A 57671-nucleotide genomic window follows, 5' to 3' on the forward strand; every position below is an offset into this window, starting at 1 on the left:
CGATTATTCGTTTGCGTTTACCTCATGGGACAATGGCATTGAGTCCTGGCGCTTCAATGTGCCAACCGACAGTTCTGCGCAGCCTACTGTGCGTGCCCACACTATCCTGGACCGCAGCCTGTTCCGTGCTGGCGAAACGGCGTCCATGAAGCATCTGCTGCGCACGCTGACACGCGATGGGTTTGCGCTGCCTGACATCAATGCGCTGCCGGCACAGATGAGCATTGAACTGGTGGGCGGGCAAGACAAATACAAGTTCCCCGTCAACTGGCAACAAACAGCGGGCGGCGGCGTGTTCAGTGCATCGGACTGGAAAATTCCCGAGGATATCAAGCGCGGACAATACCGAATTGTGCTGGACCCCGATGGTCAGGCGTACGAAACCGGTCAGTTTCGTGTCGAGGACTTCAAGCTGCCTTTGCTGGCAGGGCAACTGTCGATCACTGATGCTACGGGTGACAAAGGGCCGCTGATCGCACCCAAGGCAGTCCGACTGGATATGCAAATGCGATACTTGTCTGGCGGTGCTGCCGGACGGCTACCTGTAGACATTTCTGCACTGTCACGCGATCGCACCGTGTCATTTCGCGACTATGACGATTATTCTTTCGATCCGCCGCAACAAACCGCGGCCGACGCCGATAGTAAGCAAGAGGAGGGTGCAGACGATAGCGACACCAGCCGCATTATCGTGAACAAGCAGAAGATGACGCTTGATGCCCAGGGGCACGGCACGCTGGCGCTGGATGCCTTGCCCGCATCGGACAGAGCGCGCAACATCACCTTTGAAGGCAGCTTCATGGATCCTAACGGCCAGGTGCAGACGCTGAGCCGTACTGTGGCCGTGTGGCCCGCCGCCTATGTGGCGGGCATTCGAAGTGGCTACCTGGTGCAGCAGGAAAAGGCTGCGGCGATATCGGTTATTGCACTGGACACGCAGGGTAGGCCGGCGGCAACGGCCCCGGTCAAGGTACGTGCCGTCAGCTATACCTATCAGACTGTCCGCAAGCGTCTGGTCGGCGGGTTTTACAGTTATGACACCCATCGCGTCGCCAAAGATCTGGGCACCGTATGCACCGGCACCAGCGGCGCTGACGGCAAATTCGCTTGCGATATCAGCCTGAAAGAGCAGGGGCGGGTCAGCCTGATTGCCGAGGTTACCGATAGCGCAGGTCGCCGTGCCCAGGCCGAGTCCAGCGTCTATGTGGTCGGTGCAGGCGAGATGTGGTTCTCGGGCGAGAACAATGACCGCATCGACATAATTGCCGACAAGAAGGAATATCAACCCGGCGAGACTGCACAGTTCCAGGTGCGCATGCCATTTCGCCAGGCCAACGCGCTGGTTGCCATTGAACGGGAAGGGGTCCTGGAAACCAGGCAAGTAGCCCTGTCGGGCACCAATCCCACTTTCACTGTTCAGATCAAGCCTGAGTGGGGGCCGAACGTCTATGTTTCGGTACTGGCGCTGCGAGGTCGAATTCGCGACTCGGCGCAGAATCCGGATCTCAGTTGGGGAGAATCGGCCTCTGCGTTGCCTAGCGCATTAATTGATCTGGCCAAGCCGGCGTATCGCTATGGGTTGACGGCGATTCGTGTGCGCAGTGATAAAAATGCATTGAATATTAGTGTCACCACAGACAAGTCGCGCTATCAGGTTCGCGACCAGGCGACCGCCACGATCCGGGGCACCTTGCCAGATGGCAGCCCGGCTGCCAATGCCAGTGTTGCATTGGCGGTGGTGGACGAAGCCTTGCTTGAACTGGCGCCCAATGATACCTGGAATATTGTCAAAGCCATGATGGGTGAGCGCGCCTATGGGGTCGAAACATCCACTGCCCAGATGGAAGTGGTGGGACGGCGTCACTATGGTCGCAAGGCCCTGCCGCCGGGCGGTGGCGGTGGCAACGGTGGTGCCCCTACGCGCGAATTGCTGGACAGCCTGGTATTCTGGAAGCCGGATATTGTGCTGGACGCGCAGGGTCAGGCCACCGTTGCGCTCGGCCTGAATGATGCGATTTCGGGTTTTCGGCTGGCAGCCATTGCCGAACTGGGTGCGGACCGGTTTGGTCAGGGAAGTGCCCATATCGTGACCACGCAGGATTTGCAGGTCATCTCCGGTTTGCCGCTGGTTGCCCGCAGTGATGATCATTACACTGCGGCGGTCACGCTGCGCAATGCGACCGATCGTGCCATGACTGTACAGGTGGACGCGCGCGTCAGTGGTCCGGCGCTCGCGCCGGTAACGCTCAAGCGGCAAACCGTGTCCATTGCGGCACAGTCGTCGCAGAAGGTCGCCTGGGATATGAACATGCGTACCCTGCCGCCGGGGCCTTCGTCGCAGACCCTCAAGTGGCGTTTCGATGCCCGGGAACAGGAGGAGCCGACTGGCAGCACACCGGCGCATACCGCTGCGGCGGACAGTGTCGAAGTATCGCAACTGCTGATTCCTACCGTACCGGTCACGGTGCGACAGGCGACATTGCAATCGGTGCGCGCAAAGGAACCCATCGAGGGGTTACCGGTGCAGCCGCCAACAGGCGCGATCAACGGGGCCGATGGTGTGCCGCTGGGCGGGGTACAGGTGCAATTGTCCACGTCCCTGGCAAAAGGGCTGGAGCCGGTGCGCCGCTGGTTTACCGACTATCAGTTTACCTGCCTGGAGCAACTGTCTTCGATTGCCATCGGTATTGACAATCCGCAGCGCTGGTCGGCACTGATGAACCGGTTGCCCGTATACATGGATGATCATGGGCTGGTGGCGTACTTCCCTGGCCTGGCAGGCGATGAAGTGCTTACCGCTCATTTGCTTGCCGTATCCCAGGAGGCCAGTCGCGGTGACCAGCCTTACGCGATTCCGAAAGCGTATCGTGAAAAAATGCTGGAAGGCCTGATGGCCTATGTAAACGGCAAAATCCGTTCGACTGCATGGCAGCCCAAACAGGATAACGGGGAACGCAGGCTGATGGTGCTGGAGGCCTTGTCACGTGCCGGTATGGTTACCCCCCGCCTGCTGTCCACCGTTGAGTTTGATCGGGAGCGCATGAGTACGGCTGCACTGGTAGACTGGCTTAGCATTGTGTCGCGCGTCAAGAACTTGCCAGATCAGGCCAAAACGCTGTCCACGCTGCGTTCGGCCCTGCTGTCGCGCATGAGCCGGCAAGGCACCAGCCTGGTGCTCGCAGACGATGATGATGCCTATCCTTGGTGGATGATGAGCAATCGCGCCACGGTGACAGCCAAACTGCTTGTTGCGGTCATGAACAACAAGGCCTGGGAGAAGGATATCCCTGTACTGTTGACTGGCCTGCTTGGTCAGCAGCAGCGCGGCGCCTGGTCTACGACGACGGCGAATGTCTGGGGTACCCTGGCGGTTCGCGCCTTTTCCGCGACCTTTGAAAAAACGCCGGTCAAGGGAACGCTGTCCATGTCGCTGCAATCTGCCGGTGCCTCCACTGCATCCGCAGACCAGCAGTGGGAAGGGCTGCTGCCGACCCAAAAAATCTTGGTGCCGTGGAAAAACAATGATCCCCAGCAACTGTCGCTATCGCTGCAGGGAACCGGGCGCGTCTGGGCATCCATGGCGGCCCAGGCGGCAGTGCCGGTAAGCAAACCAATCTACGCGGGCTATACGCTCAGTCGCAATATTGTTCCGGTCTCACAGGCGGTAAACGGCAAATGGTCAGTGGGCGACATCTACCGTGTCCATCTGGATATCACTGCCAAGACCGCGATGAACTGGGTGGTGCTCAGTGATCCGGTGCCGGCCGGTGCGACGGTTCTGGGTGGCGGCCTGGGCCGGGATTCGGCCGTGGCAACCCAGGGTGAGAAGCAGGACGACAATGGCATGTCGCCCAGCTTTGCCGAACGCAAAAGCGAACTGTATCGTGCCTATTATGCGTGGTTGCCGGCGGGCAAGACGTCGCTGGAGTACACGGTGAGGCTCAATACGCCTGGCAGCTATAGTTTGCCGGCCACGCGGGTCCAGGCCATGTATGCGCCGCAGGTTTACGGCGAATTGCCCAACACCGGTGGGTTCACGATTGTTGAATCCGCCGGCGAGCCGATGGCGGTTTCAACACAACAGCCTGCACCAGCACAAGGGGCCAACGCTTCGGCTGCGACAACCCCATGATGGCACGGGCAGTCGGAGAAGCGGCAGAGCGCCGGGGCCGCCCATTCAGACTGCTGGGCCTGTGCCTGGTTGCACTGCTGGTCGTGGTTATTGTCGGGCTGGCTGTCTATATCGCCCGCCTGCCGGTACCTGGGTACGACGAAGTGCGCAGCGGGTACCGTGCGTCCTATATCACCTTGCTTGATCGCGATGGTGCGGTGCTCGAGCGGGTCCGCAACGACTATCATGAACGGCGTGACAACTGGACGCCGCTGGGCGAGATCTCTGTTGCCCTGGTCAGCGCTGTGCTGCAGTCCGAAGACCGGCGTTTTTACAGCCATGCCGGTGTCGATATACTTGCGCTGGGCGCAGCGGTGCGTGACCGGGTCACCGGGCGCAGTGTGCGCGGCAGCTCGACGCTTACGATGCAACTGGCCGGCATGCTGGACGAGCGCGATGGGCGCAACGGCAGGCGTACGCTGGCACAGAAAGCCAGGCAGATGATTCAGGCACTGGCCATTGAATTGCATTGGAGCAAATCGCACATTCTTGAAGCCTACCTCAACCTGGTTCCCTGGCGCGGCGAGTTGTCCGGGGTGACTGCTGCGGCCCGCAGTCTTTTCGGCAAATATCCTGTCGGACTGGACAGTCGTGAAGCCGCGATTCTCGCTGCCATGCTGCGCTCACCCAATGCTGCGCCAGCCGTTATTGCGCGCCGGGCTTGCGGCATTCTGAAGGCGCAATCACAAGCGCAATATTGTGAACATCTTGCAGGCATGACCGACTATCAATTGAGCCATACCGCCACCGCCTTGCAGGATGATCCTTTTGCTGCTTCTCATTTTGCCCGACGCCGGCTGGCATTGGGAATGCCGCAGCAGGCGCATCTAGCCACCACGATCGATGGCCGGCTGCAGCGCACCGTGCAGACCATTGTCAATCGCGTGGTCCATGAGATTCGCCATAGTCATGCCAATGACGCGGCAGCGGTCGTGCTGGATAACCGTACCGGTCGTATTCTGGCTTACGTGGGCTCCTCCGGTGATCTGGCAACGGCCCGCTACGTTGATAACGCAGCTGCCCTGCGGCAGGCTGGCTCCACGCTTAAACCCTTTCTGTACGCTCAGGCGTTGGAGCAGCGCAGGATTACGGCGGCCTCGCTGCTGGACGACAGCGCGGTCAACCTGCCTACCGGCAATGGGTTGTATGTGCCGCAAAACTATGACAAGCAGTTCGGCGGCTGGGTCAGTGCCCGTACGGCCCTGGCTTCATCACTGAACATCCCGGCGGTACGCCTGCTGGTCATGGTAACGCCTGATGTCTTTCACCAGCGTCTGCGCCAGCTTGGCTTGCCGCTGGCGCAGACGGGCGATTATTACGGCTACAGTCTTGCATTGGGTAGCGCCGATGTGACGCTGCTGTCGCTGACCAATGCGTATCGGGCGCTTGCCAATCAGGGCATGTACAGCGACGTGAACTGGGGTGTTGGTGCGGCGCCGTCGGCCAATCGGGTCATGAGTCAAGAGACTGCCTGGCTGGTGGGCGATATCCTGTCGGACAGGCAGGCACGGGCGCGCACCTTTGGCCTGGACAGTGCCTTGTCCACTCCTTTCTGGACCGCCGTCAAAACCGGCACCAGCAAGGATATGCGCGATAACTGGACCGTAGGCTGGTCTGACAAATATACCGTGGGCGTTTGGGTGGGCAACAGTACCGGCGCCAGCATGCGCCAGGTCAGTGGTGTTACCGGCGCGGGGCCTGCGTGGCATGACATTATGCGGTATCTGCATCGGGATCATGCCAGTATGCAACCAACCCGGCCCGCCGGGTTGAGCGCACGCGACATTACTTTTGAAAATAATCTGGAAGCAGCCCGGGCCGAATATTTTCTGCCGGGCACCGAGATGTCGCGCATCGCGCTGGCGTCTTCGGCCGCGGCACCGGCTTCCGGGCGCATGGTCATTCGCACGCCGGCCGACGGTACGATCATCGCTCTTGATCCCGATATCCCGGCGGACAACCAACGCATGCAGCTGTTGACCACGACACCGGCCGGTGGCAGGCACGTAACCGTGCGCTGGTACGTGGACGGTCGTTTTCTGGGCGAGGCCAATCCCTTTGCCTGGTATCCCGTACCGGGCAGCCACCTGATTGAGGCGCGCGACAATGCTGACCAGACTCATGACCGGGTGCGCGTCAACATACGCGGCGCGCAGTTGCGGCCGCAACTGGGTCAGCAGCCTTGATCGGCATGGTGCATGGCTACTGGTTGCTGCCACAACAAGCCTGAGCAAAGGTTGATTAGTCGTTGTCTGGCGGGAACTCACGCAGATTCGGGTACCGCTGTTTCAGAGTTTGAATAAAACGATCCGTGCTTTCTTGTGAATACCCCAAGATCTTTCCGATTTCTCTTTCCACCGATTCTATGTAACCGTATTTAAAAGCACATTTTTGTAGTTCGATAAATCTTAATGCTTTGTCCCTTGAACCGGGCACGTAAACCACGAGATCTTCATAGGGACCATCCCCTATATGTTCTCTGACCCAGTCTAATGCCCCGGGAGTCTGGGCTAGCCGATTGAAATTGTCTTCGGCGCCAAATTTGATGGTTTCAAATAATCCCTCATCAATGCATCTTCGCATGTCTTGAAAATGTTCTTCAGGGTAATCGAAACAAAAATAGGCGACCTCTTTTTTGCCTGCGAGCATAAATTGCGCTTCGCGTCCCTCATGTGGAGCCCCTTCTTCATTTTCAACAAGATTTTCATCGCTCATAGTAAAGAATCACTCTTTAATTTAAGAAAGTAGGTAATTTTAGGATGAAAATCCAAACGATGACGATCCTTAACTGCTGCCAGGTCGTAGGGATAGACGTTATGAGACTCTACTGTTTCCCGGGGGAAAATCAGGTGTTGTAGAAATTGGTTATTTAGTGCCATTGTCTGTCATAAGCGTTTTTAATACACAGGAACCGGGGCACGGGCAAAAGACACAACACCGTAGCAGATAATAGTTTCATCAGCGATATTTTTTCGCAAGAGAGCGCTATTTCTCCAGGATCGGTGGCATGCTTGTCACAAGGGAAGGCCAATGGCTTTATGTACAAATGTTGTGGTAACGCAAAGCTCAAGGTGGGCACAGGAAAAGACAGGGCGTAACTCACAATAAATAAAATCATTGGCTTGGTGGTTTCTCCTTTGTGAATACCGAACACAGGCCATGCGATCTGTTGCATAATTGAGTAAACAGTCCAATCAGGTGGTGCCTCAATGCAAACCAATACAAGCAATTCACAACTGAAAGTTGGCGTCGGTCAGTTTGCTGCCGTCAACGAGATCGAACCCAATAAGGAACATATCCATACCCTGGTAACGCAGGCGGCAGAGCAGGGCGTGCAACTGCTGGTCCTGCCCGAAGCGTCCATGTGTTCGTTTGGCTCGCCGCTGCCGCAATTGCGCGAGACGGCCGGCAACAACTCGCCTGCCTTTGTCCGCTACATGCAGGATCTGGCGCGTGATCACGACATGCATATTGTGGTTGGTGTGCTGAGCCTGGCAGACCAGCCGGGCGATGAACGGGTGACCAATCAGCTACTGGTTCTTGACAATACCGGCGCGCAGGTGCTTCGTTATACCAAAATGCATGTCTATGATGCCTTCAAATTCAAGGAGTCAGACAAAGTGCGGCCCGGCAGTTTTTCCGAAGAAAACGCCGAGCTGGGTCTGTTCGATATCAAAGGGTTTCGGGTTGGCCTGATCAACTGCTATGATCTGCGTTTTCCGGAAATGGCTCGCGCGCTTATTGATCAGGGAGCAGATGTGCTGTCGGTCAGTGCGGCCTGGCTTGCCGGCCCGCTTAAGGAAAACCATTGGGAAATATTGCTGCGGGCACGCGCCATTGAAAACACCAGCTATGTGCTGGCATCAGGGCAGACCGCGCCACGCAATTGCGGCCTGAGCATGATTGTGGATCCACTGGGTATGGTGTTGGGCACTGCCACCGCCGACCCGGGTCTGGCGGTGCACACCTTGTCATCACAACGTATTGCGCAAGTGCGCGAGCTGCTGCCATGTCTGCAAAATCGTCGTTATCAGGTATCAGGATTGAAATGAATACAACTGCAATAAAAAGAGCACATCCGGACGAACTCATTGTCGGGCTGGTTTCCGTCTCGGACCGGGCAACATCCGGTGTCTACGAGGACAAAGGCATTCCCTCGCTGCAGGCCTGGCTGGAGCGCGCCCTGCAGTCGCCGTTTCGCACCTGCCCCAGGCTGATTGCAGATGATCAGCAGACTATTTCCGAGACGCTGATCGAGCTGGTGGATCAGCAGGGATGCGATCTGGTGCTCACCACCGGCGGCACGGGCCCGGCGCGACGCGACGTTACACCAGAAGCGACACTGGCGGTTGCCAGCAAGCCCATGCCCGGTTTCGGTGAACAGATGCGACAAATCAGCCTGGCCTTTGTGCCTACCGCCATTTTGTCCCGCCAGGTTGCTGTCATCCGCGAAGCGACTGAACATGCTGCGCTGATTATCAATCTGCCGGGGCAACCCAAAGCCATACAGGAAACCCTGGAAGGGTTGCGCGATGAACAGGGCGAAGTAAAAGTGCCAGGCATCTTTGCCGCCGTGCCTTACTGCATTGACCTGATCGGCGGTCCCTATATAGAGACCCGAGACGATGTGGTTGCGGCTTTCCGGCCAAAATCGGCCCGGCGCGAGCCCAAAGCTTGACAGTTGTGATGTCACAATTGGTAAATTTGGTAAAAAGCCGGGTTCCTGCGCCTTATATGCGGTTTCCCACTTAAAATAGTGGCTGTTCAGATATTTTTCAATTTCAGGAGATCGTTACATGGCACTCGTTTCTATGCGCCAATTACTGGATCATGCCGCGGAAAACGGCTATGGTATTCCCGCCTTCAACGTGAACAATCTGGAGCAGGTGCAGGCCATCATGGAAGCGGCCAAGGAAACCAACAGTCCGGTCATCATGCAGGCGTCTGCTGGTGCGCGTAAATACGCAGGCGAAGGTTTTCTCAAACACCTGATTCAGGCTGCGGTAGAGAGCTATCCGGAAATCCCGGTAGTCATGCACCAGGATCATGGTCAGTCACCTGAAATCTGTCAGGGTGCCATTAATCTTGGTTTTTCAAGTGTCATGATGGACGGCTCTCTCATGGCCGACGGTAAAACCATTGCCGACTATGAATACAACGTGGAAGTAACCAAGCAGGTAGTTGATCTGGCACACAAGGTCGGTGTCACCGTAGAAGGTGAACTGGGTTGCCTGGGCTCGCTTGAAACCATGAAAGGCGACAAGGAAGACGGCCACGGGGCAGAAGGCACCATGACCATGGAGCAACTGCTTACCGATCCGGAGCAGGCTGCAGATTTTGTCCGTCGCACCCAGCTGGATGCGCTGGCGATCGCGATTGGCACCAGCCACGGCGCCTACAAATTCACCCGCAAGCCTACAGGCGATATTCTGTCTATCAATCGCATCAAGGAAATCCACGCCCGCTTGCCCAATACACACCTGGTCATGCATGGCAGCTCCAGTGTTCCCCAGGAATTGCTGGCCGAAATCCGCGAGTTCGGTGGCGACATGAAAGAAACCTATGGCGTGCCGGTTGAAGAAATTCAGGAAGCCATCAAGTTTGGCGTGCGCAAAGTCAATATCGATACCGATATTCGTCTTGCCATGACAGGCGCCATCCGCCGTTTCCTGGCTGAAAATCCCGGCAAGTTCGACCCGCGTGAATACAACAAGCCAGCCCGCGAAGCCGCCAAGAAAATCTGCGTGGCGCGCTATCAGGAATTTGGTACAGCCGGCAACGCCAGCAAAATCAAACCGATTGGCCTGTCTGAAATGGCCGCAGCCTATGCTGCAGGCAAGCTGTCTCAACAGGTAAAATAAGACGATTGCGCCGTCTCCCGGGACGGCCTGTCAGGGAAACCCCGCCACGACGATGCGTTGTGGCGGGGTTTTTCTTGTGAGTTTCCGTAATAGGAAATGATACCCGTAACGGGTATATTGCTATGATTTAGCAATAAGCAATGGCAGTATGAGAGTGTTAAAGCGCAGAGCGTTTGCGAAATGGCAGTTGCGTGAAAAATTGCCTGACGCTGTCTTATGTTGGGCTGTTATGAAAATGGAGCACGGGCTGATCGACGCCGATTTGGGTGGAAGGCTTTATAAAAAACGGGTGCCTGGTGCTGGCTGCGGTAAAAGCAGGAGGTATCGAACATTGCTTTCGGCCCGAATAGGCACTCGGTACATTTTTCTGCACGGTTTTTCGAAAAGCGAGCAGTCCAATATTTTTCTGAAAGAAAAGCAGGCCCTGAGCTATGCCGGCAAGCTATTTCTGGCGCTATCAGATGACGACCTGGTTCTTGCCTTGCAAGCCGGCGTCCTACAGGAGTTGCATTGTGACAGGAAAAATCATTGAATCATTGCGCGGTGAACTGGCTGAGCTGCAGACTGGGGGTGCAATCAGCAAAACGACAATGCGCGAGTTTGACACGCTTTTCCCGTTGCCGGTCAGGAATTTTACAGCGACAGATATACGAAAATTGCGCGAGTCACTCAATATCAGCCAGCCTGTCTTTGCGCTTCATTTACATACCACGGCCTCGACCGTACGCAAATGGGAACAGGGTCATACACGCCCGTCGGGACCGGCTTTGAAATTGCTCAATGTGATCGCCGCCAAGGGGCTGCAAGCCATTCTGTAAGATGATCTTGCCGCATGAGGTAGCACACTGATGGTGTGCGCCGCTAGCGGAACCCGCCACGACGATGCGTTGTGGCGGGGTTTTTTACGTTCAAGCCTAGCATATGGCGGTAAAATAACGGATTATTCCCATTTCTATTCCATGCTCGTACGCCCGCGACAGTACTTCACGCGTCCGCGTGCCGCATGAAATTTTCCCTTGCAAAGGATTTCCGGTGACATCTGCGCTTCTTCAATCTGATATTCAGTCCCTGCCACTGCTGGCGCGCGGCAAAGTCCGTGATATGTACGCCGTGGGCGACGACAAACTGTTGATTGTTGCCTCTGATCGTATTTCTGCGTTTGATGTGATTCTGGATGATCCTATTCCCGGCAAGGGCCAGGTGCTTACCGAGCTCACGGAGTTCTGGCTGAACAAACTGGGGCATATTATTCCAACCCATGTGACCGGTATTGCTCCCGAAGAGGTGGTGCAACCCGCGGAAGCAGACCAGGTCCGGGGCCGGGCCATGGTTGTCAAGCGCCTCAAGCCTGTGCTGGTGGAAGCGGTCGCGCGTGGCTATCTGATCGGATCCGGCTGGAACGACTATCAAAAAACCGGCGCCATCTGCGGCGTCAGCCTGCCTGCTGGTCTGGTCCAGGCGCAGAAACTGGCATCGCCTATCTTTACCCCGGCGGCCAAGGCCGAAATGGGTTCTCATGACGAAAACGTCGACTTCGCCCATGTCGTGCGCGAAGTGGGGCAGGAGGTTGCCGAGCAGATTCGTGATATCACGCTGCACCTTTACACCGAGGCGGCCGATTATGCTGCAGAAAAAGGCATCATCATTGCCGATACCAAATTTGAATTCGGCTTGGACGACAACGGCGTCCTGCATCTGATGGATGAAGTGCTCACGCCTGACTCTTCCCGTTTCTGGCCCGCCGACTCCTATCAGACGGGCATCAGCCCCCCGTCCTTTGACAAACAGTTTGTGCGCGACTGGCTGGAAACCCAGCCCTGGGACAAGACAGCGCCTGCGCCCCGACTGCCACAGGACGTGTTGCAGAAAACGGCCGACAAATATCGTGAGGCGGCAACCCGTCTGATCGGATAAGCAGGGCGTTATGAACGAAACACTCAACTCAGGCAATCACAATACTGATTCCAGGCAGGCCGACCAGGCGCTGGTCGGCGTTATCATGGGCTCGTCCAGCGACTGGGACGTCATGAAAAACGCCACGGACATGCTCGAGCAATTCGGCGTGCCTTACAAGGCCCAGGTCATCTCGGCGCATCGTATGCCGCAAGATATGGCCGATTATGGCGCGACAGCCTATGATCGCGGCCTGCGGGCGATTATCGCCGGCGCCGGCGGTGCAGCGCATCTGCCAGGCATGATGGCGGCGCTGACCGAGGTGCCGGTGTTTGGCGTACCGGTCCCGTCGCGCTATCTGCGCGGCGAAGATTCCCTGCTGTCCATCGTGCAAATGCCCAAGGGGGTTCCTGTTGCCACCTTTGCCATCGGCGAAGCCGGCGCCGCCAATGCAGCGCTGCATGTGATTGCCATGCTGGCCATGAACAACCCGGCGTTGCGCGAACAATTGCGCGCTTTTCGCGAGAAACAGACCAATACGGCAAGGGCGATGACATTGCCGCCGGCTACCAAGAACTGAAAGAGAATTTTCGCAATGCACACACCAATAGCACTTTCTGACCGCATTCATCCTGGCGAATGGCTGGGCATGCTGGGCGGCGGCCAACTGGGTCGCATGTTCTGCCACGAGGCGCAGAAACTGGGATACAAGGTCGTTGTTCTGGACCCGTCCGGCAACAGTCCTGCAGGCATGGTGGCCGAGCGCCATATGGCCGCAGCCTACGATGATATCGTTGCGCTCAGGGAACTGGCCGCGATCACGCCCGCCGTTACGACGGAATTTGAAAACGTGCCGGCCAGCAGTCTGAAACAACTGTCTGCAAGCTGTCGCGTGACGCCTGGCGCGGCAGCGGTCGCCGTTGTGCAGGACCGGATTGCCGAAAAGGCATTTATCAATGCCCAGAAGATCCCGGTAGCGCCATATTGTGAGGTTCGCGACATGAGCGATCTGGAGCAGGCACAGGATGCACTATTTCCCGGTATTCTGAAAGTAGCTCGCCTGGGTTATGACGGCAAGGGTCAGCAACGGGTCTCGACCCGCGCCGAAGCCATTGAAGCCTTTCGTGACTTTGGACAAATACCCTGCGTGCTTGAAGCCATGTTGCCGCTGGATCATGAAATTTCAGTTGTCATGGCGCGGGCGATCAGCGGAGAGACCGCGATTTTCCCGATTGGCATTAACACCCATGAGAACGGCATTCTTGCCAGTACGGTTGTCGCGCCGGATCTGATCAACGAAGATTTGGCCAGTCAAGCCAGGGAAGCAGCCCTGCGCATTGCCGAAGGACTCAATTATCAGGGCGTGCTGTGTGTCGAGTTTTTTGTGCTGTCTGACGGTCGCTTGATTGCAAACGAAATAGCGCCACGTCCGCACAACAGTGGCCACTACACGATGGACGCCTGTGTCACCAGCCAGTTTGAACAGCAGGTGCGGGTCATGACGGGCATGCCGCTGGGCGCGACAGATCTGCTCACGCCGGTGGTCATGCTCAATATCTTGGGCGACTGCTGGTTCAATGGCAATGCCAGCCATGCGCGCGAACCGCAATGGCATGACATTCTTGCCATCCCGGGTGTATCGTTGCATCTGTATGGCAAGGATGAGCCGCGCCCGGGGCGCAAGGTCGGGCATATTAACGTTGTGGGCGCCAACATAGAGCAGGCCAAGGAACGGGCACGGGATGTGATTCGCAAAATGGGGATTCGCACCGTTTTGTCCTGACTGGCTTTAACCGTTTTATCTATACCATGTAATCCCAAGAGGCAGTCCCGGACCCCAGGACTGCACCCGATGATCACGCGACACAGACCATTTCCATGACCGATATGACAAGCCCGATTGACCATGCCGCACACGTTTTAAACGAAGGCGGTCTGGTGGCGTTGCCTACCGAGACGGTTTATGGTCTGGGCGCCGACGCCGAGAGCGCGCAGGCCGTGGCCAAAATCTATCAGGCCAAGCAGCGGCCAGCCAACCATCCGCTCATTGTTCATATCGCGCCGGAGGCGGATCTGTCCTATTGGACGCGGGACCTTCCGGCAGAAGCGCAAAAGCTGATACAGGCGTTCTGGCCGGGACCATTGACGCTGATCCTGCCGAAAAACCCGGCCATTACCGATGCGGTGACCGGCGGGCAGGACAGTATCGGCCTGCGGTGCCCGTCGCACCCGGTCGCACTGGCGCTAATCCGCGCTTTCGCCCGCCTGCGCCCCTCGGGACAGGCTGGTATTGCCGCGCCTTCTGCCAACCGGTTCGGTCATGTGTCGCCGACCAAAGCCCAGCACGTACGCGACGAATTTCCCCAGGAATGCACCGATGGCATGCCGGTGCTCGAAGGGGGCGATACTGACATCGGCATTGAATCGACGATTGTGGACGTCTCGCGCATTGCGCAGGGCATGCCGGTCGTATTGCTTCGCCCTGGTCATATTTCGGCAGGGCAACTGGCGGGGGTGCTGGGCTATACCCCGGCCAGCCCGGACGCTGCGGTTCCTCGTGCATCGGGCACGCTGAAAGCCCATTATGCGCCGCAAACCCGGCTCAGCCTGTTCGATGCCGCAAACCTGGAAGACCTGCTGGCCGCCCGTCCGGGGCACGAACGCTGGGCTATTTATGCGTTTGACGCGCCGCCACCGGCCTTGCCGGCACAGTTGCAGTGGCAGCAGGTGTCTTCTGACCCGGTCCGCTACGCACATGATCTGTATGCGCTGCTGCGCGAGGCCGACCAGCAGAATCTGGACCATTTACTGATCCAGCGCCTGCCCGCAGACGAACGGTGGGATGCGGTTGCCGACCGCCTGCAGCGTGCCGCCGCCGCTTTCGAATAAGACCGTACTGGCCACAGTGGTGGCCAGGAATGCTTTAGATTCCAACCTGTTATGTGAATCGCTGCAGTTTATTTTGGAAAATGCACAGCCGCTTTGCCAGTTGGCCTAAACCGGATTATGATGATTCTATTGGAATCTCCGGAACGCAATATGTTAGAAATCAAGAATCTTCAGGAAATGGTGGATGTGCGCAGGGATATCCACGCTCACCCCGAACTGGCTTACGAAGAAAACCGGACTGCACAGGTCATTTGCCGCAAGCTCAAGCAATGGGGCATCCCTTATGAAGCGGGTATCGGCAAAACCGGCGTGGTTGCAACCATCCGGGCGGGCAGCGCCGACAAGGCCATTGCTTTGCGTGCCGATATGGACGCGCTACCCATGCAGGAAGAAAATCGCTTCGCACACCGTTCGCAGCATGATGGCAAAATGCATGGCTGCGGTCACGATGGGCATACCACCATGCTGCTTACTGCGGCGCATTACCTGAACGAGACGCGCAATTTTGATGGCACTGTTCACCTGATATTTCAGCCTGCCGAAGAGGGCGCAGCCGGCGCCAAAGCCATGCTTGAAGATGGATTGCTGGAACGGTTTCCCTGCGAAGCCATTTTCGGCATGCACAATTGGCCCGGGCTACCCGAAGGGGCATTCGGCTATCGCAGCGGGCCGCTGATGGCCTCCAGCAATGTATTTAGAATCACCGTTTCGGGAAAAGGCGGTCACGCAGCGGCACCCGCCGATTGCGCCGATCCGGTTCCGGCGATTGCCCAGATTGCAGTGGCGCTGCAGACCATCGTATCGCGTTCGGTTCGCCCAATTGATCCGGCGGTCTTGTCCATTACGCAAATTCATACCGGGTCCGCCAATAACGTAATTCCCGATAGTGGCTGGCTGGCCGGTGCGGTGCGCTGTTTTTCCGATGACGTGATCGACGTGATGGAAAAACGCATGCGCGAACTGGCCACGCAGATTGCCAGCAGCTTTGGCTGTACTTGCGAAGTCGACTTTGACCGCAGATATCCGCCATTGGTGAACACGCCCGACGAAACCGAGTTCTGCCGCCAGGTCATGGAGTCCCTGTATGGCGAGCGCAGTGCCGACATGGTGCGCGAGAATGTGCAAGTCATGCCCTCTGAAGATTTCTCCTTCTTCCTGCGCGAGCGGCCTGGCAGTTATGTCTTTTTGGGAAATGGCGAGGGCAACCACCGCGAGCCAGACCATGGCCTGGGCCCTTGCATGCTGCATAACCCGAGCTATGATTTCAACGACAATCTAATCCCGATCGGCGCCAGCTACTGGATTCGCCTGACAGAAATGTATCTGGCGGCCAAAGCCGGATAACAACACCTTTGATCATTCCCGGTACCGATGCGATCGGGAATGACAGCCCGCGATCATAACGACGCACGCCATTGGCAAATGCAAAAAGACGCGGGCCGAGGTAATTGGCATCATCATGCACATACCGGGGGACTACGGATGGTTTACGGAGGAATCAGACGACATGAAACGCTAAAGATTTGCCGAGCTTCTTAAATGCCTGATCAATCGTATCAACCTTTGTCGCCTGCCGCAGATTTACCATACGGTTCACTTGCGTAGGCGACACTTTCATCAGGCGTGCCAAATCGGCCTGTTTTACGTGCTGTCGCACCATTTCGTTCAATAACTCAACCTTGATTGCCACACTGGCCGGAAGGTCGACGATGTGCTGTCCGGCTTTTGTCGCTGATGGCGTCGGCACGCGACGCATATCATCAAAGTAAAAATCAAGTGCGGTAATTAGGCAGTCATACGCTAAATCAATGGCCTGCGCTTTGGTTTCTCCGTAGCTGATGGCTTCCGGAATATCCGGAAAGGTCACCATAAACCCCGGGCCATCGGGCGTCAGCATAAATGGATATTTCATATTACTTTCCTTTCTGTTCGGTGGTCGCTTCGTGTGAAGCCACCGAAGGGACGCCTGTCACAAGCCAAGCTGTTTTAATATTGCTTTTCGAATTCCCTCTGGCAACTCTTTCGCGTGCCTGGGAAGGGTACTGTGCCTACCGTTTAATGTCAGTTTCGTGTGGTTCGATCCTTCCTTAAACGTTACTCCCTGCGACATAAGCCAGCGTCTGAATTCGCTGGTTTTCAATGCAACTTCTCCTGCGTTTTCTATTATCTAATTATATACGAAAACGTTTATAAAAATAAACAAAAACGTGTATCGTATGGCAATGGAAAGCATGCCATTAGGTCTAAACGCAGGCGTCTCACTACTTGTCCGTCAATTCCCCATATCTGGCCAGCGCAATTCTGCGTGCAGCGCTGTGATCCACGATAGGCCTGGGATACGTTTTGTCCAGCTCGATCTGTGCGCTCGCCAGTATCTGATCGCCTGCCGTCCATGGAGCATGGATGTGCTTACCGGACAAGGCCGCCAGCTCGGGCACATAGCGGCGTATGAATTTTCCATCCGGGTCGAATTTCTGTGATTGGGTGATTGGGTTGAAAATCCGGAAATAGGGCTGGGCGTCACAGCCGGTGGAGGCGGCCCACTGCCAGCCGCCGTTGTTTGCGGCCAGATCAAAATCATTTAACTTCAACGCGAAGTATTGTTCACCCCGCTTCCAGTCGATACCCAGGTCCTTGGTCAGAAAGCTGGCAACTATCATGCGCAGCCGGTTGTGCATATAGCCTGTTTGATTCAGCTGGCGCATGCCGGCATCGACAATCGGATAACCTGTTTCTCCCTGGCACCATGCCAGGAAATGGTGCTCGGCTTGCGGTCCGCTTTCCCATTCAATCGCCTCATATTTGGCGTTGAATGCGTGTTCGACCACCTGTGGATAATGATGCAGGATCATGAAATAAAAATCTCGCCAGATCAGCTCGCTCAACCAGGTCGCAGCGCCCTGGTTGCCCGTGGACATTGCCGAAAAGGCGGCCTTGACCAACGTGCGAATAGATAGGGTGCCGAATCGCAGGTGCACAGATAAATAGCTTGGGCCTCGCAGAGCCGGAAAATCACGTTTGGCATCATAGGCGTTCATGCGGGGCAGAAAATCATCAAGTGCTTCCTGAGCGCCGCTGCTGCCGGCCGGCAGCAGCACCGGCTGCGCTGGCGGTTTGAAGCCGATATCTTCCAGGCACGGGCGTTGCGCCAGCGCTTGCGGGACTGGCGCCAACGCGCCCCCCAATGATTCGACGGGCACAGCAGCGTAGTGTTCGCTGTGCAAGGTTTTTAGCCAGGCGTTTTTGTAAGCGGTAAATACCTTGTACGGGCGACCCTGTCCGTTGAGTATTTCGTCGGTATCAAAAATGACCTGATCCTTGAACAGGAAAAGCGCCCGGTTATCCGACTGCAGCATTGTGCCAACCTGTTGGTCGCGTTCTTTTGCCTGTGGCTCGTAATCACTGCCGGCAAACACTGCCTCTACGTTCAACTGCCGTGCGATGGCCGGGATGATTTGCTGTGGTGTACCGTGACGCACGATCAGCCCCGAACCGGCTTGCTGCAATTGGCGCTGCAGATCATCCAGGCATGCATCAATGAATGACACGCGGCGATCGTCAGGGGGGAGGGGACAAAGAATATGGGTATCGAAGACAAACAGGCAGAACACCGTTTCACATTGACGCAGCGCCTGAAACAGCGGGCGGTTGTCAGCAGCGCGCAGATCACGACGGAACCACATCAAGCCGCGGTTATATTGTTTCATGGGTCAGGTTTTTGGATAAACAATCGTGGAAACACGAGCTTAACTGAATTTCCTGAAAAATACATTGAACCGCTCTCGTGCAGGTGTTCTTATCCGGCAGTCCTTTGCGCGGCGCGCACCTGGCCGATTCCGCGGTCTTCATTGTTTCCAATGATCAATTACCTGGGCAGAGGCCGTACCAGAAGTGATGCCGCCGGATGCAGGCGCCTGGCCGCAAGCGGGCGCGCATGCATCGATAGTTCGGGCATCACATGTTCTGTTTGATTTGACCACAATAGAGATCTCAACCTGGCTCAACAACGCAGCAGGGCAGGCTGAATATCCGTTGGGGCGTTATTTGCTGTCGGACAGAACCAATTTTTCCAGGTAATCCAGATCCTCACGTACCAGACGCAGCGATTCCCTTACATCCGGCACTTCGGGTCGCCTTGCTGCATCACGCAACAGCGAATTGACAGCCATGTCAGCCATGATCCCGGCGACATTGGCGCGATCCAGTCTGCCCTCGGGCTTATACCACCAGGCCGACCAGTTGCACATGCCAATCAGACTGAAAGCGGCTACATGTGCGTCAACCATGCGAAACACGCCTTCCCGGATCCCTCTTTCTATGACATGGCTGAAGTTCTCAAGTACATTACGGCGTGCATTTTGCACTGATATGCGTTGCTTCGGTGACAAGTCGGCCTCAGTACGATCTGCAACGCGAAACTCTGCAGGGCGTGACAGAATCAGGTCGGCGTGCTGGGTGACCAGCGCGCGCAACGCCGTCACGGGGTCAAGATCGTCGCGGGCAACGGTGTCGCCGGCCAGTTTGCGCGCCGCACTCAGCACTTCCTCTGTCAGCGATTGCTGAATCTGTTCCTTGTTCTTGAAATAATAATACACCGCCGTACGGCTCAATCCCAGCGCTTCGGCAATGTCCTGGATGCTGGTGCCGCCGGTGCCTCGTTCAATGAAAAGCGTTGCCGCCACATCCAGGATAGCGCTGCGTAGCGCTTCTCCTTTGAGCGTCGCCTTTGTCGAAATGTCGTTCACTGTCGTACTCCCTGTTGCAACGCAGCCATTAAACCCTAGTTGGCTGCCGGTTGTATAGCCCATTATTTTCCTTGATTTGACGGATTCGTCAAATATTAAAATTTAATTGACATTAAAGTCAAATAATTATCTAATGTGTCAAATAACACTTCGATGATATTTGGAAAGGAGAACGATTGTGGCAATAAACCCTTCTGCAAATCCGGTTACCGCGGGGTTTCTGAATACGGACTGGAATCCACGTGATTTGCCCGCAGGCGCCTCTACCCGCAACGTGGTCTTGCGCTGCGCCGATGGCGCCGCCACCTCTGGCTCTCTGTATCAGCCAGCCGGCAAGCGCTGCAGGACGGTAGTATGCATCATGCATCCACGTGAGTTCATGGCATGCCACTACCTTATTCCAGATATTGTTGCGGCAGGCTGTGCCGCCTGGTCTCAGGGTGCACGATCAGTGGGCAATGACCTGCGCCTGGAGCATGAATTTGCATTGCGTGATGTCACCGCTGGCCTGACCTTTCTGCGTGAACAGGGATTCGACAATATCGTTCTGTTGGGCAATTCGGGTGGCGCGGGACTGTATTCGCTTTACGCTGAACAGTCGGCCCTGCCTGGAGCACAACGGATTGCGCGCAGCCCGGCAGGAAAGCGCACCGGCTTGGGCGAGCTGGACATGCCTCGAGTTCAGGGCATGGTTTTGGTCGGCCCTCATCCTGGTCAGGGTGCATTGTTAATGAATTGCATTGACCCGTCTGTCGCGCAGGAGGGTGATGCCTTGTCTGTCGTACCGCACCTGGACCCGCTGGATCCGGCAAACGGCTACAAGCCGAACGGGCAGGCGCGTTACTCGGCGGAATTTATCGAACGCTACCGCGCCGGCCAGCAGGCCAGGGTGGCTCGCTTGGATGCGGTCGCGCATCAGATGATAGACACGCGGCTAAAGGCGCGCGAGCGGGTGAAAACGCAGCCTGACAGCTCGGCAGATGGCAAACGGCTGGCCGCTCACACCCCGGTGCTGATCGTCTGGCGAACCGATGCAGATTTGCGTTGCCTGGATCTGAGCCTTGATCCTTCAGACCGACACCCCGGCTCCCTATGGGGAAAAAATCCTTATTCGTCGAACTATGGTGCGGTGGGGTTCGCCCGTTTTTGTACGCCCGAGAGCTGGCTCTCGACCTGGTCAGCGCTCTCGTCCAATGCCAGTCTGTCGCGCACTGCTCCGGCGATCGACATACCATCACTGGTGATCGAATACACGGGCGACCAGGCCTGCTTTCCGGGTGATGTACAGACGATTTACGACGCGCTGACGGCGCAGGACAAGCAGCATCTTCGCATTCGCGGCGACCATCATGGACGCGCCCTGACCGACGATGAAGAACCGGGACGCTATCAGGGCGGTCGCGAGCTGGCTCGCTGGTTGCAGGCGCGCTTTCTTTGATTAATGCCTAATGGAGATTTGACATGACTGTTGTTCACGATACGCCAGGTGCGCTGCGGCTGCATGGCGTTGACCATACTGCGAGACCGACCTGGCGCTTGCGCGAGACCGTCGCGTTTTACCGAGATGTGCTCGGCTTGCGCCTGGTCCATGTTATATCTGCTCGCGGGTGGGGGCCTGCGAGCCATCCGGATTTCCTGCATTTCTTTTTTGATAGCGGCAATGGCAGCACGATCGCGTTTTTCTACTATCTGGGCGCGCGGGAGCCGGAAACCATGCAGGGACGCAGTAGTATGCGGCCGTTGCCTGAAGATCATGTCGCCGATGCAACGCATACCGCGTGGCTGGTGCAGAATGAAGCGGAGTTGAAAGCCTGGAAAAAAAGGCTAGAGGATGCGAATCTGCAGGTCTCCGTCGAGACGCGCCATGAAGTGATCGAGTCGATTTATGTTCGCGACCCCAATGGCTATTTCATCGAATTTACTCGTAAATTGAGGTCGTTGGGCCGGGTTGACGAAGTTGACGCCGATCTGACGATACAGGCGGCGATACAGGCCGAAGACAGCGCGCTGTCCAAGGGCGAACGCATCCGGCATATCGATGAAGTATGGGCCCGCAAGGCAACATTGCTTGAGCAGCAAGGCACAATGGCTCAGACGCCGGCCGCAGGCGTTCGCATCTTTGTACCCTGCGTCGAGGAGTTTGCGCCGCTGGTGCGTGACGCAGAACAACGCGATGACTGTCAGGTCGTCAAGAGTGAATATTTCGATTGTATTTGTGCGGACAAGCCGCTGGAGTTTCGCCGCAAGGTGCTCGGATTGAAACCCGCTGTGTGGTATGGCCTGTTCACAGGCGGTGTCAGTGGCGTCATTGAAGTGCTGGACCGGGACCGGGTTCGGATCGTTCCCGTGACAGGCTGATCTATTGGCAGGAGACAAAAAAATGCAAAATATTCGTTACCCCATAGAGGGTGTTATTTATCATGAACAGGAGCGCGCACGCGCCTGGTATGACAATGGCGCGTGGCAGCAGCAGACGGTCGGCCACTTGTTGCGAGCCACGGCGCGTCGGTGTCCAGAACGCCAAGCGATCATCACCGAGGAAGGCAGCGTCACGTTTGCACAACTGGATGAGCAAACCGAGCGGCTGGCCGCGGCGCTGCTGAACCTGGGCCTGGACCCTGGCGATCGTGCCATCTTTCAGATGGGCACCACGCTTGAGACCGTCATTGCGTTGCTGGCCTGTTATAAAGCGGGCATCGTACCGGTGTGTTCATTGCCGCAACACCGGGAACTGGAAATCGGTCAATTGATCCGTCAGTCTGGTGCACGTGGATACTTTGTTCAGGCTGATGTTAGCGCCTTTGATCTGGTTGCTTTCGCGCAGCGAATGATGTCCGACCATGCCGGATTGACACGACTGGTGGTGGCGCGCGGGACTTCATCGGCCGGCAACGATTTGCGCGCGCTGATCGAAGCCATGCCGCTCGCGCGAGCGCAGGCAATCGTCGCCGAGCATGCACCAGCCTGCGAGGATGTACTGGCGTTCCAGTTGTCTGGTGGCACGACCGGCATTCCAAAAATTATTCCGCGTTTTCATGCTGAGTACATCGCGCACTCACTTGCCTGTGCGAAGAACTATCAACTTGACCAAGATGATCGTTTCATTTGGGCTTTGCCATTATTGCACAATGCCGCGCAGGTGTATGTCCTGATGCCGGTCATCGCGATGGGCGTGTCAGCAGTTCTCATGCCCCGGGTCGATGTGCCGCTTATGTTGACGCTGATTGAGCGATACAGGGTCACGCGAGCAATTTCAATCGGACCGATCGCACCGCAATTGATGGCTTATTCCGATCTGGCAAGGCATGACTTGTCTTCGCTGCGTCTGTTTATAACAATGAGCGCAGCCGAGCGACTGGAAGAACATTTGCGCATTCCATGCTCCAACCTGTTCGGTATTACCGAGGGCTTGCTGGTTGGATCACCAGCCGGTGCACCACCTTACCTTCGCCACAAAACGCAGGGCCGCTCGGGCTGCGCCGATGATGAAATCCGCTTGCTGGTGCCCGGGACAGAAGTGGGCGTTGAACCGGGACAGATGGGTGAACTGTGTTTTCGCGGACCGGCCACCGTTCCCGGCTTCTTCGACGCACCGGCAGCCAATGCCCAGGCCTACACGTCTGACGGCTTTTACCGAACAGGCGACATGATGATAGAGCGGATTGTTGACGGCCAGTCCTATTACAGCTTTGAAGGCAGGTTGCGCGACAACATCAATCGTGGCGGCGAAAAGATCGGATGTGAAGAGGTTGAAGCACTGGTCAGTGCGCATCAGGCCATTTCCGAAGCACGTCTTGTCGCCATGCCAGACCCCATTTACGGCGAGAAGGGCTGCGTCTTCATCACATTGCGGCCTGGTCACGCCGCGCCTTCTGTCCAGGAATTGATGATGTTTCTCGTTGAAAAGGGTTTGGCCAAATATAAGTGTCCCGAACGCGTCGAGGTGATTGAGGCCTTTCCGGTTACCAAAGTGGGCAAGCTGGACAAGATGATGTTGCGCAGAATGATTGCAGAATTAATCAATCACGAGGCCCGGCAGGGCACGGGGGAACGTAATGATAAGTACTGAGTACGTTGTGAATGAAGCGCCGTTTGTGATTCGTCGACGGGTCAAGTGGGGCGATTGCGATCCTGCTGGGGTGGTCTACACCGTCACATTCAGCGAGTATGTCATCTCGGCTGCTGAGCTTTTTTACGGACAGCTGCTGGGCGGGACACCGCAGCGCGTGAAGGACGAGCATGGCTTTGGCACGCCAACGCGTGCATTGACCTTTGATTTTCGCGCCTCACTCTGGCCTGATGAAGAGTTTGACATGGCCGTCTATGTTGAAAATATCAGCCAGCGGACCTATACCTTGCACATCGCCGGCAGTGTGCGTGGTCAGGCAGCGTTCGATGCACGATTGACGCCCATTTGTGTGGCTCGTGGCGAGCGCCGGGCCATTGCCTTGCCTGACGTACTGCGCGATGCGCTGCTCGGTTATCAGCATGACTGCGAACAACAGGCGCCATATGGGAGTACGAACCAATGAAGATCGCAGTTATTGGCGCCGGCCCTGCCGGCCTGTATTTTTCTCTCCTGGCCAAGAAACAGGATCCTGGCCATGATATACGGGTTTATGAGCAAAATCCGCGAGGCGCCACCTATGGTTGGGGCGTGGTATTTTCCGACGTGGGACTGGCTTTCCTGCGCGAGGCCGATCCTGCGTTTTTCGACACATTCGTGGCGCATCACGAGCGCTGCGACTATATGCAGATTATTCACCAGGGTACGAGTGTCCAGGTGCACGGCAATCATTTCTCGCGCACCGCGAGACTGGATATGCTGGATGTGCTGGAACAGGCCTGTTTGCGGGCTGGCGTGCAAATCGAGCACGATTGCCGCATTGACGATATTGAACAGCTGGCTGCCGATGTTGATATGGTGGTGGCGGCAGATGGCAGCAATAGCGCAGTTCGCAAGCAATACGCCGATCAGTTCCGCCCCAGTTTTGAGCGCCGCCGCAATAAATTTGCCTGGTATGGAACGCATCAGCGCTTTCATCCTGTCTCGCTGATCTTTCGTGAAACGGACCACGGCATTTTTATTGCACACAGTTATCAATACAGTGCGACGTTAAGTACGTTTCTGGTCGAAGTAGACCCGGATACCTGGCACCGCGCTGGCCTGGATGTTGCCAGCGAAGAGCAGAGCCGTCGCTATTGTGCCGAGGTTTTTCGCGCCGATCTGGGCGCGAACGCACTGCTGACCAATCGTTCCCTGTGGTTTGAAGCAAATATCGTTCGTAATGAAAACTGGTCGTACCGCAATATTGTGTTGCTGGGCGATGCCTTGCGGACGGTTCATTTTTCGCTTGGTTCAGGTACCCGTATGGCCATGCAGGATGCCATCGCGCTGAACGAAGGGTTGCGGCAAAATCCGGGCGATGCCCAGGCCGCATTTGGCGTATTCGAATCCCGGCGCAGGCAGGCCTCATCCAATTTCCAGCATGCAGCAGCGCGAAGCCTGGATTGGTACGAGAACGTCGCGGACAAGATGCAGCTGGATCCGGTGTCCTTTGCCTACGACTACATGAGACGCACCGGGCAGGTCAGCCATGATGATCTACGTCAACGGGACCCGGGTTTTACCGCCGCCTATGAAGTAAGGCACCCAGCCCTGTTTTTACAAAATACGCATGACGTGAACCATTAAATAACGTACCCAATAACCATCCATTCAATTGGAGGAGACATGAAAAAAATACTTACTCTGGCAACGCTCATCCTGGGCGTACTGACCTGTTCGGCGCAGGCCCAATCCTCAACCTATCCGACTCGCAGTGTTCGTGCCGTTTTGCCCTATTCGGTTGGAAGCGGCCCGGACACGGTCGCAAGAATGATTGGGGAGCAATTGTCTGCGGCATGGAAACAGCCGTTCATTGTTGAGAATAAACCCGGCGCCAATGGGTGGCTTGCTCTCGGAGAGGTCAAACGATCCGCAGCGGACGGGTACTCGGTGGCGATCGTGGATAACACCCATATGACGCTGCAGCCTCATCTGTATAAAAAAATGCCATTTGATCCTGCCCGGGATTTTGTCGCGGCTGCGCCCATTTACTCCACACACTTTTTCATCGTCGTTGCAGCCAATTCTCCGTGGCGCAATGTTGAGGATCTGGTCCAGGCGGCGAACAAAGCGAATGGACATCTCACGTACGGTACCTGGGGGATAGGTAGCGTTGCGCATCTGGGGTCGACTATTTTGCAGCAGCGTACACAGACGTCGATGACGCACATTCCATACAAGGATTTGTCACAGTTGTATACGGCAGTGGCGAATGGCGATGTGGATTGGGCTTTCGGTACAGCAGCGACAGTACAGAATCTCTACCAGGCAAAGCGAGTGAAGTTGCTTGCGCTGGCAGCGCCCACCCGACTGGCTTCGTATCCTGATGTGCCTACGGTCACTGAGGCCGGTGGCCCGAAGGACTTCGAACTGGAGACCTGGGTGGCTGCGTTTGCCCCCCGAGGTACGCCGCAGGACGTCATTGAACGTCTCAATACTGCCATCGCTGCTGCGCTACGCACGACCGCAGTGAGGCAGCGCTTTGAAATCTTTGGCTTTAATGCATGGTCTGTCGATGTATCAGGCCTGGCACATGCGGTGAATGAGGACTCGGCACATTTTGGCCAGATCGTAGAGAAGGCCAATATTGCTTTGGACTAAGTGGCAAGCCAGCGGAGATGATTGGAGGGCGTTCTGTCGCTTGCCAACATTGATTTCTGCGGAAGCCACTGTCTTGAGCCAGTTTGCGTGATCGATTGTTCGTTTTTTTCGCTCCAGGAACGTGCCAGGGCAGGGTCGATATGTATCGAGCGAAACACCACGAGCATTTAACCGGTTGGTGGTCGGCTCTCTCATTGAGCACTTGCCATAAAAACTCGGATTCCAGTAACGAGCGGCGGCTCCATACACCAGATGTGGGCGACGCTGATAACTGCTGTTCTTGCCGCAGTTATCAGGCCAGCTCTCGATTATTTTACGGCGCCATACTTTTTCAGAATGTCGACGGCTTTATCAATCGGCAACGCTTCCACAACACGGCCGTCGCGTCCCGTGGTTCTTTTTGCTTTTAGCAATGAGTTATAAATGGCTTCCTCGGTTGCTTCTACGGTTGCAAGAAAGAGCGGCGACATGGCATTATTGCCAAGCACTTTCGTTTCCCGTACTGCGTCAGACGAATTGATCCTGCTTTCTGGTGCGGTGCTAAAGGCAATCACGTAATCACCACTGCCATTGGTCGCCGGCGATCCCGTGCGGGCCAGCCCGAGCATGGCTCTTTTGGCCAATCGCTCCAGGTTTCTACTACCCAGCGGCGCATCGGTGGCAACGATCATCATGATGGATCCATCCGCACGATCACTGACATGATCGAGCTGAATGGGATCGTTCTTCGTTAGCGTCAACGCGCCATTGCCGGTATTTGCGCTGACCTTTTTACCTTCGAGTGCTTCTTTCAAATAGTAGCGGCCCAATTCCTTGCCTACCGGCGCACCGTTCATGGTAAGCACGCCGCCAAAATTGGTCTGCACCAGCACACCCACCGTATAGCCGCCTGCGCTTTCAGGCACCACCCGCGATGATGTGCCGATGCCGCCCTTGAATCCGAAGGCCTCTGTGCCGGTGCCAGCGCCCACGGCGCCTTCTTCGACAGGGCCGTTACTGGCCGATTTCAATGCCGCGAACACGTGTTCCTGGCCGACGTGGCGGCCGCGCAGGTCATTAAGCCGGCCGTCATTGGTCTCGCCCACCACGGCATTGATCGACCGTACGTCCTCGTTGCCCGGCAGCGCCAGCATCCAGTCCAGTAAGGCGTCGGCCACGCGAGGCACGTTGAGCGTCCCGGTCAACAGGATGGGCGTCTCGATCTCACCCAGTTCGCTTATCTGGGTCGAACCCATGAGTTTGCCAAACCCGTTTCCAACGTGAACTGCGGCAGCCACCTTCTCTTTGAAGAGGTTGCCCGCATGGGGCAGGATTGCCGTTACACCAGTACGTATGTCCTCTCCCTTGTTCAGTGTGGTCTGGCCCACCAGAACGCCGTTGACATCTGTGATTGCATTCAGTTTGCCAGGCGACAGGACGCCGCTGACTAGGCCGATATCGCGCGCCCGTGGTCGGTTGTTGGTGTCATTGGCAAGTGCCTGTGCGTGGCCGCAGATCAAGACAGAAGCCAGCATGATTGAAAGTAGCTTTGGTGCAGCACAGCGCATTGTAATCTCCCGAAAAATCACAACTATAATTTAACTTCGGAAGATGGTCATTAAAAATATTGCGAGTGCACGGGGCTGATCCACTGATATGCGTGCGGCAAGCGTATGCGTCAAAGAGAATCTGAGTCATGGATACGGACTGTACTCATCGTCTTATCCGCGTCGGTTTCGCCACAAAGAAATATCTGTGCATGACTGACTGCCTGTTCATGTTAATTCATATAGGCAGTATGTTGGTGGCCAGAGACGTGGTGTAAGGTTCAGGTGCATTGCCGATACTATTCCTCGGTCGTCTACGCAGATTGATGTAGGGGGCGGCGTGGAAAAAACAGTCACGCGGCATGAAATTAAAACCTGTCTGTTTTCAGTCGCAGCAAATTTTTTATGTCGATTGACATGATTTTTAGGGTAATCCCGGTCGTTGAATATTTCAAATATGTATATTATTCATAATAATGAAAATTTCATTTTTCAATATAACGGACACAGCGGATGAAGACCATGGACACCGTTACGCCGGCTTCCGGTGCTAAATTCACTGGAAAAATCGTGTCATTTGTCGATTTTTGGCTGGGGCAGCAACTGCGGGCGATCAGGCGCGAACAAAGCCTGTCTCTGGAACAGGTCGCACGCAAGGCAGATATCTCAATTGGTTCGCTCAGCCAGATTGAGCGCGGCATGACCTCGCCGACCGTCAATATGCTGAACCGGATCTCGGGGGCGCTCAATATTTCACTTGGTGAACTGCTGAGCAACACCGAGTGCACTGATGAACAGACCGATGGCTGGATTGCCAGGGCCGCCTCGCACAGGCAGGTGGTGATGAAAGACAAGAAGATCATCAAAAAAATTATCACGCCTTCGCGCTGTCGCTCGGTGGATTTGTATCAGGCCATTATCCAGCCAGGCGGCAGTTCCGGCGATGAATGGATCACCACCCGCAGCGGCGAAATCAGCGGGCTGGTGATCTATGGGCAATTGCAGTTGTGGTTTGACAAGCGTTACGTGACGCTTGAACAGAACGATACGTTTTGCTATACGAGCGATATGCCACGCAAGTGGAACAATCCGACCGATCAGGACACATGTGTGCTGTGGGTTATTACCAAACCCGAAAGGGACTAGGAGAACTTCATGGGAATGAAAAAACTGTTATCTGTATGTATGCTGGCGGCATGTGTGAACGGGTCGGTTGCACTGGCTGCAGACAACTATAAGGTGGGCTCCACGCCCACCGGCATGCCCTTTACCTATCTGGATGCCAAGTCAGGAAAAATTGCGGGTGTGATGGTCGATGTGATTGACGCTGTCTCAAAGAAAGCCGGCTTTACCTATGAAATCAGCCCCATGGTGTTTTCGGCCCTGATCGGGTCACTGCAATCGAAGCGGATCGACATTGTTTCGGCTGCCATGATCAAGACAGACGAACGGGCAAAAATCATTGATTACACCAATACCATCTTCAGCTATGGAGAAGGGCTGGTCGTACCCGACAGTGACAAGACGCAATACACCAGTCTTGAGCAGTTGAAGGATAAAACCGTGGGTATCCAGATTGGTACCGCCTATATCGCACCGGCGCAGAAAGCCGGGGTGACGGACATGAAGCTGTATGATGCATCAACCGATATGATGCGTGACCTCGAAAAAGGTCGGGTGCAGGCCGTACTGGTGGATCAGCCGATTGCTGCGGCGTACCTGAGCAACAATATGTTCAAGAACGTGCGTCTGGTGGAAAGTTACAAACCAGTCGTTGTGCGCGATCTTGGATTGATTACACGCAAGGGTGAAACTGAACTGCAGCAAAAACTCAATACGGCGATTGATGCGCTCAAGGCCGATGGAACCATCGCATCCATTCTGAAAAAATGGAAGCTTGAAAAATAATCATGCCGCTCGTGCTGGCACCGAAGCGTGCCGGCGCCGCGACCACCACACGCAACAAGAATAATGGCTCCCTATGGATGAATTGTCGGTACGCATTGCCCAGTATTTTCCTGTGCTTTTACAGGGTGTCAAGGCGACCCTTATTGTTACGGCAGGCTCGTTGCTGCTCTCTACGGTGCTCGGCCTGATCTGGGCGCTCATGCGCAGTTCCGGCATTCGGTGGCTGGCCTGGCTAAGCGAAAGTGCCGTCAATATTATTCGCGGCATTCCGATTATCGTTATTTTGTTCTACGTCTATTTCGTCTTTCCTGATATCGGCATCGATGTGAATGCAGTCCAGGCTTCTATTCTGGGCCTGGGCGTCGCCTATTCGGCATATCAGTCGGAAAATTTTCGTGCAGGGATTGAAGCGATTGACCATGGTCAGGTCGAGGCGTCGCAATCGATGGGAATGACCTGGGCAACCATGATGCGGCGGGTGATCCTGCCGCAGGCGGTGCGCATTACGTTGCCGCCCTATGGGAACACCATGATCATGATGCTTAAGGACTCGTCCCAGGCTTCAACCATTACCGTGGCAGAGCTGGCCATGCAGGGCAAATTGCTGGCCACATCGAATTTTGACAACGTCACCGTATTTACCATGGTTGCGATCATGTATCTGGTGATGTGCATGCCACTTATTTTTCTTGTGAAGTACCTGGAAAAACGGACAAAGAAAGCATGATCACACTTGAAAATGTTCACAAGCGTTTCGGGCAGAATCATGTTCTGCGCGGCGTCAATGCGAAGGTTGAAAACGGCGAAGTCGTATGTATTGTCGGCCCCTCGGGGTCGGGAAAATCAACCATTCTGCGCTGTATCAATGGCCTGGAAAGTTACGAAGAAGGGGCCATCCGCATTGACGAGAAAATGGTCGATCGCAAGAGCAGTCATCTGCGACAGATTCGCCAGGAGGTGGCCATGGTGTTTCAGCGCTTCAATCTGTTTCCCCATCGCACCGCGCTGGAAAATGTCATGGAAGGGCCCATCTATGTCAAAGGCATTGAACGGGCACAGGCGCGTGCAGCGGCGACGCAATATCTGGAAAAGGTCGGGCTGGCAGACAAGCTGTCGTCATACCCGCAGCAGCTTTCCGGCGGACAGCAGCAACGGGTCGCAATTGCGCGGGCGCTTGCCATGGAGCCGCAGGCCATTCTGTTTGATGAGCCCACGTCTGCGCTTGATCCGGAACTGGTTGGCGAAGTGCTCAATGTCATGGCGGATATGGCGCGCGCAGGCATGACCATGATCGTGGTGACGCATGAAATGGCCTTTGCCAAAGAGGTGGCCGATCGCGTGTTGTTCTTTGACCAGGGCGTGATTGTGGAACAGGGCAAAGCCACGGATATCCTCAATGCTCCGCAGCATCCCCGGACCCAGGATTTTCTTCGGCGGGTTCTGCACCCGTTCTGACTTTATTGCATTTGTATTTAAGGACGTTCCATGTTTCCAGCTAACCGGTTTCCTCTGGCTCCCGCTTTGTGGCACGATACTGCCGTCGCGCCTCCGGTAACCATCCCCCTGATGGCAGCGGCCGAGACCGACACGTTAATTATCGGGGCAGGGTATGCGGGCCTGAGCACCGCGTTGCATCTGGCACAGTCGGGGCAACAGTGCATGGTGCTCGAGGCCAGGGAAATCGGGTTTGGCGGGTCCGGCCGCAATGGTGGGCAACTGGTGCCAGGGTTGAAAAAAGATCCTGCGGAACTGCTCAGCGCATACGGGCCGGAACGCGGCAGGCAATTGATTGAGTTTGCCAGTACGACCACCAGTACCGTTTTCTCATTGATCGACCGCTACAACTTGAATGTGCCGCATACGCGCAATGGCTGGATACAGCCGGCGCACTCCCGGTCTGCGTTGGCGATTGTACAAAAGCGCGTTGCCGACTGGCAAAAGCAGGATGCGCCCGTCAGGCCCCTGTCGCGCAGCGATGTTGCCGATTTGCTGGGGACGGACCAGTATCACGGCGGCTGGTTCGATGAGCGCGGCGGCTCAGTGCAACCGCTCAGTTATGCGCGCGAGCTGGCGCGTGTCACGCTTGCAGCCGGGGTGCCGGTGCATACCGGTACGCCAGTGCTGTCTATTGAAAAAAAAGGCAGTGGCTGGCAGGTGACCACCGACAGCGGTCATGTCGTCCATGCCCGCCGCGTGGTGGTCTGTACCAATGCGTATAGCGATGGCATCTGGAAAAACCTGAAAGAGACGGTGGTAGACCCGAATACCTATCAGGTGGCGACCGCGCCGTTGCCCGATGATATTGCCAGGACCATTTTGCCGCAGGGGCAGCCGGTGTCCGACACACGCAATTTGCTGCTTTATTTTCGCAAGGACCATACCGGCCGCTTTCTGATGGGCGGCCGGGGGCCCTTTCGTGAACCGCGCGGCAAAGAGGATTGGGACCATCTGAAAAAGGCCATTACAGTGCTTTATCCTCAACTGAAGGATATTGAATTTGAATACTACTGGTGTGGAAGGGTGTCGGTGACGCAAGACTACATGCCGCATTTGCATCAACCTGAACCGGGCCTGATCCTCAATATCGGTTGCCAGGGGCGAGGCATCGGCTTGCAGACGGCAATGGGCAAAGCCATTGCGAGCTATCTGCAATCGGGCAACGAAGCTGCGCTTCCTGTACCATTTACCCCAGTGCACCGGTTGCCGTTTTACGGTCTGCGCAAGCTGTATGTCGGCGCACTGATTTCCTGGTACCGTTATCTGGACAGCCGCAGCTAGGCTTGCGGCTATTTATTATCGAATTTGACATAAAGCAGGACAATATATGATTCGCGTTGTACTCGCATCGGAAAGCGCTGCCGCCGCGCAGAAATGGCTGAAGGTGATCCAACAGCATTTTCCCGATCTGGATGCCCATATCTTTGACCCACAGGCGCCATCACCGATGCCGGATGTGCGCGCTGCGATCGTCTGGAAACCGCCGGCAGCGCTGTTCGCACGTTATCGCGTCCTGGATCTGGTATTCAATATGGGCGCAGGTGTAGACGCTATTTTGCGTCAGCCTGAGATTGCCGACACCACCCGCATTATCCGCCTGGAAGACGCGGGGCTGGCCAATCCCATGACCGAATACGTCATCCATTATCTGTCGGGCATCACCCGTAATTTCGGCGTTTATGAGCAGCATAGGGAAAATCGTGTGTGGCAGGGAGCCGAACAGGTACCGGTGCAAAATTGTACGATCGGTGTTATGGGGCTGGGCGTGATCGGTGCGCGAATTGCGCAGGCGCTAAGTGCGCTCGATTACCCGGTCCAGGGCTGGTCGCGCAGCCCGAAGGCATTGCCGGAAATCAGGAGTTATCATGGTGAAGACCAGTTTGAGGCCTTTCTGGCGTCAAGCCAGTTTCTGATCAACGTACTGCCACTGACTGACCAGACGCGCAATATCCTCAATCGTGACAGTCTGGGGCATCTGCCAAAGGGCGCCGTACTGATGAACATTGGCCGGGGCGAACATCTGGTAGAGGCCGATCTGATCTCTTTGCTGGACTCGGGGCATCTGTCGCGAGCCGTTCTTGACGTGGCGCGCGAAGAGCCGCTGCCAGGCGATCATCCTTTCTGGGCCCACCCGGCCATCACCCTCACACCGCATATTTCCGGTCCCACCAATCATTACCTGGCAATCAGGCAGATTCGCGACAAGCTGCAGGATGCCCTGCAGGGCAAACCCATCAGTGGCGAAGTCATCCGGGAAACGGGATACTGATCATTCTCAGGCAATAGATTTACTCAGCTGGGTGACGGGCCTGTGCGCTGCTGGGTTGCGCACTGTCGGTCCGATGGCCTGGCAGCGTTCAGCCGCCATTCAGTCTCTGCGGGCCCGCTATGCAAACGCGGTGTGGCTGCGTCATTGGCGTTACAATCGGACAGATCAACGATACGCACACGACTAGCTGACGAATGGGGAGCCATCAATGTCGACCGCTCAAGCACCTACACCGCAACATCCGACTGCTTCACCCGCGCCGCGCGCCGTCATATCGCATCTGAAAAACGCGACGTTCGACCGCGGCTTGCGGGAGTTCTTTGAGTACCGCGATCTGGGTGTAGCCCAGGCAACGGCCGGCGCGTATTCTGTGCACGTGATTCGCGCGTTGGACGGCCATGAAGCGTCGGGCATGCCGCATTTGCATCAACTGGATTTTCAATTTGTATACGTGCTGCAAGGCTGGGTTCAGTTCGAGTACGAACAGACAGGTGTGGTCCGTCTGGAGCGGGGCGATTCGGTTTATCAGCCCCCGGGCATTCGTCATCGCGAAATTAGCCATAGCGCTGATCTGGAAATGCTGGAAGTGGTCGCGCCGGCAACGTTTCATACTGCCACGCTGGAGCAGGTCTGAATTATGAAGGTACTGGTTCAGCGAGTGCGTCAGGCGCGCGTGTGCGTCGATGGCAACGAGGTTTGCGCGATCGGGGCGGGCATGTTGCTGCTGGTTGGCATCGCCCAGGATGATACAGAACAGGATGCGCAGTATCTTCTGCGAAAAACGCTGGCGTTGCGTATCTTCAATGATGACAACGATGTGATGAATCGCTCGGTGCTGGATGTGGGTGCACAGATCCTGGCTGTCAGCCAATTTACGCTGATGGCCGATACGCGCAAAGGCAATCGGCCGTCCTATACGGCAGCGGCTCGCCCCGAGTATGCCAAACCGTATTTTGAACGCTTCGTGCAGCTGCTTTCAGCAGGCCTGGGACAAGCGGTGCCTGTCGGCGTTTTCGGTGCCGATATGCAGGTGTCCCTTATCAATGACGGCCCCGTCACGATTTTGCTGGACAGTCGTGACCGATAAACATAAATGCAATGATGCTCGCCAGCGACCTACCCTTGCGCTGATCTGCAGCAGGGGGTGGTAATGGACACGATTTATGTTTACGTGGTTCTGGGGGCGGTGGTTGCCGGATTTGTACAGGGCCTGTCGGGATTCGGCTTCGGCCTGGTTTCCATGGCGCTGTGGGCGTGGGTGCTGGACCCTCGTCTGGCTGCCGTGCTGGCGGTGTTTGGCGGGATGACCGGGCAGATTGTGGGGGCATTGTCGCTGCGGCGCGGTTTTGATTGGCGCTTGCTAGTCCCCTATGTATTAGGTGGGGTAGCAGGCATCCCTCTGGGTGTCATGCTACTGCCCATGCTTGATGTGAACATGTTCAAGGCGGCGCTGGGATGCCTGCTGATCGTCTGGTGCCCGGTCATGATATTTGCCAGGCGGCTTCCCAAAATCACCTTTGGCGGCAACATTGCCAATACCGTTGTGGGCCTGGGCGGTGGCATCATGGGCGGATTGGGCGGTTTTTCCGGCGTATTGCCTACACTGTGGTGTACGCTGCGTTATTCCAATCGTGATACGCAGCGGGCCATTATCCAAAATTTCAATCTCTCCATGCTGTCTCTGACGATGCTGTCCTACATCCTGTCCGGCATGGTAACGCGCCCCATGGTGCCCATGTTTCTGCTGGTTGTGCCGGCGATTCTGATCCCGTCCTTTATCGGTACCCGGGTGTATGCGGGATTCAGTCCGGAGCGCTTCCGCCTGGTGGTGCTGATGCTGCTGACGGTCTCGGGCTTGGCGCTGCTTGCCTCTGCTGTCCCGCATCTTGTCGCTGCGTAAGGGTCGGCTGGGCGCTATCGATTACCTTCATGCGCCATCGATCACCTCTTCGACAGTACCGGACCGTATCTGCGCCGCGTGCGCAGTGCACGACATGATCGTGCGTGCTGCAGCCGTTTGCTGCTGGCCTGCGTTCAGAAGAACAGGAAGTACAGCACCGGTATCACAATGGCGGTAAAGATGCCATTCAGGCTCATTCCCAAACTAGCGTAGGAGCCGGCTTCCTGGCTGTGCTTGAACTCCGTGGCAGTACCGATCACATGGGAGGTAACGCCCATGGCGAAGCCACGCACATCATCATGCCGGATGTTCATCCATTTGAAAATGAAGGGGCCAATGGTTGCCCCCAGAATACCAGTAAAAAATACAAACGCGGCGGTCAGTGCAATTGCGCCATCGAGCGAACGGGCCAGTTCCAGTGCAATGGGCATGGTGGCTGCTTTTACTGACAAGCCGATCAAAATGTTGCGGTCGGCTCCCATCAACCAGGCCAGACCGACCGAAGTGCACACGGCAACCAGCGAAGAGACCACGAGGGCCAGCACAATGGGGCGCAACTTTTTCTTGATGGTCCGGCTGTGCATGGCAATCGGCACCGCCAGTCCGACGGTGGCTGGTCCCAGCAACAGTGAAAGATAATGGGCGCCCAGCAGATAGCTGCTGTATTCGATATTCAGGAACCGCAGGACCAGAATGATAAGCGTGGTGGCCACCAGCACGGGATTGAGCAACGGGAAGTAACCGCTGCGGGCGAACAGCCACGACGCCAGGCAATAGGCCATGATCGTCAGCAGCAAACCGGTCAGGACAGCAAGCACGGTAACTCCAATAATAAAAATGTCATCTGTTCATCAATAGCGCATGGTTGGGCCTGGCCAGTCGTTGCGCACAAACGTGAGGGATCGCGGCGGCAAGCCAGGAGCTACCGGTTTGCCGGTGCAGCGCGGCCGGCCCGGGCATGTGTCGGCGGGCTTTAACGCTGCTTGTCTGCATAGCGAAACACAAGAATACCCGCCAGTAGCGACAGGACCGTACTGACAATGACAGCTGTAATAACAGCGGGCCAGTATCCATCCAGCAGCCTGTAGCTGACCATGATGCCTACCGTAGCCGGTAAAAACAGGAGCGCCAGATGCGAGAGCAGGGCCGGTATATGTCTGGCCATCAGCGTAAACAGGGGTGGTCGAAGTTTAAACGCCAACAGCAGCAGGAGCAGGCCCACAATAGGGCCGGGCAGAGGCAGGGGCAGCACACGGCTGACGCCTTCACCGGCAACATAGCAGACTGCAATCACAAGTAGAGATAAGAGCATAAGCGTCAATCGTCACAGACAAGGATAAGGGTGTGCCCATTATACTTTCTTCTTAAGAAGGTAATATTGGGTATGCAATCAGTATATTTTTTACTTAAAGTTAATGATCAAAAGGCGCATCATCGTCGATAAAAGAACTCATCAGTGCCTGCCTGCGGCCGTTCCCGAATCAGGATTGCGCATCGGTGTGAGATCGGCCCGGGGTATATGGTATTCTTTGAATATTCAGTGACAGAGTCGTTCAATAATAGGATCGGGAGTCAATCCATGAAGCTTAGAAATGCCAGTCTGCTTAAAGGCAAATGTTATATCAACGGTAAATGGATCGGTGGCAAGGAGGTCATCGAAGTGACCAATCCGGCAACCGGCAAGCGCGTTGGCACTGTACCCAAGCTCGGTAAAAAGGAAACGGCAGATGCCATCAAGGGCGCCAATAAGGCCTGGCCGGCATGGAAGGGGCTGACTGCCAAAGCGCGTGCGGCCATTCTGCGCAAGTGGTTCACGCTTATCAATGACAATGCGGATGACTTGGCTTACATCATGACATCCGAGCAGGGCAAACCCCTGGCCGAAGCCAAAGGCGAAGTCACTTACGCCGCCTCGTTCGTCGAATGGTTTGCCGAAGAAGCCAAGCGCGTCTATGGCGATACGATTCCTGCACCGCAAACTTCCCAGCGCATTGTGGTGACCAAGGAGCCCATCGGCGTATGTGCTGCCATCACACCCTGGAATTTCCCGGCGGCGATGATTACCCGCAAGGTAGCGCCTGCGCTGGCCGCTGGCTGCACTGTCGTGATCAAGCCGGCATCGCAAACCCCGCTTACTGCATTGGCGCTGATTGAACTGGCTGAACAGGCGGGCATACCACCTGGCGTCATGTCTCTCATTACGGGTAATTCATCTGAAATCGGCAAGGAACTGTGCAGCAACCCGCTGGTGCGCAAGGTCAGTTTCACAGGGTCGACCGAAGTGGGGCGCCTCCTGATGGAGCAGTCGGCCAGCACCATCAAGAAAGTTTCCATGGAGCTGGGCGGCAACGCGCCATTCATTGTGTTTGACGACGCCGATATTGATGCGGCCGTCGAAGGCGCTATGATTTCCAAGTACCGGAATGCCGGCCAGACTTGCGTATGCGCCAATCGTATCTATGTGCAGAAAGGCGTGTACAAGGAATTTGTCAAAAAGCTGGTTGCGGCAGTTGAAAAACTGGTTGTGGGCGACGGTACCGGCAAGAACGTACAGATCGGTCCGCTGATTGACGAGAAGGCAGTGGAAAAAGTGGAAAGCCATATCAGCGATGCCCTGGGACACAAGGCCAAGGTCCTGACCGGCGGTAAACGCAGCAAGCTGGGCGGGCTGTTTTTTGAGCCTACGGTCATCGGCGATGCAACGCAGGATATGGCGTTTGCCCGTGAAGAAACATTCGGCCCGCTGGCGCCGGTCTTCAAATTTGAAACGGACGAAGATGTCATCAGGATGGCTAACGATACCGAGTTCGGGCTGGCCGCCTATTTTTATGCGCGCGATCTGGGGCGCGTCTGGCGGGTCGCCGAGCAACTGGAATACGGCATTGTAGGTATCAATACCGGTCTTATTTCTACCGAAGTGGCCCCGTTTGGCGGTGTAAAGCAATCCGGCCTGGGTCGCGAAGGCTCTCACTACGGTATCGACGATTATCTGGTCATCAAGTACATGCTGATGGGCGGCATCTGATAAATCCCTGGGGCCCGGTCCGCCAGCGGCAACTGGGCATTTAACATTTAATAGTCAATATTCGATTCACCGAGCAAATACGTCTTAACATGAAACAGCAGATACCCAATACCTTTCGCCAGAAATTGCTGGCCCGTGAAACACTCATCGGTACGTGGCTGAGCACCACCAGTCCCATGCTCGCCGAAGTAGCGGGTGTTTGCGGCTACGACTGGCTGCTGTTGGATGGCGAGCATGCGCCCAACGACATTCCGGTGCTGACCGCCCAGCTGCAAGCCATCAATGCCAGCAACAGTGCCGGTATCGGTCGTCCGCCGGTCAATGACCAGACCTTGATCAAACAGTATCTGGATATTGGTTTTTACAATTTGCTGATTCCGTTCATTGAGTCTGGCGAGCAGGCCGAATATGCGGTGGCGGCAACACGCTATCCACCGGCTGGCGTGCGTGGCGTTGCCGGCATGACCCGGGCCAGCGCCTATGGCACCGAGGCGGATTACTTCAAACAGGTCAATGACCATATCGGCGTGATCCTGCAAATAGAAAGCCGCGCAGGCGTGGAGGCGGTAGAAGACATTGTTGCCGTAGACGGCGTGGATGCCATTTTCATTGGTCCTTCCGATCTGTCAGCGGCCTATGGGTACCTTGGACAGCCCCAGCATCCAGAGGTGCAGCAGGCCATTGCCCATGTCCATAAAGTGGCGGCCGCCGCCGGCAAAGCCAGTGGTATTCTTGCGGTCGTGCCCGACGAGGCTGCCGTTTATATCAAGCAGGGCTTTAGTTTCGTGGGTGTCGGCGTTGATCTTTCCGTATACAAAAATGCCTTGATGAGCTTGCGCAGCCGGTTTTAATATTGGTGTAGCGTCGGTGTCGTAGCGGCGTTTTATAGTAAGTTTATAAACGAGGATGCTGACAAGTTTGAAACTCAGGACAATTTTTGCTAGCTTTATTTCCTTTCTGATTTTTCCTGCTGGCTCAATGTCCGCCCAAACCATCACATATGCAATGGGCGACGATGCGCCGCGCAGTGCGCACGCTGTTAGCTCCGATAGTGCTCCACAGGTCATGGCCGAGGTGCCGCCCGCCTGGCCATTCGATCCGGAAAAAAACAAAATTATTCTGCTACCGGTGGATGAGCCGATCGCTACACCTGCACCAGGAGAGGCGGTGCCGCTTGAACAACTGGTCACTGCCGACGCTTTGCGTGGCGTGGACAACTGGGAAAATTATCAGTACGAATCGGGTATTGGCCCGTTCATGACGGACCAGGATGCCGCCGCGTTGCGCAGGCCGTCCTCCAGAATCACGCTCAAGCCTGTGCAAAATTTTTCCACCGACACGCGTACCTGGAATCTGACGACCGAGGACAGAAACCGAATCTCTCTGGGGTCCAATCAGGTCGTGAGCTCGATCGGCCAAAGTGCTTTTCGAATCGGCGGCATGCAGTTGAGCCGGCAGCCGGATGGCACGCAGGACAACTGGTTTATCAATAGTCACCAGCTGGCCTATTCCACGGCGGCGGGGGCCATGGATTACTCAGCTGCTTCGGGTGAGGATGCCAGCTTTCATTTCGGCAGTGGCGCTGCCAATACCGCGGTGCGCTACGGAGTGAGCGACTCGGCTTCGGTAGACACGCAAGTGCAATTGGCCCGCTCGCTCAAGAACGTGGGCCTTGGCGCCAGCTACGCCCTGGATGACATGGGCGATTTGCGACTAACCGTGAACGCGGGCAAGTATGAGGACAATTCAAACTGGCGCTCGATGTTTGCCTATCGGGCCAAGGTGTTCGATCTGGCCACCTTGCAGTTCTCCAACGAGCTGACCAGCGCCCACTATATGGATTTGTCCAGGCTGTCGCAGGATCCGTTGTCGGATCGCGCCATTCGCAACCAGCTGAAGCTGACCTATCCGTTGGATACGCAGTCGCAGGTGTCAGGCACGTTTGAAAATAGCCGGGTGTTTAACGGTGCTTCCGAACAGCGCTTTGGTGTGGAACAAAGCTACAAGCTGGAGTCGGTTCTGCTCAAGCTGAAGGCGCAACGCGCCGTGCGCAGCGACAACGGCTCATTGCAGTTCAATGTGGATATTCCTATCGGCGGCCCTTAATCCGTGGCCCATAATGTGGCTGAAAAAAGAGAGGGGCCTAGTCGGGGTTCAGTTGATGTTGCTGGCAGAGGGCAGGGGCGCCTGTTCTGCGATCTCGGTTTGTGCCAGGATGCGCGCGAGAATGTGGGGTACTTCGAATACGGCCTGATTATCCTGCGCTTTAACTCGTTCCCGATAGCTATCGAGATTTTCCAGTAAGTGGTGCACCGCGGCGTTGGTTTTCGCGAAGCTAGGCAGCACAATGCCCAATCCGTTCTTGGTGACCCATTCGCCGTTATAGCGCTCCTGGATCATGGTCCATTTGTTGCAGACAATAATGACCGGCATATCCTTGCGGATGGCTTCGCTGATGCTGCCGGGGCCGGGCTTGCCGATAAAGAAATCGGCCATTTCCATGAAGACGGGCATTTGCGTCGTGAACCCTTCCACCAGCTTGTGTGCGTGCGTCTGCATTTTGCTGATTTTTTTGGCCAACGCTGCGTTGTGACCGCAAATGTATATCATTTGCACATCCGAGAGCTGCTTGGCGATCTTGATCATGATTTTTGAACCGTGACCGCCGAACATGGCCAGGCCCACCGGTTTGTCCGGATCAAAGCCGGCTGCGATCAACTGTTCGCGGCGATCCATCTCGGGTTTCTTGTAGAAATCAGGATGCAGCAGCATACCCGAGCTTGCATGGATATGGGAGTTGGGATGACCTGCGGCACGCGCCTGTTCCACCGCCTTGTCGGTACCACAGATGAAATGCTGTTGCTGGTTATTTTCAATCCAGAAATGGGGCGCATTGTCGGCCAGATCGGTCAGAATGGTGACATAAGGCACGCCTGGCAGCGACGAAACCAGGCTTTCGTACATGGCCCGGTTGAAATTGGGAACCAGCGAGACCACCATGTCTGGCTCGGTTTCAATCCAGTGTTCCTGCAGCCGTTTGAGCATCACCTGGTGGGTCAGCCGGATAAATGCCTGCAGGATGCGCAGTTCCGGCGTCATCGCCATGGTCCAGCCTTTGGCCAGCTGCCGATTATAAAACTCTTCGGGAGCAACGCCAGTAACCCGTTTATATACCTGTCGTGAATCGAGTACCTCAAACAGGTTGACGAGCCTGACGTTCCAGTGAGGATGGCTGTTTTTGAGTACCGCCTCAAGGGCCCGGGCCGACGCCCGATGACCACCGCCCGCATTGAAGTAGATCAAGTCAATATTTTTATTCATAAATGGCTTTCTCTCAATGGTTCAGATGAACAGTTTATGACCATATTGTGGCATGAATATGAATTGCCGCAAATGATAAAATGTGTCGGACTGATACGAATATACAGTGCCGGTGCGAAGTGCGCTAAGTAAAGGCGCGAAAGTGTTGGCCATTTCGCAATACGCTTGCCTTCCCGTTCGTCGGGCTGCTTGCTGTCGCATCAGCTGGGGCAGTCGATAAAAAACCCGGCAGCGCCAGGAGCGCGGCCGGGTCGGCACAAGTGCAATTGTGCTGATAAAACGCTATTTTTGCGCGATCGTGGTATTGACACCCGTATCATGCGAAGCCCAGCGCGCCGTAATCGACTTGGTCTGGGTCCAGAACATCACCGCCTGCTTGCCGTTAGGCCCCAGGTCGCCCAGTTTGGAGCCGCGCGAACCGGTGAAGCTGAACCATGCGACGGGAACAGGGATCGGAATATTGATGCCGATCTGCCCCACATCGATATTGTTCTGGAAATAGCGCGCATTGCCGCCGCTTTGCGTGAAAACGGCAACGCCATTGCCATTCGGATTGCGATTGACAAACTCCACGGCCTCTTCCAATGTATCGACGCATACAATGCAAAGGACCGGGCCGAAAACTTCTTCGCGATAAATCGCCATGTTCTCTTTGACATCGGAAAAAATGGTCGGGCCAATGAAATTGCCGTCTTTATAGTCCGCGACAACGACATCGCGGCCATCCAGCAGCAGGCTGGCCTTTTCATCCACACCGCTCTGGATCAGCTGCGCAACGCGCTGCTTTGCCCGGGGCGAGACCAGGGGCCCCAGATCGGCCTGGCGATCGCTGCCGGCATTGACTTTCAGTCCTCTGGATTTTTCTACAAATTCGTCAATCCATTCCCTGGCTTGACCCACCATCACGGCCACCGACGTGGCCATGCAGCGCTGACCAGCCGCACCGAAAGCGGCGCCGACCAGCTGGTTAAGGGCCACTTCTTTGTCGGCATCAGGCAGGATGACGCAGTGATTCTTGGCCCCCATCATGGCCTGGCAGCGTTTGCCTGCATTGGATGCACGCTGATAAATCTGCGTGCCCACATGCGTGGAGCCGATAAACGACACTGCCTTTACATCCGGATGTTCGCAGAGTCGGTTTGCCACGTCCGGACCGCCGTGCACAACATTGAGCACCCCGGGTGGCAGGCCCGCTTCATGCGCCAGTTCGGCCAGATACAGCGATGCGCTGGGATCCTGTTCCGAAGGCTTGAGCACAAATGTGTTGCCGCAGGCTACGGCAATGGGGAACATGAAGCAGGGCAGCATGACCGGAAAATTGAACGCGGTAATCCCGACGCACACGCCAAGTGGCTGAATCAATGTATACACATCGATTCCGGTGCCGGCATTTTCTGCATATTCTCCCATCTGCAGGCTGACGATAGCGCATGCGTGTTCGATGACTTCAAGACCGCGACCCACTTCGCCTTCGGCATCAGGCAGCGTTTTGCCATGCTCCAGTGTGATCAGCTCGGCCAGTTTTGTTGCGTTGTCGCGCACCAGTTGCTGCAGTTTGAGCATGACGCGCATGCGGTTGCCCTGACTGGTATTGCGCCAGGTCGCAAATGCGGCCTTGGCGCTGGCAACCGCCTCGTCCACTTCCGAGATTGGCGCCAGCGGTACGCGGGCCACCACTTCCTGGTTTGCCGGGTTCACGACATCCAGCCAATCCTTGGCCGAAGACTGGACTTTTTTTCCGTTGATCAGCAGCGGAATATTGGGTATGGCACTCATAACATCAATCCTTTAATTTTTTACAAGAGGGCAGGTAGATTCGGAAAGGGGGCTAAATGCTTCTGCTGCCGGAATGGTGGCGATCAGTTTCGAATAATCCCATTCACCTTTCTTTTCTTCCGGTTTTTTGACTTCATACAGATACATATCGTGAATAACCCGGCCATCGGCACGGATAGAGGCGTTATGCATGATCGGATCCTCGATCGGCAGCTTGCGCATGTGTTCGGCAACCTTGGCGCCGTCTGTCGTGCCGGCAGCTGCCACGGCTTTCAGGTAATGCAATACGCTGGAATACACGCCGGCCTGGGTCATGGTGGGTTTCAGGCCCTTATAGGCCTTGGCAAAGCGTTCGGACCACTGGCGGGTACCGTCATCAAAGTCCCAGTAGAAGCCGTCCACGTAGGTCAGGCCCTGGGCGTTCTCGTTGCCTAGCGCGCGCAGGTCTGACAGGAACATCAGCAGGGCCACCAGGCGCTGGTCGCCACCACTGACGCCGAATTCCTTGGCCTGCTTGACTGCATTAACCGTGTCCTGGCCACCGTTGGCCAATGCCACAACCTGCGCGCCGCTGCTTTGTGCCTGCAACAGGAACGAGGCATAGTCGCTGTTGTTCAATGGATGGCGCACCTGGCCAACCACCGTGCCGCCCAGTTTCTTGACCATTTTCGCGGTATCGGCTTCTAGCGAGTGGCCAAATGCGTAATCCACGGTCAGGAAAAACCAGGATTTGCCGCCGGCCTGGACCGTGGCTTTTGCTCCCCCCACCGATTGGGAATAGGTATCGAACATCCAGTGAAAGCCCATCGGAGAGCAGGATTTATTGGTCAGGGCAGTGGTGGCCGGTCCCGAGAACAGCGCGATACGGTTTTTTTCCCTGGCCACATTCTGTACCGCCAGCGCCACTGCTGAATTGGTCAGATCGGCGATGGCGGTGACGCCTTGACGGTCAAACCATTCCCGGGCCTTTGCCGCCCCTACGTCGGCCTTGTTCTGATTGTCGGCAGACACCAATTCGATTTTCATTCCCTTGCACGGACCCGCAAGGCATTCATCGATGGCAAGCTGCGCTGCCGCAACCGAGCCGGCGCCGCCCATGGAGGCATAGGTGCCCGACATATCGGTAAGCACACCTACTTTTACTTCGGGTGTATCGGCGGCCCAGGCAGTAAGCGCCATGCATGACGCTGCTGCCAGTACTGTTTTCCTGATCAACATAGGAGTCTCCTAAATTTTTAATAGTTTTATCGTTTTGTTTGCAAAACGTATCCAGTTTGATGTGTATAAATCAATTTTGCAATAGAATATTTGCACATTTAATGTTCATTTTTGCACAACCCTTACACAACTTTTACACAACAACTCATGCCTGACTGGGACGATATCCGCTATTTTCTGGAAGTGGCCAGAACACATAGAGCCAGTGCCGCAGCAGCGCGGCTGGGGGTGGAGCACACCACCGTCACCCGGCGCATCCGCCATCTTGAAGCGGACTTGGGGCAGCTGCTTTTCGACAAATCGCGCAGCTCAGGATTTACCCTGACGCGTTCGGGCCAGCAATTGCTGGCGCATGCCGAGCAGATGGAGACGCATTTATACAATGCGCAGGAACAGATTCTGGGGGTCAGCCAGAGCCCGGCCGGGCATGTGCGGGTGGCAGCGACCGAAGCTTTCGGTTCGTGCATTATCGCGCCCCTGTGTGCGCAGTTCCAAAGCCAGTTTCCCGATATGACCATAGACGTCTTGCCGGTTCCCCGCTTTGTCAGTCTGACCCGTCGCGAAGCCGATATCGCCATCACCATAGAACGCCCGGCGCGCGGGCCTTATGTCACCCGCAAACTCACCGACTACACGCTGCTGCTATACGGTACCCAGTCCTGCTTTGATCGCTATGGTGCGGTCAATACCGAAGCGGATCTGCATCATCATCGTTTTATCAGCTATGTGGATGAACTGCTGTTCAGCGACCAGTTGCGATATCTTGAGGACATTCTGCCGTTTACCAAACCTGTTATAAAAAGCACAAGTGTCATCGCGCAATATTACAGTTGTCTGCAAGGGCACGGGCTGGCCATTCTGCCGTGTTTTCTCGCCGGCCAGAATCCACAGCTTATTCCGGTGTTGCAGGACAGGATCGGGATCACGCGCAGTTTCTGGATTTACTATCATGAAGAACTGAAACGACTGAAACGTATTGTGATGCTTTCGGAACACTTATGTGACATCATAGGAAATAACCGACTGCTGGTACAGGGCAGGATGCCGGTGCAGCAGGTACAATGACAATTGAAAAGTGATTTGTGAAAACCTGATTTCCAGAAGGAGTACACGCATGACCATTACACTGACAGCGGCAGACGGGCACATTCTGCAGGCCTATACGGCCGGTGCCGAAGATGCGGAACGGGGCATTGTGGTCCTGCAGGAAATTTTCGGCGTCAATAGCCATATTCGCGATGTCTGTGATTTCTATGCTTCAAAGGGTTATCGCGTGATTGCACCGGCGTTGTTTGACCGGATCGAGCCGGGCGTGGAAATGGGCTATACCGCCCAGGACGTCGAGCGCGGCAAAGCGTTCAAAGCCAGAGTGAGCTACGAGGATGCGCTCAAGGACATCGAGGCGGCGGCAGCGGCCTTGTCGACGCAGAAAAAAATCGGTGTGGTAGGCTTTTGCTGGGGCGGCACCCTGACATGGCTTGCTGCCTGCCGCAGCGCTGCGTTTTCGGCAGCTTCCTGCTGGTATGGCGCCGGCATTGCCGAGTTGCGCGATGAAAAGCCCCAATGTCCGGTGCAGATGCACTTTGGTGAAAAAGACAAATCGATTCCGCCTTCGGATGTCGAGGCGATTCGTGCCGCCCAGCCCGACGTGGATGTCTGCATTTATGATGCAGACCACGGTTTCGGATGCGACCAGCGCGGCTCTTATGATCCTTTTGCCAGTGAACTGGCGCGTACGCGCACAGTGGAATTTTTCAAGGCGCATCTGTAACCTTGCCTAGCAGCCAATGCAATGTCATACGCCCGACTATCGGTGCTGTGCAAGCGCCGGGCGCAGGTGTGTCCCGGCCGGCCATTAAATAACGACAGGTGAAAAAATCATGACGTTTTCGACAATGCTGTCTGCAGTATCATTTTCGCTCATGCTTGCCACCACCGCGCATGCACAAGCCCCGCAGAGTGATGCAGCGGCACCGTTTACAGTTCCGGATAGCGGAATCGCCATCCCGCCAGACTTTGCCCACGCGACCTTCGATGCACCTGCAGTGAGCTGGATTGAAGACGGGCGTCCGATCGAACAGGCCAAAGACGCCCTTGAACTGTTGGCAACGGCAGACAAACATGGCCTGGACCCTCGCTGGTTTCATATTGCACAATTGCAGTCGCAACGGGAGCGGGTCAGCTATGCCGCTTCTGCCGAAGAAACGGCGCAGTTTGATCGCGACCTGACTAAGCAGATGCGCACCTATGTCAAGTTTCTGAAAAACGGTCGCATTTCGCCGTCCCTGATCAAAAACCGCTACTCCAAGCCGATGTTTTCCGATGCAGATGCCGACCTGTTTCTGGCGACGGCGATCAGCAATGGCAATTTGAAAGCGTCGGTCAAGGCGCTGACCGACAGCATCCCCATGTACAACTCGCTGATGCAGGCGCTGGCTGTATTTCGTCAATTACAGCAAAAACCGAGTATGAACCAGGCGCTGCCTGCGGTACCTGGTGGCAAACTGACTGAAGGCCAGCCCTATCCGGGCATGCCCGCACTGATAGAGCGCCTGGTCCTGCTGGGCGACCTGCCACAAGGAACGCCGGCGCGGCCGATCTACGACGCCACGGTCATGGCGGGCGTGAAAAGCTTTCAGCAACGTCATGGGCTGGAGCCCGATGGGGTGATTGGCAAGGGAACGCTGGAACAGTTGAATACCCGTCCCATTGACCGTATCCGCCAGATCCAGATCAGCATGGAAAGGTTACGCTGGACACCGCTGATAGAAGGCGAACGCCGCATTGTCGTTAACGTGCCCGAGTTCGTGCTGCGCGCCTATCACATCCGCAATCAAAAGGCGGAAAACCTCATTGAAATGAAAGTGATTGTCGGCAAATCCTTCAATACCAGCACGCCGCTGTTCGATGGCGCGGTCAGCAAAATTGAGTTCAGTCCGTACTGGAATGTGCCCATCTCCATTTCCCGCAAGGAACTCATTCCGCGTTTGCGCAAGAATCCGTCTTATATGCAAAGCCAGGGGTTTGAGTTTGTCACTCAGTCGGGCGTGTCGCAAACCGTTAGCGCAGCCAACCTGAACGCCGTGTTAAATGGGCAGGCGCGCATCCGTCAGCGTCCCGGGCCTAAAAACTCGCTGGGCGATATTAAGTTCATTTTTCCCAATAACGAGGCCATTTACCTGCATCACACCCCCAGCACGCAGCTGTTTGACCGCACGCGGCGTGATTTGAGCCATGGCTGCATCCGGGTGGAAGAACCGGTGAAACTGGCGCAATTTGTGTTGGAAAAACAACCGAAATGGACGGCCAGCGCTATCGAAAAGGCCATGGCGGCAAAAAAATCCAAAACAATCAATGTATTGGAGCCTGTTCCTGTTGTATTGGGTTATAGTACCGTGGTAGTAAAAAACAATAAAATTCACTTTTTCCCCGACATCTACGGACAGGACAAGATTCTGGACAATGCCATCAAGAAGATGGCCGCCTCACGTAACATTCCACCTGCCTCGTAATATTTTCAGGAGCCAGTACGGTATGACGATTACGCCCCCTCAGTTACACCGCCGCCAGTTTTTAAGAACCTCATCTTCTCTGCTTGTTGCCGGCGCCATGTTCTCCATCGGCACCAATACCGCCCGCGCCAATATCGGCGAGGGCGGGTTCAGGCAAATCTCGCTCGACCACCTGCATACCAATGAGAAAATCACGCTGGCCTACGCTAATGGCGATACCTATATTCCTGCCGCAATGCAACGGCTGAACCGTTTCTTGCGGGACCATTATTCTGGTGCGGTCGGACATATGGATCCGTCGCTGTTTGATCTAGTCAACAAAGTCAGGGCGTCGCTCAAGACTGATGTTGCCATCGAAGTCATTTCAGGCTATCGCGACCCGCATACCAACGAACGTCTGCGCAAGACGCGCGGCGGCGGCGTCGCCAAGCGCAGCCTGCACATGGTGGGGCAGGCCATGGACCTGCGTCTGAAGGGTGTGCCGCTTGATGAATTGCGGGATGCGGCCAAGGAACTGGCGCTGGGCGGCGTTGGCTATTACCCAAAAGACGGGTTCGTACACATGGATACCGGACGCGTACGCAGCTGGTAGCGTTTGTCCGGTTGCACGGTACAGCCCGCAGGCGTACGCGGTATCGTTCGCTGCGGTTGCCCGATAAGCCCGTTGATGGATTCCGGCACAGCAACGCCGAGGTCACTCTTACTATTGAAATACGAAGCAAATAACAGATTCAGTCATGGATAATCGCAACATCAAAACAATCGCCATTATCGGCGCCGGGACCATAGGCAGCAGCTGGGCTGCCCTTTTTCTTGCTCATGGCTACCACGTGGTGGTGTCGGATCCGGCGCCCGACGTTCAGGCCAATACCCGGACGCTGATCGATTCAGCCTGGCAAACCCTGCGTGAACTGGGCAAAGTGAAGAATGAGTCATTTCTGGACAATTTGCGCTTTGAGGCCGATTTGCCGCGGGCGCTGGAAAACGTTGATTTCGTGCAGGAGAATGCGCCTGAACGCGAAGATTTCAAAATATCGCTGTTCGCAAAAATGGATGCGCTGTTGCCCGAACACGTCATTATTTCTTCCAGCTCTTCGGGTCTACTGGTCAGCCGCATGCAATCGCAGTGCCGATACCCGCAGCGATGTGTGCTGGGCCATCCATTCAATCCGCCTCATGTGATTCCGCTGGTGGAAGTGGTCGGGGGCGAACAAACATCTGAAGACACCATCGAGCGTACGCTGCAATTTTATCGCGCCGTAGGCAAGCATCCGATTCGTCTGAACAAGGAAATCGCCGGGCATATCGCCAACCGCCTGCAGGCTGCGGTGTGGCGGGAGGTCATGCATTTGGTCAACGAAAACGTGGCCAGCGTGCAGGATATCGATGCGGCCATGAGCAAGGGCCCGGGCTTGCGCTGGGCCATCTTCGGTCCGCAAATGGTTTTTGACCTGGCTGGCGGCCGGGCAGGGCTGGCGCATCTGATTGATCACTTGCAACCGGCCATTGAAACCTGGATGGATGATTTGGGTAATCCGCGCATGACGCCCGAGTTACGAGAGCGAATGGTCCAGGGCACGCAACAGGCAAGGCAAGACAAGTCGTTTGAATCGCTGCTTCGCTATCGCGACAGCCATCTGATCGATATTCTGAAAAGTCTGGATAAAAAATAGGGCGGTGATGCAAACCCCATGTAGGGTCGGGCATGACGAATCGTGTCAGGCGGCACGGCCAATGCCTGCTGATTATGTCGAATAAATGATGATGTCAACTGAAAACTGTAGCCAGGTCCGGGCGCCGTCCATTGGCATGCGGGCGCTGCATGTCGATGATCTGCCGCAGATGCTGGCGTTGCAGGCCAGCGTGTATCCACCGGCGCTGCTGGAAAGCGCTCAGGTGCTGGCAAGCAAGATCGGCGCGGTCCCGGCTGGCTGGACTTCACTGGCGGCTACCGATGGCAATACGCTATGCGCCTATGCGCTTGGCTACCCCTGGCGCTCGGAACTGCAGCCCTGCTGGAATCGTCCGCTTGCGCTGCAACACGATTGCGATGTGCTTTATCTACATGATGTGGCGGTATCACCTGCCTATGCAGGCCGGGGACTTGCCAATGAACTGGTGTCGCAACTGATGCGACAGGGGCAGCAGTTAGGCCTGTCGCGCGCCATACTGATCGCGGTCGAAGGCGCGCAAGGGTACTGGTCGCGACTGGGCTTTGTCGCGATCCCAACCGGCAGCACAGATCCGGCGTTTGGCGGCGATGCGGTGCTGATGCAGCGCGAGCTGGCGCCACCCGGTTCGATGTTGCTCGATACTGCGTAGCGCAAAACGCGAGGAAACAAGCCATGCCGCTGCTCAAGACCGTTACCTTTGTTCATACGCTGCTTGCCGGCCACGTGATGGCAGGCGCGCGCGTCATCGATGCGACGATGGGAAATGGTCACGACACGCTACAGCTTGCCCGGCTTGTAGGGGATACCGGCCATGTGTATGCCTTCGATATCCAGAGCGAGGCGCTGGCCGCCACGGCGGCGCGTCTGGGCTGCGAAAATCTGCGAGCGCGTGCCACCCTGATTCAAGATAGCCATGCCCGCATGCTCGATTACCTATCGGAACCGATCAACGCCATTGTTTTTAACCTGGGCTACTTGCCTGGCGCCGATAAATCCTGCGCCACCCAGGCCACCAGCACCCTGGCTGCCGTCAGGAATGCCTTGACGTTGCTCGCGCCCGGCGGGCTATTGCTGATTACCATTTACTGGGGACATCCGGCGGGTGCCAGCGAAAAGAAAGTGCTCGAGCCTTTCGTCGCGCAACTTTCGCCGGAGCAATACCGAGTGCTCAAATATGAGTTCATTAATCGCGCGAATCCCGCGCCCTATTTGCTGGCCATCGAGCGCTTTACCAACTGAATAATGCATCTGATTGTTCGATGGCCCAAACGTGCCGACAAGCCCGCTTGCGCCGCTTTCTGTTGCCGTCGGTGTTGTGGGGCGTTGATTGTCGTCCGGGATCGCAGCACGCCGCCTGCACTGGCCGTTCGCCATGAATACTGCGCGCGAGCTTCATGTTGCGACGCAATGTCCGTGATGCAATATCCGCGAAGCAGGCGGGCAGGCATGCCCTGGCGCCCGCTGTGCAACGGCCTGCGGCGACCAGATATCAGTCGGCGTCTGTGTCAGTGATCACAGCGCAAATGTCGGTTTGACGGGCGCGCCAGGTCGTGGCAAATTGAGCATTTGCCTGGCTTCCTTGGGGGTTGCCGGCTCATAGCCCATTTCACGAACCAGCCGGACAATTCTTTCGGTCAATTCGATATTGCTGGCCAGCCGGCCTTGCGAGTAATAAAGATTGTCTTCCAGTCCTACCCGTACGTGTCCTCCCAGCAGCAAGGAGTTGATGGCACAGGGCAGCTGTGCCGGGCCGATGCCGCTGGCGCCGAAGATGGTCCCGGGCGGCAGGCACTCGACCATGAATTGCAGATTTTTCGGCGAGTAGGGCATGGCGTTCTGAAAGCCCCGGTGCACACCCATGACTAAATTGACATAGGCCGGTTCTTCGTCCGCGCCCATCGCAAGTAACGTTGCCGTATCCTGCAAAATATGCGTGGGACTGAACACCTCCCATTCGGGTTTGATGCCGCGTTTTTTCATCTCGTCGGCCAGAAAGCGGCAGCGCGAGGGTGCGGTGTTCATCAGAATTTCCTTGTTATCGAAGCTGGCAATAATGGTGGTGGCGTCCAGCGTGCACATTTCGGCGCCGGCCTCCATGCCCTTGATGCGTTCTTCCCAGAGCAGCTCCCACATGCCGTTTTCGTTCTGTCCGATCATCTCGCCGTGCACACCACCACCCGTGGAGTTATTCAGGATAATGTCGCATTTGGCGCGAATGCGTGTATTCATATCGTAATAAATATCGGGATTGCAGGTGGCGCCGTCATCAGGATTGCGCGCATGCAGCGCCACAATGCTTGCTCCGGCGTTATAGCAGTCGTAGACGTCGTCTGCAATCTCCTGCGGTTGCGTGGGCAGGTTCGGGTTCTGGCTTTTGTAGGCCATGCCCCCGGTAGGGGCAATGGTGATAATGACTTTTGGTGTACTCATGATTGCGCTCCTGCAGATTGTTGCACCAGATTGCAGGCGGAGTCTTCCAGTTTGCCGTAAAGATCATCGGGCGAAAGCGTTTCAACTTTCCGGTAATAATCCCAGGGGGCTTTGGATTCGTCCGGTTTTTTTACCTGCATCAGGTACATCGGATTGGTGAGTCTGCCATCGGCACGTACGATGGCGTCCTTGGCAAAAAAGTCTTTGATGCGCTCGGTCTTGAATCGCTTCATGACTGCATCCGCATCGTCGGTTTTTAATGCGGCGACTGCAGCAAGATAATTGCTGACGGCCGAATAGGTGCCTGCCTGAATGTAGGTCGGTATGCGATCAGTGATTTTTTTGTATTCGGCTGTCCACTTGCGGGTGTCATCGTCCAGATCCCAGTAAAACGGCGTGGTCAGATACATCCCCTGGGTGACTTGCAAGCCCAGGGAATGGATGTCTGGAATGAGTACCGTCAGGCCAACCAGATTCATCTGGGTATTCAAGCCAAATTCGTTGGCAGATTTTGCCGCGTTCACAAAGTCGCCGCCTGCATTGGCCATCCCCAGGATCTTTGCGCCTGACGATTGCGCTTGCAATATATAGGAAGAAAAATCGGCAGCGCCTAGCGGCACCTTGACCGAGCCTTTGATGGTGCCGTTGGCTTGCCTGACCACCTTGGACGTGGCCGCTTCCAGGGCATGGCCAAAGGCGTAGTCGGTGGTAATGAAGAACCAGTCCTTGCCGCCATTTTTGACCACAGACTTGCCTGTGCCGTTGGCCAGCGCATCGGTCGAATAGGTGTAGTGGATAATGTAAGGGGAGCATTGCTTGCCGGTCAGGGCAGATGTGCCGCCGCCAGTAGAGATAAACAGTTTTTTCTTTTCAGTGGCTACGTTGGCCATGGCCAGGCTGACCGCAGAATTGGTCCCGCCGATCAGAATGTCCACTTTGTTCACATCCACCCATTCGCGCGATTTGGCGGCTGCAATATCGGCTTTATTCTGATGATCGGCATAAAGCAGTTCAATTTTCTTGCCGTCGATGCTACCGCCCGCATCGCGGATTGCCATACGGATCGCCTGCACACCGCCCTGGCCGTCATAGTCGGCGTAGACCCCCGAGATATCGGTTAGAAAACCGATTCGCACGACATCATCAGAGATGCCGGCGGCATGCGCCACGCCTGTGGAGGCAAGCAGCATGCCTGTTGCCAATGTGAATGTGTCTGTATTGTTCATCATTCTCTCCCTTTTATACTGTCTCTTTCGACTGTGTATCCGGCCAGGGCTCATCGCCGATAGCTGGCAGTTCTCTCGTTGATGCCGGGCAAGTCTTGTACCGGCCTGGCTGCGGTTATCTTTTTGGGTCTTGGCGCCACGACCGTCAGACGCCCAGATATTGGTGGATTTGAGAAGGGTCGTTGCGCAGCTGCCTGGCGTCGCCTTCGAGCACAACCCGGCCTTTTTCCAGTACAACCAGGCGGTCCGCCTGATCCATCACTTTGCGATAATTGCGATCGACCACCATGGTCGCCAGGCCGCTGGTGCGGATGAGTCCGATGACGCGCCAGATTTCTTCCACAATCAGCGGCGCCAGGCCTTCGGTGGCTTCGTCCAGAATGATGGCATCCGGATTGGTCATCAGCGCCCGGCCAATCGAAAGCATTTGCTGTTCGCCACCGGAGAGCTGGTCGCCCATGTTGTCCAGGCGCTCTGCAAGTCGGGGGAAGGTCTCCAGTATGCGATCGATGTCCCATGCGGTATTCCCGTCGCGGCCGGCGCGAGCGCACATCACCAGATTTTCTCGGACCGTCAGGTTGGGAAAAATGCCGCGGCCTTCAGGTACGTAGGCAATGCCCAACTGCGCTGCCTGATAGGGGCGGGCGCCGGACATTTGCTGCCGCTGCAGCTCAATCCGCCCGCTGCGTTGTTTGACATGGCCCAACAGGGTTCGTATCAGTGTGGATTTGCCCATGCCGTTGCGGCCCAGCAGGCCTACCGTCTCGCCGCGCCGCAGGTTAAAGTCGATGCCGTGCAGCACGTGGCTGGAACCGTACCAGGCGTGGATATCGCGCGCCAGAATGATGTCGTCTGTCATTGTTGCATTTGTCATATCGCTAGGGTGCTCGAGTGTTCTGTTGCGTGATCGCTCTCGCCCAGATAGGCGGTCTGCACGGCGGTATTGTTGCGTATGTCATGGGGCAGTCCGCTAGCGAGCACCGCGCCGTTTACCATCACCGTCAGACGATCTGCAACGGCAAAAACCGCGTCCATGTCGTGTTCGATCAGCAAGATAGCCAGGTTCTTTTTCAGCCGGTGCAGCAGCGCCAGCATGCGTTCGGACTCTTCGGCCCCCATGCCAGCCAGCGGCTCGTCCAGCAGCAGCACCTCAGGTTGCTGGGCCAGGCACATGGCCACTTCAAGCTGTCGTTTCTGCCCGTGCGACAGGTTGGCAGCGACGCTCGCTGCATGTTCGCTCAGGCCCGCCTGTTCCAGCGCGTGGTCGGCCATCTCAAGGCTGCGCTGGCAATGTTGCGCGGCCGTCCAGACTTGCCACGGTTTCTGGATTTTTGCCTGGGCGGCAAGGCGGCAGTTTTCGCGCACGCTCAGTGGCAGAAAAATATTGTTGCGCTGATAGCTGCGGCCCACGCCTGCCTGTGATCTTGCCGGCTGTGACCACTTGCTGATTTCTTTGCCGCGCAAGAACACCTGGCCATCGGTGAGCGGCAGTTCGCCTGACAGCAGATAGGTTAGTGTCGATTTGCCGGCCCCGTTTGTGCCGATCACCGCCAGGATTTCCCCCTCGAACAACTGCAGCGATACGTTGTTTACCGCAAGCAGCGCACCGAATTTTCGGGTCACATTCCTGGCTTCAAGTAATGCAGTCGTCATTGGGTTGCGCCTCCCTTGTTTGCGCTGCGAGCGCGCCATTCCCGCAGTTGCCGGGGCAGGCCAGCCAGGCCATAGGGCATGAGCATGACCACGAAAATAATAAAGCCACCCAACAGCAACTGCCAGTGCTTGGTGAGGGCGGTAAACCATTCTGACAGCAGCACAAAAGCGAAGGCGCCAATAATTGCCCCGCCCAGGCTGCCCAGGCCACCCAGAATGATCATGAGCAATACATTGCCAGACTGATGCCAGGACAACAGTTCCGGATTGACATAGCCGTATTGGCATGCATACAGGAACCCGGCCAGGCCTGCCAGCATCCCGCTAATGACAAAACTGGCAATCTTGTAGGCGGTTGATTCGAATCCGGCGGCGCGCATGCGTAGCTGGTTGTGCTTGATGCCGACAAAGGCATGGCCCAGGCGGGAACGCAGAATCAGCTGCAGAATGACGACTGTGATAATAAGCAATGCCAGAGTGAACCAGTAAAAAGTATTGCCCGACTCAAGATCAAAGGGCTGCCACTGCAAAATGGAAAAATCAGGTTTGAAATAAATATAGGTGCCGTCGGAGCCGCCGAAGATTTCGATGTCATGAAAAACGAAGTAGACCAGTTGTCCGAAGGCCAGCGTAACCATGATGAAATAGACGCCATAGCTGCGCATGACCAGCATGCCGATCAGCAGCGCCAGCAGCCCGGCGCCGCCAATGCAAATGGCCATCAGCAGCCAGCCATTGCCCGCTTCCGATTCGGGCGAGAAGGTCGCGACCATATAGGCGGCAAAGCCAAGAAAGGCAGCATGCCCCAGACTTACCAGGCCGGTGAAGCCCACCAGCAGTTGCAGGCTGAGCGCAAAGATGCTCAGGATCATGATTTTCGTGACCAGATCGCCGTGGTATTTGCTGCCGATAGGCTCGGGCAGCAGCGGCAGCAGTGCCAGCAGGGCCAGACCGATTATCCACAAAAAAAGATTGTTCTTTGTAATCATGGTCAGGTTCCCTGTTTGAACAGACCCTGGGGCTTGAACAGCAGCACCAGCACCATAAGCAGATAGACCAGCGCGCCTGCACCTTCGGGCCAGAGTACTTTACCAAAGGTGTCGACGAAGCCGATCAGCAGCGCAGCAACCAGCGCGCCCTTGATGGAGCCGATGCCGCCAATGACCACGACCACGAAACAGATAATCAATTCATTGCCGCCCATGCCGGGGTAGACTGATGACACTGGGGCCGAGAGCATGCCGGCAAAGATAGCCAGCGCGACACCGGCTGCAAATACGCTGCGGTACAGTACCGAGATGTTGACGCCCAGCGACTGCACCATCTCGCGATTGGTGGCGCCGGCACGGATTTTCATGCCCAGGCGGGTATGCTTGATCAACAGGTACATGCCAATTGCAATGACCAGGCAGACAAGCGAAATGAACAGTCGGTAGACCGGATAGCTCAGCCCGTTGCCAAGTGCGATAGAGCCGGCGAGCCAGCCTGGCGGGCTGACGCCGTGTACATCGTCGCCCAGCAGAATGCTGCGCAGCGCTTCAAATACCAGAATCAGCCCGTAGGTCATCAGCACTTGCAACAGATGCTCGCGCTCGTAAAGAAAGCTGAAAAAGCCCCACTCCAGCAAGTAACCGAAGGCCAGAGCCAGAATAATACCCAGCACCAGCGCAACGGCAAAGTTATCGATATACATGCCCAGCGCATATATAAGATACGCGCCGATCATGAAGAAACTGCCGTGCGCCAGGTTGATGACACCCATAATGCCGAAAATCAGCGTCAGCCCGCTGGCGATCAAAAACAGCAGCAGCCCGTACTGCACGCTGTTCAGACACTGAATCAGAAATGTTGTTATATCCATATGTGATCCGAAGAAAGGTGCGTGCGCACGGATCAGCCCGTGCGCACGCACTTTCGGTTTACTTGCTCAGCTTGCAGCCTTTGGCCGGATCTTCCAGATTGGCTACGGCGACACCCAGACTCTTGTTGTGGTTGCCCACGACTTCACGCAGATAGATGTTCTGCACCGGATTGTGCGCCTTGGACATGGTGAACGGTCCGCGCGGGCTGTCCACCTTGGCCTGTTCCATCCCTTCGATGACCGAATCCTTGTTCTTGATATCACCCTTGGCGTGGTTTAAACCGGCTGCCAGCAACTGGGCAGCATCGTATCCCTGCACCGCGTATACGTCCGGCTCCATGCTGAACTTTTCCTGGTAGTGCTTGCGGAACGCCTTGTCTTTCGGATTGTCCAGTTCATCGGCATAGTGCAGGGTGGTGAGCATGCCCTTGGCTGCATCGCCCTGGGCCTGGAGTGTGCCGTCGGTCAAAAAGCCTGGGCCATAGAGCGGGATCGTCTTGCGCAGGCCCGAGGCATCGTAATCCTTCACGAATTTGACGGCACCGCCACCAGCAAAGAAAGCAAAGACGGCATCCGGTTTCAATGAGGAGATTTCAGTCAGCAGCGAT

At 56.0% G+C, this 57671-nt stretch carries 55 protein-coding genes (2 of these 55 running past the window's edge); 37 read left to right on the forward strand and 18 right to left on the reverse strand.

Annotation, left to right across the window (positions count from 1 at the left end):
- Window positions 1-4132, forward strand: the 3' portion of a protein-coding gene (locus tag INT32_RS05460; protein WP_193087720.1) for an alpha-2-macroglobulin. The gene continues 1829 nt to the left of window position 1, outside the view; the window shows 4132 of its 5961 coding nt (coding positions 1830-5961); the start codon falls outside the window, past its left edge; the stop codon is at window positions 4130-4132.
- Window positions 4132-6357 carry a penicillin-binding protein 1C gene (pbpC, locus tag INT32_RS05465; RefSeq protein WP_370540182.1) on the forward strand — a complete coding sequence of 742 codons (2226 nt, stop codon included), beginning with the start codon at window positions 4132-4134 and terminating at the stop codon, window positions 6355-6357. The genes INT32_RS05460 and pbpC overlap by 1 nt, the downstream gene beginning before the upstream one ends.
- Window positions 6358-6412: 55 nt before the next feature.
- Here pbpC and INT32_RS05470 read toward each other — a convergent pair whose 3' ends face one another.
- A complete protein-coding gene (locus INT32_RS05470; protein WP_193087721.1) occupies window positions 6413-6886 on the reverse strand; it encodes a hypothetical protein in 474 nt (157 codons plus the stop codon).
- Window positions 6887-7380: 494 nt separating this feature from the next.
- Between INT32_RS05470 and INT32_RS05475 the strand changes: the two genes are divergently transcribed.
- From INT32_RS05475 to INT32_RS05520, 10 genes are all read left to right on the forward strand, one after another.
- Entirely contained in the window at window positions 7381-8223 is an 843-nt protein-coding gene (locus INT32_RS05475) for a carbon-nitrogen hydrolase family protein (protein WP_193087722.1), read from the forward strand.
- Entirely contained in the window at window positions 8220-8849 is a 630-nt protein-coding gene (gene mog, locus INT32_RS05480) for a molybdopterin adenylyltransferase (protein ID WP_193087723.1), read from the forward strand. Before INT32_RS05475 ends, mog begins: the two co-directional genes overlap by 4 nt.
- Before the next feature lie 118 nt (window positions 8850-8967).
- Entirely contained in the window at window positions 8968-10032 is a 1065-nt protein-coding gene (gene fba, locus INT32_RS05485) for a class II fructose-bisphosphate aldolase (RefSeq protein ID WP_193087724.1), read from the forward strand.
- A 148-nt stretch (window positions 10033-10180) separates the two neighbouring features.
- Window positions 10181-10564 (forward strand): type II toxin-antitoxin system RelE/ParE family toxin, encoded by a 384-nt coding sequence (locus INT32_RS05490; RefSeq protein WP_193087725.1) that lies wholly within the window; start codon window positions 10181-10183, stop codon window positions 10562-10564.
- On the forward strand, window positions 10494-10850 hold the full coding sequence (locus INT32_RS05495) for a DNA-binding transcriptional regulator (RefSeq protein ID WP_193087821.1): 357 nt from the start codon (window positions 10494-10496) through the stop codon (window positions 10848-10850). The genes INT32_RS05490 and INT32_RS05495 overlap by 71 nt, the downstream gene beginning before the upstream one ends.
- A gap of 214 nt (window positions 10851-11064) precedes the next feature.
- Window positions 11065-11946, forward strand: a complete 882-nt coding sequence (locus INT32_RS05500) for a phosphoribosylaminoimidazolesuccinocarboxamide synthase (protein WP_193087726.1) — start codon at window positions 11065-11067, stop codon at window positions 11944-11946.
- Between the two features lie 10 nt (window positions 11947-11956).
- Window positions 11957-12505 carry a 5-(carboxyamino)imidazole ribonucleotide mutase gene (gene purE / locus INT32_RS05505; protein ID WP_226816555.1) on the forward strand — a complete coding sequence of 183 codons (549 nt, stop codon included), beginning with the start codon at window positions 11957-11959 and terminating at the stop codon, window positions 12503-12505.
- 15 nt (window positions 12506-12520) lie between these two features.
- A complete protein-coding gene (locus INT32_RS05510; protein ID WP_193087727.1) occupies window positions 12521-13708 on the forward strand; it encodes a 5-(carboxyamino)imidazole ribonucleotide synthase in 1188 nt (395 codons plus the stop codon).
- A 95-nt stretch (window positions 13709-13803) separates the two neighbouring features.
- Complete coding sequence (locus INT32_RS05515) at window positions 13804-14814, forward strand: L-threonylcarbamoyladenylate synthase (RefSeq protein WP_193087728.1); 1011 nt, start codon at window positions 13804-13806, stop codon at window positions 14812-14814.
- Window positions 14815-14964: 150 nt separating this feature from the next.
- On the forward strand, window positions 14965-16158 hold the full coding sequence (locus INT32_RS05520; RefSeq protein WP_193087729.1) for a M20 aminoacylase family protein: 1194 nt from the start codon (window positions 14965-14967) through the stop codon (window positions 16156-16158).
- 154 nt (window positions 16159-16312) lie between these two features.
- On the opposite strand, the gene INT32_RS05525 is transcribed toward INT32_RS05520, so the two are convergent.
- From INT32_RS05525 to INT32_RS05540, 4 genes are all read right to left on the reverse strand, one after another.
- Window positions 16313-16726 carry a type II toxin-antitoxin system HicB family antitoxin gene (locus INT32_RS05525; protein ID WP_193087730.1) on the reverse strand — a complete coding sequence of 138 codons (414 nt, stop codon included), beginning with the start codon at window positions 16724-16726 and terminating at the stop codon, window positions 16313-16315.
- A gap of 57 nt (window positions 16727-16783) precedes the next feature.
- Window positions 16784-16954 carry a type II toxin-antitoxin system HicA family toxin gene (locus INT32_RS05530; protein ID WP_193087731.1) on the reverse strand — a complete coding sequence of 57 codons (171 nt, stop codon included), beginning with the start codon at window positions 16952-16954 and terminating at the stop codon, window positions 16784-16786.
- 121 nt (window positions 16955-17075) lie between these two features.
- Complete coding sequence (locus INT32_RS05535; RefSeq protein ID WP_226816558.1) at window positions 17076-18521, reverse strand: deoxyribodipyrimidine photo-lyase; 1446 nt, start codon at window positions 18519-18521, stop codon at window positions 17076-17078.
- Between the two features lie 333 nt (window positions 18522-18854).
- The gene (locus tag INT32_RS05540) at window positions 18855-19559 is read right to left on the reverse strand and encodes a TetR/AcrR family transcriptional regulator (protein ID WP_128395315.1); all 705 of its coding nucleotides are present in this window, start codon (window positions 19557-19559) and stop codon (window positions 18855-18857) included.
- Window positions 19560-19734: 175 nt separating this feature from the next.
- Here INT32_RS05540 and INT32_RS05545 point away from each other — a divergent pair, with 175 nt between their 5' ends.
- The 6 genes from INT32_RS05545 to INT32_RS05570 are packed head-to-tail and all read left to right on the forward strand — an operon-like array spanning window position 19735 to window position 26268.
- The gene (locus INT32_RS05545) at window positions 19735-20997 is read left to right on the forward strand and encodes an alpha/beta hydrolase (protein ID WP_193087824.1); all 1263 of its coding nucleotides are present in this window, start codon (window positions 19735-19737) and stop codon (window positions 20995-20997) included.
- A 23-nt stretch (window positions 20998-21020) separates the two neighbouring features.
- On the forward strand, window positions 21021-21917 hold the full coding sequence (locus tag INT32_RS05550) for a VOC family protein (RefSeq protein WP_193087732.1): 897 nt from the start codon (window positions 21021-21023) through the stop codon (window positions 21915-21917).
- A gap of 22 nt (window positions 21918-21939) precedes the next feature.
- Window positions 21940-23628, forward strand: coding sequence for an AMP-binding protein (locus tag INT32_RS05555; RefSeq protein ID WP_193087733.1), 1689 nt, complete (start codon window positions 21940-21942; stop codon window positions 23626-23628).
- The gene (locus INT32_RS05560; protein WP_193087734.1) at window positions 23615-24091 is read left to right on the forward strand and encodes a thioesterase family protein; all 477 of its coding nucleotides are present in this window, start codon (window positions 23615-23617) and stop codon (window positions 24089-24091) included. The genes INT32_RS05555 and INT32_RS05560 overlap by 14 nt, the downstream gene beginning before the upstream one ends.
- Complete coding sequence (locus INT32_RS05565; RefSeq protein ID WP_193087735.1) at window positions 24088-25254, forward strand: FAD-dependent monooxygenase; 1167 nt, start codon at window positions 24088-24090, stop codon at window positions 25252-25254. Before INT32_RS05560 ends, INT32_RS05565 begins: the two co-directional genes overlap by 4 nt.
- A 39-nt stretch (window positions 25255-25293) precedes the next feature.
- Window positions 25294-26268 carry a tripartite tricarboxylate transporter substrate binding protein gene (locus tag INT32_RS05570; RefSeq protein ID WP_193087736.1) on the forward strand — a complete coding sequence of 325 codons (975 nt, stop codon included), beginning with the start codon at window positions 25294-25296 and terminating at the stop codon, window positions 26266-26268.
- Between the two features lie 308 nt (window positions 26269-26576).
- On the opposite strand, the gene INT32_RS05575 is transcribed toward INT32_RS05570, so the two are convergent.
- Window positions 26577-27815 (reverse strand): P1 family peptidase, encoded by a 1239-nt coding sequence (locus INT32_RS05575; RefSeq protein WP_193087737.1) that lies wholly within the window; start codon window positions 27813-27815, stop codon window positions 26577-26579.
- A gap of 492 nt (window positions 27816-28307) precedes the next feature.
- Between INT32_RS05575 and INT32_RS05580 the strand changes: the two genes are divergently transcribed.
- From INT32_RS05580 to INT32_RS05620, 9 genes are all read left to right on the forward strand, one after another.
- Complete coding sequence (locus INT32_RS05580; protein ID WP_193087738.1) at window positions 28308-28940, forward strand: helix-turn-helix domain-containing protein; 633 nt, start codon at window positions 28308-28310, stop codon at window positions 28938-28940.
- Between the two features lie 9 nt (window positions 28941-28949).
- The gene (locus INT32_RS05585) at window positions 28950-29702 is read left to right on the forward strand and encodes a substrate-binding periplasmic protein (RefSeq protein WP_370540177.1); all 753 of its coding nucleotides are present in this window, start codon (window positions 28950-28952) and stop codon (window positions 29700-29702) included.
- Between the two features lie 73 nt (window positions 29703-29775).
- Window positions 29776-30429, forward strand: coding sequence for an amino acid ABC transporter permease (locus INT32_RS05590; protein WP_014749992.1), 654 nt, complete (start codon window positions 29776-29778; stop codon window positions 30427-30429).
- Window positions 30426-31157: an amino acid ABC transporter ATP-binding protein gene (locus INT32_RS05595; protein WP_193087739.1), complete on the forward strand. Its 732-nt coding sequence runs from the start codon at window positions 30426-30428 to the stop codon at window positions 31155-31157. The genes INT32_RS05590 and INT32_RS05595 overlap by 4 nt, the downstream gene beginning before the upstream one ends.
- A gap of 30 nt (window positions 31158-31187) precedes the next feature.
- Window positions 31188-32480 carry an FAD-binding oxidoreductase gene (locus INT32_RS05600; protein WP_193087740.1) on the forward strand — a complete coding sequence of 431 codons (1293 nt, stop codon included), beginning with the start codon at window positions 31188-31190 and terminating at the stop codon, window positions 32478-32480.
- Between the two features lie 46 nt (window positions 32481-32526).
- Complete coding sequence (locus tag INT32_RS05605; RefSeq protein ID WP_193087741.1) at window positions 32527-33468, forward strand: glyoxylate/hydroxypyruvate reductase A; 942 nt, start codon at window positions 32527-32529, stop codon at window positions 33466-33468.
- Between the two features lie 208 nt (window positions 33469-33676).
- Window positions 33677-34102 carry a cupin domain-containing protein gene (locus tag INT32_RS05610; protein WP_193087742.1) on the forward strand — a complete coding sequence of 142 codons (426 nt, stop codon included), beginning with the start codon at window positions 33677-33679 and terminating at the stop codon, window positions 34100-34102.
- 3 nt (window positions 34103-34105) lie between these two features.
- The gene (gene dtd / locus INT32_RS05615; protein ID WP_193087743.1) at window positions 34106-34555 is read left to right on the forward strand and encodes a D-aminoacyl-tRNA deacylase; all 450 of its coding nucleotides are present in this window, start codon (window positions 34106-34108) and stop codon (window positions 34553-34555) included.
- A gap of 63 nt (window positions 34556-34618) precedes the next feature.
- Window positions 34619-35368, forward strand: a complete 750-nt coding sequence (locus tag INT32_RS05620) for a sulfite exporter TauE/SafE family protein (protein WP_193087744.1) — start codon at window positions 34619-34621, stop codon at window positions 35366-35368.
- Between the two features lie 134 nt (window positions 35369-35502).
- On the opposite strand, the gene INT32_RS05625 is transcribed toward INT32_RS05620, so the two are convergent.
- Window positions 35503-36186 carry an LrgB family protein gene (locus INT32_RS05625; protein ID WP_193087745.1) on the reverse strand — a complete coding sequence of 228 codons (684 nt, stop codon included), beginning with the start codon at window positions 36184-36186 and terminating at the stop codon, window positions 35503-35505.
- 155 nt (window positions 36187-36341) lie between these two features.
- Window positions 36342-36680 (reverse strand): CidA/LrgA family protein, encoded by a 339-nt coding sequence (locus tag INT32_RS05630; RefSeq protein ID WP_193087746.1) that lies wholly within the window; start codon window positions 36678-36680, stop codon window positions 36342-36344.
- Window positions 36681-36947: 267 nt separating this feature from the next.
- Here INT32_RS05630 and INT32_RS05635 point away from each other — a divergent pair, with 267 nt between their 5' ends.
- The 3 genes from INT32_RS05635 to INT32_RS05645 all read left to right on the forward strand — a co-directional run bounded on the left by INT32_RS05635 (window position 36948) and on the right by INT32_RS05645 (window position 40499).
- Window positions 36948-38393, forward strand: coding sequence for an NAD-dependent succinate-semialdehyde dehydrogenase (locus tag INT32_RS05635; RefSeq protein ID WP_193087747.1), 1446 nt, complete (start codon window positions 36948-36950; stop codon window positions 38391-38393).
- Between the two features lie 89 nt (window positions 38394-38482).
- The gene (locus INT32_RS05640; protein WP_193087748.1) at window positions 38483-39244 is read left to right on the forward strand and encodes an aldolase/citrate lyase family protein; all 762 of its coding nucleotides are present in this window, start codon (window positions 38483-38485) and stop codon (window positions 39242-39244) included.
- Window positions 39245-39371: 127 nt separating this feature from the next.
- A complete protein-coding gene (locus tag INT32_RS05645) occupies window positions 39372-40499 on the forward strand; it encodes a hypothetical protein (RefSeq protein WP_193087749.1) in 1128 nt (375 codons plus the stop codon).
- 48 nt (window positions 40500-40547) lie between these two features.
- Here the strand turns inward: INT32_RS05645 and INT32_RS05650 are convergent, their stop codons facing one another.
- The 3 genes from INT32_RS05650 to INT32_RS05660 form a co-directional block, all read right to left on the reverse strand.
- Window positions 40548-41714 (reverse strand): glycosyltransferase, encoded by a 1167-nt coding sequence (locus tag INT32_RS05650; protein WP_193087750.1) that lies wholly within the window; start codon window positions 41712-41714, stop codon window positions 40548-40550.
- Between the two features lie 282 nt (window positions 41715-41996).
- Window positions 41997-43490: a CoA-acylating methylmalonate-semialdehyde dehydrogenase gene (locus INT32_RS05655; RefSeq protein ID WP_193087751.1), complete on the reverse strand. Its 1494-nt coding sequence runs from the start codon at window positions 43488-43490 to the stop codon at window positions 41997-41999.
- A 12-nt stretch (window positions 43491-43502) separates the two neighbouring features.
- Entirely contained in the window at window positions 43503-44708 is a 1206-nt protein-coding gene (locus tag INT32_RS05660; protein ID WP_193087752.1) for an ABC transporter substrate-binding protein, read from the reverse strand.
- A gap of 147 nt (window positions 44709-44855) precedes the next feature.
- Between INT32_RS05660 and INT32_RS05665 the strand changes: the two genes are divergently transcribed.
- The 7 genes from INT32_RS05665 to INT32_RS05695 all read left to right on the forward strand — a co-directional run bounded on the left by INT32_RS05665 (window position 44856) and on the right by INT32_RS05695 (window position 51132).
- Entirely contained in the window at window positions 44856-45773 is a 918-nt protein-coding gene (locus INT32_RS05665) for a LysR family transcriptional regulator (protein ID WP_193087753.1), read from the forward strand.
- A 49-nt stretch (window positions 45774-45822) separates the two neighbouring features.
- The gene (locus INT32_RS05670; RefSeq protein WP_193087754.1) at window positions 45823-46479 is read left to right on the forward strand and encodes a dienelactone hydrolase family protein; all 657 of its coding nucleotides are present in this window, start codon (window positions 45823-45825) and stop codon (window positions 46477-46479) included.
- A 109-nt stretch (window positions 46480-46588) separates the two neighbouring features.
- Window positions 46589-48220: a murein L,D-transpeptidase gene (locus tag INT32_RS05675; RefSeq protein WP_193087755.1), complete on the forward strand. Its 1632-nt coding sequence runs from the start codon at window positions 46589-46591 to the stop codon at window positions 48218-48220.
- A gap of 22 nt (window positions 48221-48242) precedes the next feature.
- Window positions 48243-48812 (forward strand): DUF882 domain-containing protein, encoded by a 570-nt coding sequence (locus INT32_RS05680; RefSeq protein WP_193087756.1) that lies wholly within the window; start codon window positions 48243-48245, stop codon window positions 48810-48812.
- 145 nt (window positions 48813-48957) lie between these two features.
- A complete protein-coding gene (locus INT32_RS05685) occupies window positions 48958-49893 on the forward strand; it encodes a 3-hydroxyacyl-CoA dehydrogenase NAD-binding domain-containing protein (RefSeq protein ID WP_193087757.1) in 936 nt (311 codons plus the stop codon).
- A gap of 85 nt (window positions 49894-49978) precedes the next feature.
- Window positions 49979-50542 carry a GNAT family N-acetyltransferase gene (locus INT32_RS05690; RefSeq protein ID WP_193087758.1) on the forward strand — a complete coding sequence of 188 codons (564 nt, stop codon included), beginning with the start codon at window positions 49979-49981 and terminating at the stop codon, window positions 50540-50542.
- 23 nt (window positions 50543-50565) lie between these two features.
- Complete coding sequence (locus tag INT32_RS05695) at window positions 50566-51132, forward strand: class I SAM-dependent methyltransferase (protein ID WP_193087759.1); 567 nt, start codon at window positions 50566-50568, stop codon at window positions 51130-51132.
- A 273-nt stretch (window positions 51133-51405) separates the two neighbouring features.
- Here INT32_RS05695 and INT32_RS05700 read toward each other — a convergent pair whose 3' ends face one another.
- From INT32_RS05700 to INT32_RS05730, 7 genes are all read right to left on the reverse strand, one after another.
- A complete protein-coding gene (locus INT32_RS05700) occupies window positions 51406-52323 on the reverse strand; it encodes a 3-keto-5-aminohexanoate cleavage protein (RefSeq protein ID WP_193087760.1) in 918 nt (305 codons plus the stop codon).
- Window positions 52320-53549 (reverse strand): ABC transporter substrate-binding protein, encoded by a 1230-nt coding sequence (locus INT32_RS05705; RefSeq protein ID WP_193087826.1) that lies wholly within the window; start codon window positions 53547-53549, stop codon window positions 52320-52322. The genes INT32_RS05700 and INT32_RS05705 overlap by 4 nt, the downstream gene beginning before the upstream one ends.
- A 145-nt stretch (window positions 53550-53694) precedes the next feature.
- Entirely contained in the window at window positions 53695-54408 is a 714-nt protein-coding gene (locus INT32_RS05710; RefSeq protein ID WP_193087827.1) for an ABC transporter ATP-binding protein, read from the reverse strand.
- Between the two features lie 11 nt (window positions 54409-54419).
- Entirely contained in the window at window positions 54420-55202 is a 783-nt protein-coding gene (locus INT32_RS05715) for an ABC transporter ATP-binding protein (protein WP_193087761.1), read from the reverse strand.
- On the reverse strand, window positions 55199-56191 hold the full coding sequence (locus INT32_RS05720; protein WP_226816567.1) for a branched-chain amino acid ABC transporter permease: 993 nt from the start codon (window positions 56189-56191) through the stop codon (window positions 55199-55201). Before INT32_RS05720 ends, INT32_RS05715 begins: the two co-directional genes overlap by 4 nt.
- A 2-nt stretch (window positions 56192-56193) precedes the next feature.
- Complete coding sequence (locus tag INT32_RS05725; RefSeq protein WP_193087762.1) at window positions 56194-57063, reverse strand: branched-chain amino acid ABC transporter permease; 870 nt, start codon at window positions 57061-57063, stop codon at window positions 56194-56196.
- 58 nt (window positions 57064-57121) lie between these two features.
- Window positions 57122-57671, reverse strand: partial view of an ABC transporter substrate-binding protein gene (locus INT32_RS05730; RefSeq protein ID WP_370540178.1) — the final stretch only. 620 nt of this gene lie beyond the right edge of the window; only the last 550 of its 1170 coding nucleotides appear in the window; the start codon falls outside the window, past its right edge — the gene reads right to left on this strand; the stop codon is at window positions 57122-57124.

The organism is Advenella sp. FME57 (assembly GCF_014897675.1).
GTDB lineage: Bacteria > Pseudomonadota > Gammaproteobacteria > Burkholderiales > Burkholderiaceae_B > Advenella.

Excerpts from the sequence above, each read along its gene's own strand:
- INT32_RS05675 (WP_193087755.1), top strand. The coding sequence starts at position 46,589 with ATGACGTTTTCGACAATGCTGTCTGCAGTATCATTTTCGCTCATGCTT.
- INT32_RS05600 (WP_193087740.1), top strand. The coding sequence starts at position 31,188 with ATGTTTCCAGCTAACCGGTTTCCTCTGGCTCCCGCTTTGTGGCACGAT.
- mog (WP_193087723.1), top strand. The coding sequence starts at position 8,220 with ATGAATACAACTGCAATAAAAAGAGCACATCCGGACGAACTCATTGTC.
- INT32_RS05660 (WP_193087752.1), bottom strand. The coding sequence starts at position 44,708 with ATGTTGATCAGGAAAACAGTACTGGCAGCAGCGTCATGCATGGCGCTT.
- INT32_RS05585 (WP_370540177.1), top strand. The coding sequence starts at position 28,950 with ATGGGAATGAAAAAACTGTTATCTGTATGTATGCTGGCGGCATGTGTG.
- INT32_RS05565 (WP_193087735.1), top strand. The coding sequence starts at position 24,088 with ATGAAGATCGCAGTTATTGGCGCCGGCCCTGCCGGCCTGTATTTTTCT.
- INT32_RS05720 (WP_226816567.1), bottom strand. The coding sequence starts at position 56,191 with ATGATTACAAAGAACAATCTTTTTTTGTGGATAATCGGTCTGGCCCTG.
- INT32_RS05655 (WP_193087751.1), bottom strand. The coding sequence starts at position 43,490 with ATGAGTGCCATACCCAATATTCCGCTGCTGATCAACGGAAAAAAAGTC.
- INT32_RS05495 (WP_193087821.1), top strand. The coding sequence starts at position 10,494 with ATGACGACCTGGTTCTTGCCTTGCAAGCCGGCGTCCTACAGGAGTTGC.
- INT32_RS05645 (WP_193087749.1), top strand. The coding sequence starts at position 39,372 with ATGTCCGCCCAAACCATCACATATGCAATGGGCGACGATGCGCCGCGC.
- INT32_RS05470 (WP_193087721.1), bottom strand. The coding sequence starts at position 6,886 with ATGAGCGATGAAAATCTTGTTGAAAATGAAGAAGGGGCTCCACATGAG.
- INT32_RS05570 (WP_193087736.1), top strand. The coding sequence starts at position 25,294 with ATGAAAAAAATACTTACTCTGGCAACGCTCATCCTGGGCGTACTGACC.
- INT32_RS05690 (WP_193087758.1), top strand. The coding sequence starts at position 49,979 with ATGATGATGTCAACTGAAAACTGTAGCCAGGTCCGGGCGCCGTCCATT.
- INT32_RS05710 (WP_193087827.1), bottom strand. The coding sequence starts at position 54,408 with ATGACAGACGACATCATTCTGGCGCGCGATATCCACGCCTGGTACGGT.
- INT32_RS05490 (WP_193087725.1), top strand. The coding sequence starts at position 10,181 with ATGAGAGTGTTAAAGCGCAGAGCGTTTGCGAAATGGCAGTTGCGTGAA.
- INT32_RS05510 (WP_193087727.1), top strand. The coding sequence starts at position 12,521 with ATGCACACACCAATAGCACTTTCTGACCGCATTCATCCTGGCGAATGG.
- INT32_RS05680 (WP_193087756.1), top strand. The coding sequence starts at position 48,243 with ATGACGATTACGCCCCCTCAGTTACACCGCCGCCAGTTTTTAAGAACC.
- INT32_RS05665 (WP_193087753.1), top strand. The coding sequence starts at position 44,856 with ATGCCTGACTGGGACGATATCCGCTATTTTCTGGAAGTGGCCAGAACA.
- INT32_RS05525 (WP_193087730.1), bottom strand. The coding sequence starts at position 16,726 with ATGAAATATCCATTTATGCTGACGCCCGATGGCCCGGGGTTTATGGTG.
- INT32_RS05590 (WP_014749992.1), top strand. The coding sequence starts at position 29,776 with ATGGATGAATTGTCGGTACGCATTGCCCAGTATTTTCCTGTGCTTTTA.
- pbpC (WP_370540182.1), top strand. The coding sequence starts at position 4,132 with ATGGCACGGGCAGTCGGAGAAGCGGCAGAGCGCCGGGGCCGCCCATTC.
- INT32_RS05695 (WP_193087759.1), top strand. The coding sequence starts at position 50,566 with ATGCCGCTGCTCAAGACCGTTACCTTTGTTCATACGCTGCTTGCCGGC.
- INT32_RS05560 (WP_193087734.1), top strand. The coding sequence starts at position 23,615 with ATGATAAGTACTGAGTACGTTGTGAATGAAGCGCCGTTTGTGATTCGT.
- INT32_RS05575 (WP_193087737.1), bottom strand. The coding sequence starts at position 27,815 with ATGCGCTGTGCTGCACCAAAGCTACTTTCAATCATGCTGGCTTCTGTC.
- INT32_RS05725 (WP_193087762.1), bottom strand. The coding sequence starts at position 57,063 with ATGGATATAACAACATTTCTGATTCAGTGTCTGAACAGCGTGCAGTAC.
- INT32_RS05670 (WP_193087754.1), top strand. The coding sequence starts at position 45,823 with ATGACCATTACACTGACAGCGGCAGACGGGCACATTCTGCAGGCCTAT.
- INT32_RS05580 (WP_193087738.1), top strand. The coding sequence starts at position 28,308 with ATGAAGACCATGGACACCGTTACGCCGGCTTCCGGTGCTAAATTCACT.
- INT32_RS05700 (WP_193087760.1), bottom strand. The coding sequence starts at position 52,323 with ATGAGTACACCAAAAGTCATTATCACCATTGCCCCTACCGGGGGCATG.
- INT32_RS05610 (WP_193087742.1), top strand. The coding sequence starts at position 33,677 with ATGTCGACCGCTCAAGCACCTACACCGCAACATCCGACTGCTTCACCC.
- INT32_RS05595 (WP_193087739.1), top strand. The coding sequence starts at position 30,426 with ATGATCACACTTGAAAATGTTCACAAGCGTTTCGGGCAGAATCATGTT.
- INT32_RS05650 (WP_193087750.1), bottom strand. The coding sequence starts at position 41,714 with ATGAATAAAAATATTGACTTGATCTACTTCAATGCGGGCGGTGGTCAT.
- INT32_RS05640 (WP_193087748.1), top strand. The coding sequence starts at position 38,483 with ATGAAACAGCAGATACCCAATACCTTTCGCCAGAAATTGCTGGCCCGT.
- INT32_RS05705 (WP_193087826.1), bottom strand. The coding sequence starts at position 53,549 with ATGAACAATACAGACACATTCACATTGGCAACAGGCATGCTGCTTGCC.
- INT32_RS05605 (WP_193087741.1), top strand. The coding sequence starts at position 32,527 with ATGATTCGCGTTGTACTCGCATCGGAAAGCGCTGCCGCCGCGCAGAAA.
- INT32_RS05635 (WP_193087747.1), top strand. The coding sequence starts at position 36,948 with ATGAAGCTTAGAAATGCCAGTCTGCTTAAAGGCAAATGTTATATCAAC.
- fba (WP_193087724.1), top strand. The coding sequence starts at position 8,968 with ATGGCACTCGTTTCTATGCGCCAATTACTGGATCATGCCGCGGAAAAC.
- INT32_RS05555 (WP_193087733.1), top strand. The coding sequence starts at position 21,940 with ATGCAAAATATTCGTTACCCCATAGAGGGTGTTATTTATCATGAACAG.
- purE (WP_226816555.1), top strand. The coding sequence starts at position 11,957 with ATGAACGAAACACTCAACTCAGGCAATCACAATACTGATTCCAGGCAG.
- INT32_RS05520 (WP_193087729.1), top strand. The coding sequence starts at position 14,965 with ATGTTAGAAATCAAGAATCTTCAGGAAATGGTGGATGTGCGCAGGGAT.
- INT32_RS05515 (WP_193087728.1), top strand. The coding sequence starts at position 13,804 with ATGACCGATATGACAAGCCCGATTGACCATGCCGCACACGTTTTAAAC.
- dtd (WP_193087743.1), top strand. The coding sequence starts at position 34,106 with ATGAAGGTACTGGTTCAGCGAGTGCGTCAGGCGCGCGTGTGCGTCGAT.
- INT32_RS05550 (WP_193087732.1), top strand. The coding sequence starts at position 21,021 with ATGACTGTTGTTCACGATACGCCAGGTGCGCTGCGGCTGCATGGCGTT.
- INT32_RS05685 (WP_193087757.1), top strand. The coding sequence starts at position 48,958 with ATGGATAATCGCAACATCAAAACAATCGCCATTATCGGCGCCGGGACC.
- INT32_RS05715 (WP_193087761.1), bottom strand. The coding sequence starts at position 55,202 with ATGACGACTGCATTACTTGAAGCCAGGAATGTGACCCGAAAATTCGGT.
- INT32_RS05475 (WP_193087722.1), top strand. The coding sequence starts at position 7,381 with ATGCAAACCAATACAAGCAATTCACAACTGAAAGTTGGCGTCGGTCAG.
- INT32_RS05630 (WP_193087746.1), bottom strand. The coding sequence starts at position 36,680 with ATGCTCTTATCTCTACTTGTGATTGCAGTCTGCTATGTTGCCGGTGAA.
- INT32_RS05620 (WP_193087744.1), top strand. The coding sequence starts at position 34,619 with ATGGACACGATTTATGTTTACGTGGTTCTGGGGGCGGTGGTTGCCGGA.
- INT32_RS05535 (WP_226816558.1), bottom strand. The coding sequence starts at position 18,521 with ATGAAACAATATAACCGCGGCTTGATGTGGTTCCGTCGTGATCTGCGC.